The 55,580-nt window shown below is 41.3% G+C and carries 72 protein-coding genes (1 of these 72 running past the window's edge); 30 read left to right on the plus strand and 42 right to left on the minus strand.

The features are described from left to right. Both R7D93_RS21720 and R7D93_RS21725 read left to right on the plus strand, forming a co-directional pair. Positions 1-332 (plus strand): Tn3 family transposase (locus R7D93_RS21720; RefSeq protein ID WP_225478252.1); only part of this gene is annotated, 332 nt, incomplete at its 5' end. Positions 333-606: 274 nt separating this feature from the next. After that, positions 607-1,578 (plus strand): ATPase domain-containing protein, encoded by a 972-nt coding sequence (locus tag R7D93_RS21725; protein WP_079324674.1) that lies wholly within the window; start codon positions 607-609, stop codon positions 1,576-1,578. A 16-nt stretch (positions 1,579-1,594) separates the two neighbouring features. On the opposite strand, the gene R7D93_RS21730 is transcribed toward R7D93_RS21725, so the two are convergent. Next, positions 1,595-2,872 (minus strand): hypothetical protein, encoded by a 1,278-nt coding sequence (locus R7D93_RS21730; RefSeq protein ID WP_318129521.1) that lies wholly within the window; start codon positions 2,870-2,872, stop codon positions 1,595-1,597. Between the two features lie 416 nt (positions 2,873-3,288). Continuing rightward, complete coding sequence (locus tag R7D93_RS21735) at positions 3,289-4,362, minus strand: tyrosine-type recombinase/integrase (protein WP_225478253.1); 1,074 nt, start codon at positions 4,360-4,362, stop codon at positions 3,289-3,291. Positions 4,363-4,617: 255 nt separating this feature from the next. Here R7D93_RS21735 and R7D93_RS21740 point away from each other — a divergent pair, with 255 nt between their 5' ends. Next, positions 4,618-5,019: a LexA family protein gene (locus R7D93_RS21740; RefSeq protein ID WP_079324490.1), complete on the plus strand. Its 402-nt coding sequence runs from the start codon at positions 4,618-4,620 to the stop codon at positions 5,017-5,019. Between the two features lies 1 nt (position 5,020). After that, positions 5,021-6,277: a Y-family DNA polymerase gene (locus tag R7D93_RS21745; protein WP_079324492.1), complete on the plus strand. Its 1,257-nt coding sequence runs from the start codon at positions 5,021-5,023 to the stop codon at positions 6,275-6,277. A gap of 10 nt (positions 6,278-6,287) precedes the next feature. Here R7D93_RS21745 and R7D93_RS21750 read toward each other — a convergent pair whose 3' ends face one another. From R7D93_RS21750 to R7D93_RS21760, 3 genes are all read right to left on the minus strand, one after another. Continuing rightward, entirely contained in the window at positions 6,288-7,160 is an 873-nt protein-coding gene (locus tag R7D93_RS21750; protein ID WP_079324494.1) for a hypothetical protein, read from the minus strand. Positions 7,161-7,204: 44 nt separating this feature from the next. After that, positions 7,205-7,960 (minus strand): hypothetical protein, encoded by a 756-nt coding sequence (locus tag R7D93_RS21755; protein ID WP_079324496.1) that lies wholly within the window; start codon positions 7,958-7,960, stop codon positions 7,205-7,207. Positions 7,961-8,034: 74 nt separating this feature from the next. Further along, positions 8,035-8,241 carry a hypothetical protein gene (locus R7D93_RS21760; protein ID WP_159373601.1) on the minus strand — a complete coding sequence of 69 codons (207 nt, stop codon included), beginning with the start codon at positions 8,239-8,241 and terminating at the stop codon, positions 8,035-8,037. A 141-nt stretch (positions 8,242-8,382) separates the two neighbouring features. On the opposite strand from R7D93_RS21760, the gene R7D93_RS21765 reads away from it, so the two are divergent. From R7D93_RS21765 to R7D93_RS21775, 3 genes are all read left to right on the plus strand, one after another. After that, on the plus strand, positions 8,383-8,679 hold the full coding sequence (locus R7D93_RS21765; protein ID WP_079324498.1) for a DUF6283 family protein: 297 nt from the start codon (positions 8,383-8,385) through the stop codon (positions 8,677-8,679). Positions 8,680-8,966: 287 nt separating this feature from the next. After that, positions 8,967-9,518, plus strand: a complete 552-nt coding sequence (locus R7D93_RS21770) for a cytochrome b (RefSeq protein ID WP_079324500.1) — start codon at positions 8,967-8,969, stop codon at positions 9,516-9,518. After that, positions 9,515-10,084 carry a YceI family protein gene (locus tag R7D93_RS21775; protein ID WP_154715350.1) on the plus strand — a complete coding sequence of 190 codons (570 nt, stop codon included), beginning with the start codon at positions 9,515-9,517 and terminating at the stop codon, positions 10,082-10,084. The genes R7D93_RS21770 and R7D93_RS21775 overlap by 4 nt, the downstream gene beginning before the upstream one ends. A gap of 143 nt (positions 10,085-10,227) precedes the next feature. Here the strand turns inward: R7D93_RS21775 and R7D93_RS21780 are convergent, their stop codons facing one another. The 4 genes from R7D93_RS21780 to R7D93_RS21795 all read right to left on the minus strand — a co-directional run bounded on the left by R7D93_RS21780 (position 10,228) and on the right by R7D93_RS21795 (position 13,511). Beyond that, entirely contained in the window at positions 10,228-11,079 is an 852-nt protein-coding gene (locus R7D93_RS21780) for a restriction endonuclease (RefSeq protein WP_139374594.1), read from the minus strand. Positions 11,080-11,325: 246 nt separating this feature from the next. Continuing rightward, positions 11,326-11,766, minus strand: coding sequence for a hypothetical protein (locus R7D93_RS21785; RefSeq protein ID WP_053410882.1), 441 nt, complete (start codon positions 11,764-11,766; stop codon positions 11,326-11,328). Next, positions 11,738-12,577: a hypothetical protein gene (locus R7D93_RS21790; protein WP_225478254.1), complete on the minus strand. Its 840-nt coding sequence runs from the start codon at positions 12,575-12,577 to the stop codon at positions 11,738-11,740. Before R7D93_RS21790 ends, R7D93_RS21785 begins: the two co-directional genes overlap by 29 nt. Continuing rightward, entirely contained in the window at positions 12,543-13,511 is a 969-nt protein-coding gene (locus R7D93_RS21795) for a type IV toxin-antitoxin system AbiEi family antitoxin (protein WP_083440001.1), read from the minus strand. Before R7D93_RS21795 ends, R7D93_RS21790 begins: the two co-directional genes overlap by 35 nt. A gap of 514 nt (positions 13,512-14,025) precedes the next feature. Here R7D93_RS21795 and R7D93_RS21800 point away from each other — a divergent pair. From R7D93_RS21800 to R7D93_RS21815, 4 genes are all read left to right on the plus strand, one after another. Further along, positions 14,026-14,310, plus strand: a complete 285-nt coding sequence (locus tag R7D93_RS21800) for a hypothetical protein (protein WP_245639084.1) — start codon at positions 14,026-14,028, stop codon at positions 14,308-14,310. Between the two features lie 27 nt (positions 14,311-14,337). After that, on the plus strand, positions 14,338-16,218 hold the full coding sequence (locus R7D93_RS21805) for a site-specific DNA-methyltransferase (protein ID WP_072161413.1): 1,881 nt from the start codon (positions 14,338-14,340) through the stop codon (positions 16,216-16,218). After that, on the plus strand, positions 16,218-19,127 hold the full coding sequence (locus R7D93_RS21810; RefSeq protein ID WP_053410879.1) for a type III restriction-modification system endonuclease: 2,910 nt from the start codon (positions 16,218-16,220) through the stop codon (positions 19,125-19,127). The genes R7D93_RS21805 and R7D93_RS21810 overlap by 1 nt, the downstream gene beginning before the upstream one ends. A 169-nt stretch (positions 19,128-19,296) precedes the next feature. Beyond that, complete coding sequence (locus tag R7D93_RS21815) at positions 19,297-20,886, plus strand: hypothetical protein (RefSeq protein WP_072161415.1); 1,590 nt, start codon at positions 19,297-19,299, stop codon at positions 20,884-20,886. A 406-nt stretch (positions 20,887-21,292) separates the two neighbouring features. Here R7D93_RS21815 and R7D93_RS21820 read toward each other — a convergent pair whose 3' ends face one another. Together R7D93_RS21820 and R7D93_RS21825 are read right to left on the minus strand one after the other, a co-directional pair. Beyond that, positions 21,293-21,997 carry a DUF2726 domain-containing protein gene (locus tag R7D93_RS21820; protein WP_053410877.1) on the minus strand — a complete coding sequence of 235 codons (705 nt, stop codon included), beginning with the start codon at positions 21,995-21,997 and terminating at the stop codon, positions 21,293-21,295. Positions 21,998-22,212: 215 nt separating this feature from the next. After that, the gene (locus R7D93_RS21825; RefSeq protein ID WP_053410875.1) at positions 22,213-22,662 is read right to left on the minus strand and encodes a hypothetical protein; all 450 of its coding nucleotides are present in this window, start codon (positions 22,660-22,662) and stop codon (positions 22,213-22,215) included. Positions 22,663-22,858: 196 nt separating this feature from the next. Between R7D93_RS21825 and R7D93_RS21830 the strand changes: the two genes are divergently transcribed. Further along, positions 22,859-24,163, plus strand: coding sequence for a DUF945 family protein (locus tag R7D93_RS21830; protein WP_053410874.1), 1,305 nt, complete (start codon positions 22,859-22,861; stop codon positions 24,161-24,163). A 164-nt stretch (positions 24,164-24,327) separates the two neighbouring features. Further along, positions 24,328-25,890: a hypothetical protein gene (locus R7D93_RS21835; RefSeq protein ID WP_276404783.1), complete on the plus strand. Its 1,563-nt coding sequence runs from the start codon at positions 24,328-24,330 to the stop codon at positions 25,888-25,890. A 54-nt stretch (positions 25,891-25,944) separates the two neighbouring features. On the opposite strand, the gene R7D93_RS21840 is transcribed toward R7D93_RS21835, so the two are convergent. The 3 genes from R7D93_RS21840 to R7D93_RS21850 are packed head-to-tail and all read right to left on the minus strand — an operon-like array spanning position 25,945 to position 27,508. Beyond that, positions 25,945-26,370, minus strand: coding sequence for a hypothetical protein (locus tag R7D93_RS21840; RefSeq protein ID WP_053410871.1), 426 nt, complete (start codon positions 26,368-26,370; stop codon positions 25,945-25,947). Positions 26,371-26,372: 2 nt separating this feature from the next. Then, positions 26,373-26,864 (minus strand): hypothetical protein, encoded by a 492-nt coding sequence (locus tag R7D93_RS21845; RefSeq protein WP_157052410.1) that lies wholly within the window; start codon positions 26,862-26,864, stop codon positions 26,373-26,375. Continuing rightward, positions 26,864-27,508, minus strand: coding sequence for a hypothetical protein (locus R7D93_RS21850; protein ID WP_053410869.1), 645 nt, complete (start codon positions 27,506-27,508; stop codon positions 26,864-26,866). Before R7D93_RS21850 ends, R7D93_RS21845 begins: the two co-directional genes overlap by 1 nt. Before the next feature lie 87 nt (positions 27,509-27,595). On the opposite strand from R7D93_RS21850, the gene R7D93_RS21855 reads away from it, so the two are divergent. The 4 genes from R7D93_RS21855 to R7D93_RS21870 all read left to right on the plus strand — a co-directional run bounded on the left by R7D93_RS21855 (position 27,596) and on the right by R7D93_RS21870 (position 29,325). Further along, positions 27,596-27,988: a hypothetical protein gene (locus tag R7D93_RS21855; protein ID WP_053410868.1), complete on the plus strand. Its 393-nt coding sequence runs from the start codon at positions 27,596-27,598 to the stop codon at positions 27,986-27,988. Next, positions 27,978-28,463, plus strand: coding sequence for a lytic transglycosylase domain-containing protein (locus R7D93_RS21860; protein WP_053410867.1), 486 nt, complete (start codon positions 27,978-27,980; stop codon positions 28,461-28,463). The genes R7D93_RS21855 and R7D93_RS21860 overlap by 11 nt, the downstream gene beginning before the upstream one ends. A gap of 9 nt (positions 28,464-28,472) precedes the next feature. Beyond that, positions 28,473-28,598 (plus strand): hypothetical protein, encoded by a 126-nt coding sequence (locus R7D93_RS21865; protein ID WP_258520374.1) that lies wholly within the window; start codon positions 28,473-28,475, stop codon positions 28,596-28,598. A gap of 157 nt (positions 28,599-28,755) precedes the next feature. After that, a complete protein-coding gene (locus R7D93_RS21870; RefSeq protein WP_258520375.1) occupies positions 28,756-29,325 on the plus strand; it encodes a DUF1420 family protein in 570 nt (189 codons plus the stop codon). Between the two features lie 50 nt (positions 29,326-29,375). On the opposite strand, the gene R7D93_RS21875 is transcribed toward R7D93_RS21870, so the two are convergent. Beyond that, the gene (locus R7D93_RS21875; protein WP_053409932.1) at positions 29,376-29,933 is read right to left on the minus strand and encodes a hypothetical protein; all 558 of its coding nucleotides are present in this window, start codon (positions 29,931-29,933) and stop codon (positions 29,376-29,378) included. 18 nt (positions 29,934-29,951) lie between these two features. Beyond that, a complete protein-coding gene (locus R7D93_RS21880) occupies positions 29,952-30,245 on the minus strand; it encodes an HU family DNA-binding protein (protein WP_053409931.1) in 294 nt (97 codons plus the stop codon). Between the two features lie 285 nt (positions 30,246-30,530). Between R7D93_RS21880 and R7D93_RS21885 the strand changes: the two genes are divergently transcribed. The 5 genes from R7D93_RS21885 to R7D93_RS21905 all read left to right on the plus strand — a co-directional run bounded on the left by R7D93_RS21885 (position 30,531) and on the right by R7D93_RS21905 (position 33,701). Further along, positions 30,531-30,818: a hypothetical protein gene (locus R7D93_RS21885; RefSeq protein WP_053409930.1), complete on the plus strand. Its 288-nt coding sequence runs from the start codon at positions 30,531-30,533 to the stop codon at positions 30,816-30,818. Between the two features lie 2 nt (positions 30,819-30,820). Then, entirely contained in the window at positions 30,821-31,099 is a 279-nt protein-coding gene (locus tag R7D93_RS21890; RefSeq protein WP_053409929.1) for a hypothetical protein, read from the plus strand. A gap of 82 nt (positions 31,100-31,181) precedes the next feature. Continuing rightward, on the plus strand, positions 31,182-31,649 hold the full coding sequence (locus R7D93_RS21895; protein WP_053409928.1) for an H-NS family nucleoid-associated regulatory protein: 468 nt from the start codon (positions 31,182-31,184) through the stop codon (positions 31,647-31,649). Positions 31,650-31,852: 203 nt separating this feature from the next. Next, positions 31,853-32,575 carry a cysteine rich repeat-containing protein gene (locus R7D93_RS21900; RefSeq protein WP_225478144.1) on the plus strand — a complete coding sequence of 241 codons (723 nt, stop codon included), beginning with the start codon at positions 31,853-31,855 and terminating at the stop codon, positions 32,573-32,575. Between the two features lie 49 nt (positions 32,576-32,624). Continuing rightward, positions 32,625-33,701 (plus strand): hypothetical protein, encoded by a 1,077-nt coding sequence (locus tag R7D93_RS21905; protein ID WP_053409926.1) that lies wholly within the window; start codon positions 32,625-32,627, stop codon positions 33,699-33,701. A 50-nt stretch (positions 33,702-33,751) separates the two neighbouring features. On the opposite strand, the gene R7D93_RS21910 is transcribed toward R7D93_RS21905, so the two are convergent. Both R7D93_RS21910 and R7D93_RS26350 read right to left on the minus strand, forming a co-directional pair. Further along, positions 33,752-34,369 (minus strand): hypothetical protein, encoded by a 618-nt coding sequence (locus R7D93_RS21910; protein ID WP_225478143.1) that lies wholly within the window; start codon positions 34,367-34,369, stop codon positions 33,752-33,754. Between the two features lie 44 nt (positions 34,370-34,413). Then, on the minus strand, positions 34,414-35,799 hold the full coding sequence (locus tag R7D93_RS26350) for a DUF4145 domain-containing protein (protein WP_053409924.1): 1,386 nt from the start codon (positions 35,797-35,799) through the stop codon (positions 34,414-34,416). Between the two features lie 270 nt (positions 35,800-36,069). Here R7D93_RS26350 and R7D93_RS21925 point away from each other — a divergent pair, with 270 nt between their 5' ends. After that, positions 36,070-36,606 carry an adenylyltransferase/cytidyltransferase family protein gene (locus R7D93_RS21925; RefSeq protein WP_053409923.1) on the plus strand — a complete coding sequence of 179 codons (537 nt, stop codon included), beginning with the start codon at positions 36,070-36,072 and terminating at the stop codon, positions 36,604-36,606. A 63-nt stretch (positions 36,607-36,669) separates the two neighbouring features. Here R7D93_RS21925 and R7D93_RS21930 read toward each other — a convergent pair whose 3' ends face one another. The 4 genes from R7D93_RS21930 to R7D93_RS21940 all read right to left on the minus strand — a co-directional run bounded on the left by R7D93_RS21930 (position 36,670) and on the right by R7D93_RS21940 (position 38,887). Beyond that, positions 36,670-36,945 carry an HU family DNA-binding protein gene (locus tag R7D93_RS21930; protein ID WP_053409922.1) on the minus strand — a complete coding sequence of 92 codons (276 nt, stop codon included), beginning with the start codon at positions 36,943-36,945 and terminating at the stop codon, positions 36,670-36,672. A gap of 102 nt (positions 36,946-37,047) precedes the next feature. Beyond that, positions 37,048-37,542, minus strand: a complete 495-nt coding sequence (locus R7D93_RS21935; RefSeq protein ID WP_053409921.1) for a hypothetical protein — start codon at positions 37,540-37,542, stop codon at positions 37,048-37,050. Positions 37,543-37,562: 20 nt separating this feature from the next. Continuing rightward, positions 37,563-38,108, minus strand: a complete 546-nt coding sequence (locus R7D93_RS26355; RefSeq protein ID WP_053409920.1) for a metal-dependent hydrolase — start codon at positions 38,106-38,108, stop codon at positions 37,563-37,565. Positions 38,109-38,110: 2 nt separating this feature from the next. Further along, complete coding sequence (locus R7D93_RS21940; protein ID WP_276404782.1) at positions 38,111-38,887, minus strand: hypothetical protein; 777 nt, start codon at positions 38,885-38,887, stop codon at positions 38,111-38,113. 276 nt (positions 38,888-39,163) lie between these two features. Between R7D93_RS21940 and R7D93_RS21945 the strand changes: the two genes are divergently transcribed. The 6 genes from R7D93_RS21945 to R7D93_RS21970 all read left to right on the plus strand — a co-directional run bounded on the left by R7D93_RS21945 (position 39,164) and on the right by R7D93_RS21970 (position 43,994). After that, entirely contained in the window at positions 39,164-39,865 is a 702-nt protein-coding gene (locus R7D93_RS21945; RefSeq protein ID WP_053409918.1) for a hypothetical protein, read from the plus strand. A 63-nt stretch (positions 39,866-39,928) separates the two neighbouring features. Continuing rightward, a complete protein-coding gene (locus R7D93_RS21950; RefSeq protein ID WP_053409917.1) occupies positions 39,929-40,789 on the plus strand; it encodes a recombinase RecT in 861 nt (286 codons plus the stop codon). Positions 40,790-40,855: 66 nt separating this feature from the next. After that, on the plus strand, positions 40,856-41,935 hold the full coding sequence (locus R7D93_RS21955) for a RecT family recombinase (protein WP_053409916.1): 1,080 nt from the start codon (positions 40,856-40,858) through the stop codon (positions 41,933-41,935). A 48-nt stretch (positions 41,936-41,983) separates the two neighbouring features. Then, positions 41,984-42,262, plus strand: coding sequence for a hypothetical protein (locus R7D93_RS21960; RefSeq protein ID WP_053409915.1), 279 nt, complete (start codon positions 41,984-41,986; stop codon positions 42,260-42,262). Between the two features lie 12 nt (positions 42,263-42,274). Next, positions 42,275-43,438, plus strand: coding sequence for a hypothetical protein (locus R7D93_RS21965; RefSeq protein WP_053409914.1), 1,164 nt, complete (start codon positions 42,275-42,277; stop codon positions 43,436-43,438). 118 nt (positions 43,439-43,556) lie between these two features. Continuing rightward, positions 43,557-43,994, plus strand: coding sequence for a hypothetical protein (locus tag R7D93_RS21970; RefSeq protein WP_139374574.1), 438 nt, complete (start codon positions 43,557-43,559; stop codon positions 43,992-43,994). 37 nt (positions 43,995-44,031) lie between these two features. On the opposite strand, the gene R7D93_RS21975 is transcribed toward R7D93_RS21970, so the two are convergent. After that, complete coding sequence (locus R7D93_RS21975) at positions 44,032-44,283, minus strand: hypothetical protein (RefSeq protein WP_053409912.1); 252 nt, start codon at positions 44,281-44,283, stop codon at positions 44,032-44,034. A gap of 118 nt (positions 44,284-44,401) precedes the next feature. Here R7D93_RS21975 and R7D93_RS21980 point away from each other — a divergent pair, with 118 nt between their 5' ends. After that, on the plus strand, positions 44,402-45,076 hold the full coding sequence (locus R7D93_RS21980; RefSeq protein ID WP_079324378.1) for a DUF2913 family protein: 675 nt from the start codon (positions 44,402-44,404) through the stop codon (positions 45,074-45,076). A 73-nt stretch (positions 45,077-45,149) separates the two neighbouring features. On the opposite strand, the gene R7D93_RS21985 is transcribed toward R7D93_RS21980, so the two are convergent. The 19 genes from R7D93_RS21985 to R7D93_RS22075 all read right to left on the minus strand — a co-directional run. After that, on the minus strand, positions 45,150-45,428 hold the full coding sequence (locus tag R7D93_RS21985; RefSeq protein WP_053409910.1) for a hypothetical protein: 279 nt from the start codon (positions 45,426-45,428) through the stop codon (positions 45,150-45,152). Between the two features lie 88 nt (positions 45,429-45,516). Beyond that, positions 45,517-45,915, minus strand: coding sequence for a hypothetical protein (locus tag R7D93_RS21990; RefSeq protein ID WP_053409909.1), 399 nt, complete (start codon positions 45,913-45,915; stop codon positions 45,517-45,519). Between the two features lie 138 nt (positions 45,916-46,053). Further along, the gene (locus tag R7D93_RS21995; RefSeq protein WP_053409908.1) at positions 46,054-46,239 is read right to left on the minus strand and encodes a hypothetical protein; all 186 of its coding nucleotides are present in this window, start codon (positions 46,237-46,239) and stop codon (positions 46,054-46,056) included. An 80-nt stretch (positions 46,240-46,319) separates the two neighbouring features. Next, positions 46,320-46,484, minus strand: coding sequence for a hypothetical protein (locus R7D93_RS22000; protein WP_157052371.1), 165 nt, complete (start codon positions 46,482-46,484; stop codon positions 46,320-46,322). A gap of 28 nt (positions 46,485-46,512) precedes the next feature. Continuing rightward, positions 46,513-47,499: a hypothetical protein gene (locus tag R7D93_RS22005; protein WP_053409907.1), complete on the minus strand. Its 987-nt coding sequence runs from the start codon at positions 47,497-47,499 to the stop codon at positions 46,513-46,515. 92 nt (positions 47,500-47,591) lie between these two features. Continuing rightward, positions 47,592-48,032, minus strand: coding sequence for a hypothetical protein (locus R7D93_RS22010; RefSeq protein WP_053409906.1), 441 nt, complete (start codon positions 48,030-48,032; stop codon positions 47,592-47,594). 109 nt (positions 48,033-48,141) lie between these two features. Continuing rightward, positions 48,142-48,624 carry a hypothetical protein gene (locus R7D93_RS22015; protein WP_053409905.1) on the minus strand — a complete coding sequence of 161 codons (483 nt, stop codon included), beginning with the start codon at positions 48,622-48,624 and terminating at the stop codon, positions 48,142-48,144. 74 nt (positions 48,625-48,698) lie between these two features. Beyond that, positions 48,699-49,535, minus strand: a complete 837-nt coding sequence (locus R7D93_RS22020; protein ID WP_053409904.1) for a hypothetical protein — start codon at positions 49,533-49,535, stop codon at positions 48,699-48,701. Between the two features lie 76 nt (positions 49,536-49,611). Continuing rightward, a complete protein-coding gene (locus tag R7D93_RS22025; protein ID WP_053409903.1) occupies positions 49,612-50,166 on the minus strand; it encodes a hypothetical protein in 555 nt (184 codons plus the stop codon). A gap of 86 nt (positions 50,167-50,252) precedes the next feature. After that, a complete protein-coding gene (locus R7D93_RS22030; protein WP_225478142.1) occupies positions 50,253-50,645 on the minus strand; it encodes a hypothetical protein in 393 nt (130 codons plus the stop codon). 24 nt (positions 50,646-50,669) lie between these two features. Next, positions 50,670-51,308, minus strand: a complete 639-nt coding sequence (locus tag R7D93_RS22035; RefSeq protein ID WP_225478141.1) for a hypothetical protein — start codon at positions 51,306-51,308, stop codon at positions 50,670-50,672. A gap of 88 nt (positions 51,309-51,396) precedes the next feature. After that, positions 51,397-51,999 carry a hypothetical protein gene (locus tag R7D93_RS22040; RefSeq protein WP_225478140.1) on the minus strand — a complete coding sequence of 201 codons (603 nt, stop codon included), beginning with the start codon at positions 51,997-51,999 and terminating at the stop codon, positions 51,397-51,399. Positions 52,000-52,091: 92 nt separating this feature from the next. Next, positions 52,092-52,811: a hypothetical protein gene (locus R7D93_RS22045; RefSeq protein WP_225478139.1), complete on the minus strand. Its 720-nt coding sequence runs from the start codon at positions 52,809-52,811 to the stop codon at positions 52,092-52,094. A gap of 87 nt (positions 52,812-52,898) precedes the next feature. Beyond that, complete coding sequence (locus tag R7D93_RS22050; RefSeq protein WP_053409898.1) at positions 52,899-53,207, minus strand: hypothetical protein; 309 nt, start codon at positions 53,205-53,207, stop codon at positions 52,899-52,901. A gap of 90 nt (positions 53,208-53,297) precedes the next feature. Beyond that, positions 53,298-53,576, minus strand: coding sequence for a hypothetical protein (locus tag R7D93_RS22055; protein ID WP_053409897.1), 279 nt, complete (start codon positions 53,574-53,576; stop codon positions 53,298-53,300). Between the two features lie 521 nt (positions 53,577-54,097). After that, complete coding sequence (locus R7D93_RS22060) at positions 54,098-54,601, minus strand: hypothetical protein (protein WP_225478138.1); 504 nt, start codon at positions 54,599-54,601, stop codon at positions 54,098-54,100. Then, the gene (locus R7D93_RS22065; RefSeq protein WP_053409895.1) at positions 54,594-54,875 is read right to left on the minus strand and encodes a hypothetical protein; all 282 of its coding nucleotides are present in this window, start codon (positions 54,873-54,875) and stop codon (positions 54,594-54,596) included. Before R7D93_RS22065 ends, R7D93_RS22060 begins: the two co-directional genes overlap by 8 nt. A 76-nt stretch (positions 54,876-54,951) precedes the next feature. Continuing rightward, positions 54,952-55,275, minus strand: a complete 324-nt coding sequence (locus R7D93_RS22070) for a hypothetical protein (protein WP_225478137.1) — start codon at positions 55,273-55,275, stop codon at positions 54,952-54,954. A gap of 77 nt (positions 55,276-55,352) precedes the next feature. Further along, on the minus strand, positions 55,353-55,580 hold the final stretch of the coding sequence (locus R7D93_RS22075; RefSeq protein ID WP_225478136.1) for a hypothetical protein. It continues 267 nt past the right edge of the window; 228 of the gene's 495 nt are visible here — the last part of the coding sequence; its start codon lies off the right edge, out of view; the stop codon is at positions 55,353-55,355.

Consider the following 55,580-nt stretch of genomic DNA (forward strand, 5'->3'; position numbering starts at 1 on the left):
CCCTGAACCGGGGAGAAGCATGGCACTTCCTTAGACGAGCCATTGCGTCGGTGAATGGTGATCAGTTCCGTGGCAAAAACGAGTCTGAAATCGCTATCTGGAATGAATGCGCAAGATTGCTTGCCAATGCGCTCATCTACTTCAACTCCGCGATACTGAGTCATCTTCTGGGACACTTTGAAGCGACAGGTGATGAAGAAAAAGCGGCTATCACTCGTGCTGTTTCGCCCGTTGCATGGCAAAATATCAACTTAAGCGGGACGTATAACTTCACCAATACCGGAAAATTGCCTGATATTAGTGAAATTACGAAGCCAATCGTGGATGATTAAGCTTGGAAACGAAAGTAACCCACAGCTGGAGGCTATATAATACAAAGCCTGTAGCATTCTATGTTACTTTAGAGGGGAAAATCCCTAGAACCCCGTAATGGGACAGAAAGGAGCCGATTGGCTCCTTTTTTGCTTTTATGTCGTGTTAAGCTTTTGTTTTTTTATCGATGTAGGTTGAGGGTAGCTTTTGGGACAATACAAGTATGTTGTCATAAGCTTGCGAATTCAATAGATGGTGAGATGATTTTCAAAACTGCAAATCAAGTCGCCTCTTATGGAAACTCAACTATCAATTGCTCCACCAGCGATATGTTCATCAATAGAACATTCAACCTTGCAACAATCGTCAATAACAACAGGGGTTCTTGCTATTGATACGATACTGGGCACCGATGGCTACAGTGCCGACCGCATGATAGAAGTGGCCGGGATGCCGGGAACAGGCAAGACAACGCTCGTATTGCATAGCATTGCATGTTGTCAATCAATGGGGCTAACCGCTGCATACTTAGAGCCTGAGTGCGCTCTAGATTTACGATATGCAGAGACATTAGGTGTTGACCTGAACAATCTCATATTTGGTCAGCCTAAAACTGCAGAGCAGTGCTTTGAGATGGCCTTATCATTACTGGCTTCAAAGACTGTGAAGATGCTTGTCATAGATTCAATCGCATCTCTGGTTCCAAGATCTCAATATCGTAATGACAATTGGGAGGATAAAGATGATGCGATAGAGATGTCACGCCTATTGGCAAAATGGTTTTCAAAGCTTCGATTAGCTCTTAAAGGTACCGATTCAGTAGTAATATTCACTAATCAGCTACGGAGTAAAACAAGTCAGTTCGGTGATGCCTATTATGTAAGTTACGGTGGTATCCCTGTAGAGCGTTTTATGGCTACGCGATTACTTCTAAGTAAAGGTAATGAAATCCTCTTAAGAAAATTTCCTGTTGGCCAACATTGCATTATCGATGTGGTTAAGCATAAAGATGGTTTGTGTGGTAATAGAACGCAGATACCACTTCTCTATCGTAAAGGATTTTCAATTAGCTATGACACAATGACCAAGGCTCTTAGATACGGAATACTAACGCGCACTCGTTACGGCTACTATGCATTTGGTAAGCTATTAGGTGTTACAGGGAAGCATGCCAAGGATACATTGGATAAGACGCCGAAGTTGCGACTTCTTATCCACAGAGAGGTTTTAAAGTCTTGGGTCAATGGAAATGACGGGGCCGGTTGATGCCCCGTTTTCAATATTACTTGCAGTTATATATAGCTACAGCGTAGAAGTCGATGCCCGGATTGGAAATGGCCTGATAGCCAATGCTACCAATGGTGCACTGGGCGCCGGCTTGGTACAAGCATCGCTGGACACCATCTTTTACTTTACAACCACTGCTTAATTCACTCTGAGAGTAACCAGATAATACCTTCATATATCCACCAGGATTAGGTACTTGTGTTTGAGATGCGCTTTGATATACCCAGCTACCGTAAACAACTTTACTTCCTGTTGCTCCTTGTGACTGAGAAGTGTCAATAACGCGATTCTCTGGCCTTGTAGTTACAACGGTTGTCCCATCCTTGTAAGACCATGTTCTTACTTGCATCTGTTTACAGCTTCGTGTCTGTGTAAACCCGGTACCACTTGCAACTGAACCCGTACCTGGTGACCAGGAACTGCAGCTGTATACACCTCCAGAATTTGACCAGCCTGAAACTGTCACAGCAAGCGTCCTTGTCTGGTCAATAGTTATAGCTCGAGTAATGTTCTGTAGCTCACCAACATTCCTTATTTCTCCAGTGACGGCGTTTTTCTCCTGCTTTTGTTCTGTTCTTGTTTGGTTCTGCCTGTAGTTCCTTGACTGGTCAAAGTTTGCTGTTTGAGCAACGATTGGAGGCTCCCAAGAAGAATAATCATAAGGTGAATCAATGTTCGTCCATTCACCAAATGCAGATGCAGTCCTTAACCAAGGATTTTTGGTGCCTGGTACAGTCCGATATTTGATGTCATCGATACTCTGTAGTTGAGGGTGTGTGCCAATAACCTCACTACCGACCTTGTAAGTCCATGTACGAGTTTGATCCTGTTGGCAGGTATACGTTTGGTCGACGGTCAGCCCTTCATAGGTTTCGGAGGCCGGTGGTACCCACTCGCCACAGTCATGCAGATCACCGACATTCACATATGCGTTAACGGATGCTTTCACATCTCTTGATTCAGTAGCGGCTCGATAATCGTATTCGGTTACAGGGTCACCGTGATTACGAATCTCCCCGACGTTCGTGTCTTTGTCGCGGTCTTGACGTTCCCGCGTATACACGTCCTTGTATTTGCGCGTTTGCGTAAAGTTGGCCATCTGTTCACTGAGGGGAGGTAGCCAGCTCTCATAATCGACATTCTGGCCAGAGTCGACCCACGGGGTATAAGTAGGGTCAAAGACTTCCCAAAATCGGTCATCGATCGAATAAAGGCTAGGGATATAGACCTCGTATTCAACTTTGCCTATATCCTGCTTTCGAACTGGAGCCACTTCAAAACTCAATACACCGTTTTCAAGGGTTTTGGTCATGGAAATAGTGGCGCCAGGCTTAATGACTTTTGAATCCGCTTTAATTGAAAATGGAGAGTCGTCGGAAAGTCTTATCTCAAAATCATGTGCGCCGGTTGCAATGTTCTCTTGAGAAGTTCTCAGTACGTCGGATTTGAAATAACCTACAGGCTTACCATTGTTGTCTCTCAGATATTGATCAGCCGGTAAGGTTACAGAACCCTTGTCAGCCGAAAAAGAGGGAATAGGTAAGATACAGGCGAGGGGTAGGACATAGCAGGAAAAATTTGAAAGCCTCATTATCATCACTTTTGTTGTCACTGATAATAACGAGGTTACTGATGTTCAACTTGTTGCGTGGCTATTATAGTGTTCGATTTGGGCCCTAAAAATGATTTTTAGTAGAGCCCGAAACTTGCGTTAGCATCATCCCACGCTTCATTGTCATCAAAGTACTCTTGAAGAGTCTGAACAGATTTATGGCCAGTCATCTGCATCACTTTATTCATTGTCTTACCTGCGGTGACCGCCGATTCAACGAAACCGCGCCGGCCACTATGCCCTCCATAAAGACCGATTAACCCGGCTTGTTCGCAGCGCTCCTTTACCATTTTATTTATCGCATCACCGGTAAGTGGAATAGAAAGCATCTTGCGGTTTCTGTTAGCACGTCTAAAGATGAACCCATCTTTGATTTCTGCAGTCATCAAGTAATCTGATAGGAAAGACACTGGGCACATTTCCCCTTTGCTACCAGCCAGAATGATTTTGACCATGCCGTTTTGTTTACGCTTAACCTTATCCAGTTTTATCTTTAGTCCTTTGCCCGGGAACAGTTTTACGTTCGCATATTGGAGTTGAACGATTTCGGAACGACGAAATGCACCAGCATAAAGGAGCATCAAAATTGCCCGATCTCTGAGGTCTACTTGGTCTGTAAGATCCATCTGTGAGAAAATAAGACGTAAGTCATCAGTGTAGATGCCTTTAACCTTCCTTTTTTCTGTTCCAAGCTCTGCAGCAACACCCTTCATTATGTCACTCAAGTATTGAAGTTCAGTTTCGTTAAACGAGCGACCGTAATAACGCTTCAACGCGAATTTAACACCGTTTAATCGACGGTAAATAGTGGAGTAGGCAAGCGGTGCACCCGATGTCAAATAACCAAGGCGTGCAGATTTATCCGTCCAGACCCATCGATTTAATTTTCCGACTGTCTGATCTGTGAGGAAGTTGATTATTTCCGCTGTACTTGCACTACCCGGATTTATTCCCTGAACTTCACACCAAGCACAGAATACGCGACCATCAGATATGTACGCATCGAGAGTCGATTTAGAAAAGCTCTTTTGGAGTAGTCTTTTTGCGTCATCCGACAAGTCAGAAGCTATTTCAGCCTGAGTTGAAAGACCAGTATGAACAAGTGGGTCTAAATAAGGCTTTTCGTACTCAACTATCTGTTTATTTGTCATTTTTTCAGTTACTTGTTATGTATCGGCATTTATCAAGCTATCACGCTTCTACAATCGCGCCAGAAGCCAACCTACTGTATATAATACCAGTATCTTATACCAGATTTTCTTTTCTTTGAAGCCGCCTTATAACCGATTGAAAAATGAACATTTTGAGTAATTAGTGGCAAACTGGACGTGTAGGGCAAACAGAGAGCTTGAAATCGACCTAAACTCAGACCAAAATAACTGTATATATAACCAGTATTAGAGTTTATGAAACTTATACCATTAAAGCCTCACGCTGGCATTGTGGGTTTCGAGTCCTACGCAGATGAACACAAGATGCTTGACTTATCTCTTGATGATTTCGTAGAGAGGCCAAGCAGTTCTTTCTTAGCCATAATCAACGGTAACTCGATGGAAGGTGTAGGCCTATTCGATGGTGACCCTGTGCTTGTCGATCGGTCTTTAGATGCCAAGACAGGTGACATTGTTGTGGCTGTACTTAATGGCGAGCTCACTGTGAAGATCATCGACATCGAAAACAGGCTTTTGATTTCAGCCAATCCTCAATACAGGCCGGTTGTAATTGATGAGCTTGATGAGTTCACGGTCGAAGGTGTGTGTAGTTTTTCACTTCGAATGTTCAGACCATCACATCTACTGGCCAAATAACATGTTTTGCTTAGCTGACGCATCCGCATTTTATGCAAGTTGCCATCAAGTATTTGAAGTTTCGTGGCGAAAAAAACCAGTGATCGTCCTGTCAAATGAAAACGGGATCATCGTTGCGGCAAACAAACAGGCTTTATCACTGGGCATTCCTAAATTTTCAGCCTACTTCAAAGTTAAAGCTCTTTGTGATCATTACGGTGTAGTTGTATGTACGTCAAACTTCCCCCTTTATGCAGACATAAGCGGAAAAATGATGACAGTAATGAGTAGTTTCGCTCCTTCCAGCTACGTGTATTCCATTGACGAGCAGTTTCAGGATTACGCGGGGTGTGAATCGACTATCCCCGATTTCTATGAGCATGGTATGAAAATACGCCGCGCAGTATGGAAGCAGGTACGAATACCGGTTTGTTGTGGGTTTTCCCACACACTCACTCTCGCAAAGACGGCAAGTTTTGCATCCAAACGGTTGCCAGGTTTTCGCGGTGTTTGCGTACTCGAGACAAAGAAAGAAATAGATAACGTACTGGCTCAAATGAAAGTTGATAAAGTGTGGGGTATCGGCTCACGCTTGGCCAAGAGGCTTCAATTTATGGGAGTTGAAACCGGACTGCAACTTTCTCGGTTAGACCCACAAAAAGCCCGGAGAGAATTCAGCATTGAGATGGAAAGAATAGTCAGGGAACTGAATGGTCAGCGATGCAAGAATTGGGATGATGTGAGGGCGCCGAAGAAAGAGATTTTCTCGACTAGAAGCACAAGTGACCGATTGGTTACGCTGGAGGCTCTTACTCAAGAAATATCTGAACATGCAGCTATCGCCTCAAGAAAAGCGCGAGATCAAAAATCACTTTGTCGAGTGATGATTTGCTTCGCCGGCAATTCATCATTTGATGATCGCCCAGTTAACTATAAAGCAATGCACCAGTTCGCTTATCCAACGGCAGATGTCGACCAAATAACAAAAATTGCAGCTCAAATGGCCGCGGAAATGTTTAAAGCAGGCGTCAAGTATTACCGAGTAGGAGTCGGGCTTATCGACCTTGTTGATGGCCAACATGCACAAGAGGATTTGTTCAACCCGGAACCAAACCGACCGGAGCTGATGTCCGTTTTTGATGGACTAAATCAAAAGTATGGCAAAAACACAGTTTTTCTTGCTGCGCAGGGTATACCGAGAAAATGGGAATGCGACACTGCAATGAAGACGCCGCATTACACGACCTCATGGCGCGACTTACCGAGACTAAAGTGCTGAGCCAAAACCTCTACCTAAACTGGTTTGATTCCTTTCTATAGTGACGAATCATTTCAGTTAAATTAGGGAAATCTGGACCAACATGCTTGGTAACACATGAATTACACAAGAGTCCCTTGCCATATTTTGCTGGAAATGTTCCACAACACACGCAAATTGACGAAGAGCTCTCAACTTGCATTCCACTCTTAGAGCCGTGATCAGTTGTGCTTGAGTATTTGGCAGTTTTACTTAGGGATGACTGGTGTTCTATATCACTACAATTCCCCAAAGGTTGCTCAACTACGAGTTCTGGTTGTGGCCACCGGTGCATCACCACAAGACTTGCCCAAGATTCAAGAAAGTAATCAAATACTTCATCGGAAGTATACAGTTTCAATTTATCGGCACTCCCAAATAACTTCCGAGCCAAGGAGTGAGTATCGACTCTTAAGACGAAATCTATCGAATCAGGGTACTTGTTAATGTCAAAACCAGAGTAGTTGGCAAACGGTATCTCAATTGCAACCGTATGCCCTGATATTTCATCCTTTCCGTATGCATCGAAATGGCAATCATCAATGACTTTATCGATGTTCCAAACAATGTTACTGAATGGCCATTCATCCAGATCGAAGTCAGTGAGATGAACTGGTAATTGCTGTCGAAGTATTAAAGAAACAGCAGTTATTGGTGAGAATTTGCATTCATTAGTGGTCGATGAATCACTAGTTCTATGAGCAAAATGCCATTGATTGATTTCTGCCTGTCTAGCTGTGACAGGGGTGTTGCATGACAGGCATCGGCAATCACATTTAGCGCCCCTTTCTGCTTCCTGAATACCAATTATTTGCCCGGTTTTGTTACTTTTAGCAAAGGGCATTAATACGAAAAATTCTGACATTTCAGATTCAAAACCTCACTTGGACGACTAGGTAAGCAGACCGCTTAATACGAAGTGCACAAACGCAAATCAATTATCGACTGAGTAACTTTATCACGACTAACTTCAAAATCTGGGTAAATGCTAAACATTGACTCAACCATTTCTTCAACTGTTGCGTTCTTCCCAGTTAAACTTGGAATAGTATTACCATCTCTGAATGACCGCTGTAGGATCATTTTTTCCTTCAAGCTGCAGATACACATCCCCATTTCTGCATCATTAATCCAGAAGCGATTGATGCCATCAAATAGCACCTCACATCCCATATCAGCAGAACTTACGATCGACACACCAAACACGCCATTGTGTGAAGGTTTTGACACCCAGCGAAGAAAACCATCGTGGTTTTCTATATCAGCACAATTACCAAATTCAAACTTTATGGATATTTCCTTCTCTCTGCGATGGTAGGCGGCATGCATTCTATGGTTACCGTCTTTGAATTCAAAATGGTTTGGTCCCGTCATAGATGCGAGTAAGGCATGATTAATACTTGGATTCCAGTTTTTGACAAACCAGCCAATACGACGTATGTGTTCATCTCTCGAAGCACTGAAATTATCGACTTTATCGTGTTCAAAAGGGTCATCAGTAAAGTGGCCAGGTTGGATCAAATCTAAGGGGCTTAATAGAGCCTGATTTATTTCCTCAGAACTGACTTTACTCTCGTTCTGCGACCACGGGTATTGCGTAGTTAGATGTCCTAAAAGTGCCGGGTCAAAGACCGCGACACATTGTTCAAATACAGAAATCGTCATAGATAAGAATACTTACGTTGATTACATCCAGTTAGTTACTATCATTGTTGTTTTGAAAGGTCACGATGATTTGATCATTCTGAGGGTAAAGCACTAACATCAACACATTCTGAGCCATCACCTTCACCAAATTCGACAGTGCAAAAGCATACCTTGCACACGAGTTCATCATCAATGAATGTCGAATAGGCTTGGCAACAATCTGTTAGGCGTGAGCCTTCTCGACGGCTGTAGAACTTTCCGTTGGACTTAACTACATGGTTTCCAGTGCTACTTTTCATTATCGTGCTCTCAGTGGATTTGTTTAAATGACACTACAATCTTAAATTTATCCCCATATCGCGCAAACTCACTGACACTGGTGCAAACTGGGAACCATGATTCAATAAAGACATAATTGCTCAACCATACGAAGAAGACCAATGACCAATCTTCCTAATGTAAAGAAACCATGCAAAGACTGTCCCTTCCGAAAAGACTCCCTCAATGGATGGCTTGGGAAAGACAGAATGACTTCAATCCTTGATAGCGGCAGTTTCGTATGTCACAAGAAGACACACCTACAGTGTGCTGGTCATATGCTGATTAATGGTCAAGATAATGATTTTGTTCGACTAGCAAGCAGGTTAGGGATGGAGATTGAGTTATCGGGCGAAGAATTGATTTTTGAATCACGTGAAGCCTGCATCGGACACCACGATTTTAATGCTAATGAATAAACACGAGAGAGAAATTCAATAAATCTGACCAACCACTTCTTTAAGGGTGACTTTAATCGGTTACCCCAGATCTAACAGTCAATACCCCCCAATATTTCACTACATAGCGAATGCCTTGTGAGCACAAACGACAAGCAAGGCAACGACACTCGCTATCAGTTCAATAATTCTTGTTCAATATTTTCGAATAAGATATTCAAAAAAATAAGAATTCCTACCATTCTGAATTACGTATAATTCAAAAACTTTCTATTTTGAAAGCGCAGTAGTTTAAATAGAGAGCTAATATGTCACGTAAGAATGTAACACCTAAAAACTACAACTTAGCTGCAATCATAATGCACTGGGTTTCTGCCGTAACAGTCATTGGAATGTTTGTGGTAGGTGTCTGGATGGTCGACCTAAACTATTACAGCACTTGGTATAAAACGGCTCCAGAAGGGCACAAAGCAGTCGGCATTATGCTGGCTATTCTAACCGTTGGTCGATTTGTTTGGAAATTACTTTCAGCATCTCCAGAAACGGAAGGTACAAAATTCGAAAAAATTGCCTCAAAACTAGCACATCTAGCGATGTACGGTTTTCTGGCAGCACTATTTGTTTCCGGTTATCTAATCTCAACATCTGATGGCCGCGGAATAGAAGTATTTAGACTATTCACTGTCCCAGGGGCAGGAGAGTTGTTCGAACACCAATCTGACTTAGCCGGCAACGTGCATATGCTTGTTGCATGGACACTGATTGGAATAGTAGCTATCCACGTGTTAGCTGCAGTGAAGCACCACGTAATTAATAAAGATCAAACCCTCAATAAGATGTTAGGAAAAAGTAAAGCATGAAAAAGTCTCTAATCGCCGCAGGTCTATTCTTATCAATGGCAGCACCACTAGCAGCAAACGCAGCTGACTACAAAATTGACACATCGGGCGCACACGCATCGATCAACTTTGCAGTTAGCCACCTTGGTTACAGTATCACTCAAGGTCGATTCAATGATTTCGAAGGTACATTTAGCTACGACGAAAACAATATCGAAGCTTCAAAAGTAAAAGTAGTTGTTGATACTACCAGCTTGGATAGTAACCACGCGGAACGCGATAAACACATTCGTAGCGCAGACTTTATCGATGCTGGCAAATTCTCAACGGCAACGTTCACTTCTACTAAAGTTGTCGATAAGAAAGGTGGCAACATGGACGTGATTGGTGACCTAACACTGCACGGAATCACTCACCCAATCACAATCAATGCATCTGTTATCGGCGGTGGTGCTGATCCGTGGGGTGGTGAGCGTCTAGGCCTTAAAGGTACAACTCGCCTTGAGCTAAAAGACTTTGGCATCAAGGAAATGGGCGCGACTACATACGCTGATATGACATTGTATGTTGAGGGTATCAAGCAATAACAATATTGATTAAAACTTTAGAGCCAGCATTGCTGGCTCTTTTTTTTGCTCGATTTTGACCATCGATTCAAATAGTTAAGTCGTTAAGACAATTATGAATTTGGAGACTAGTATGAAAAAAGGAACATTGGCATAGCCAGCTTTTATCGTATTGAGGAATTCCATTTAGAAACGTTTCTCTGCCTTTTTGATAAAGGCATTTTTGCTCGACATTTAGGGTAGGTTAGGCAACCCCAAAAATCATTTCCATTTCTTCTGTTCGTTCGAAGGACCATTTTTAAACCACAATTAGGGCAGGTTGGTGTCTTATAATTACGGTCTGCAAAAATTTCTTTAAAAATATCTTCTTTCTTCTCGGAAGGTAACTCGTTAATCTTTTTGAGCAAATCTTTACCTGTGACGAGCTTTAGAGGCTTATTAGAGGCGAATTCTTTAGCATCTTTAGTGTATGAACCGGAAGTAACAAAATAACCCTCGGTGACGTTCCCTGCAGCCATTACACCGTAGAATTCACGAACAAATTTAACACCTACAAGACTAGTACCAAAAGCCTTGCACTGAACATAAGCTTTTCGGCCATCTTTCTTTTCTATAATGAGGTCAATACCGCCATCAGCACCGAACTGGGTAAGAGATGCGTTAAACCCGGAAGACAACAAATATTGTTTTGTGAGCTTTTCAAAGGCGAACCATTCCATATCCTTAATCATTTGTAAGGTAATGACATTAGGTTGTATAGAGCTAGTGTTTCCAATAGGTTTAATGTTCATTGGCACATCAACCGAATCACGATCACGGAATGGCTGAGTGACTAATTTTAAAATACCGATTACAAGGAGCGAGACAGTTTCAATCAATGCGCCAGGCTTTTTAAGAAGAAAACCTATAAATAAAACAGCAGCCATGTAAAGCAGGATTAACGAAAGGAAACCTGACACAGATTCGAAAGCTTTTCCTAAAGCATTCTGCATCAAAACACCTTGTTCAACTGACACTGAAAAACTCCAAAACAAACATATAAAGTGGTAGAAGTTTACAGCAATATTAAAAATTAATCATGTTAAACGCTGTATTTTGAAAGCTAAGTAGATGTTAATATATGAAGCCGACAAGTAGGATTATCGGCTCCAAGGTAGGTATTAAAACACTGCCCCAGCTCCCGTCCTATATAGGCTCAAGAAACTTAAGCATTGACTAACACCGACAACCTTACATGTCGGGTAGCAATAATTCAATCAATATTATTCTCCACGATAACGCGCCATTAGTTGTTCTGCTTTTTCATCGTATCCATCCATTTTTAAACAGCTTGCAAAAAACAAATAACTCTTAGGCTTGTTGAATTTATAAGCTGGAATGAAACCTAACAAAACCCCTGCGGTCATTGCTATGAAAAACAATCTATTAACCTGAAAATTGTCAATATAACCACTCAGAATAAAGGCAAAAATAGCTAATGAAGTTACCCACAACACAAGTGCCATTTTCCGACTATGCATAAAGGCAGTTACTATTGGCAATCCGCATGCAATACCACCAGCTATAGTTTGCCAATGCATTACCGAATTATAAGTAATAAAATTAAAAACGGTTGTTGCCAGAATAAAGCTGTACCCAAAGGTCAGCGGTCTAAACTTAAAAATATTCACTTTCCTAATCGCCTTGCTCTCGCTGTCTTTCATCGAATACACCGCGCCAAAATGCTTCTAGTTGTTTTTCTAAAGCATCAATATCGACAGTTCCATGCCCTTTTACCATGCCTGTAATCAACCGATCTTGATGTTTATTTTTAATGTCCAGCAGAACCTCTTCTGATTCTTCCTTCAAAATGTCTCGCACATCAAACCCCAACAAGAAAGCTGTTACCAATTCAACGTTCCAATCGAAATCTTGTGGAACATAACTTTCCCAAAGGCGATCTTGATGAATTAGTTGATACTTGTTCATCAAAAGAAAAAAATCACTCGCGTCCTTTGAATTTTCATTTCCGCGCTCTCCCCAGGCTATGAGTTTCATCAACGCAATGCCCGGCAAAGACGCAACATTGAATGTCAAACCATCAATAACAACCTTTATAGAAGATTCAAACGCCTCTTTGAAGCCAATTACGGACATGGTTTCTTCGTGTTTAGGTGGCCACTGTATGCGTCGTTCATCGTCTTCTAAGTCACCGAATGGAAGAATATCTACTGGATACCCCGATTTAGGCTCTCGTAAACGATGAACCAAATCAGTTTCTATCAAACCAGAACTTATTAATGAAGTCTTAATGTCTTCGAACTGGACCCAAGTGTTAACAAAGATTGCTGTATCAATATCTGCTGTAGCTCTACCAGGTGCGTGTCCAAAAATTCCATGCATAACGATGTCTCTTGCGGTTGCACCTGCAATAAAGTACGGGATGTCTAATGCATTAGTAACTTTAACAACATACGATAAAGCTTCTATAAACTCTTGGTTAAGGGAGTGTTTTAAGGTGTAAGTACTTGTCATTAATAATCTCCGCAACTTCCCTATTCCGGCCGTCTTGAGTTGCAAGCAACTCAGCAATGGTAAGTAATGCTCTACCCTTATCAGTTATCGTCAATCCATTCCCCCAAAAAGGGCGACAAACCTGTAATCGAGGCGCATTTGAATCTGATTTATTGAACTCATAACCATAAACTTGACTATTCGAATATAGAAAAAGCGATTGTGGATGAAGATAGTCTGTGAGCTCTGCTGCTGCAGTCTCACCACCCCAAATAGCACCGTCAGGTAACTCAATTGATTTCCAATCTAAAGGAGGTGGACAAGGAATTGTTCTTTGCTTAGACCCAATATGTTTGTAATAGCTCAACAACCAGTCATACATAAGAGTGTTTTCATCGAAAAATCGACGTTTGACTTTATCCTTTGGTATGTAATTTTTTTCTATTAAGAACTTGATGGCTTTGTTTGCCATGCTGACTGAGATACCTGCTTTCTGAGCAATTGACTCATAGGTTTTGCTTAATAATAAAGGCTCACAAATCAATGCGAAGACACATTTTACGATACCTTCTGTCATTACTACCGGTTGCTTTGTTATCCCTGCACTTACATTTGGCTTAGAGATGAAGATATATAGGTCATCAGACACTATCCTCACATTTCCCGCTTCATCAATAAAATTAATCCCCATGTTCACACACTCTTCTTTTAAGAAATCTGTAAGGGCATTAGTGACTAAAACAAAGCGATCATCAATAAGGTTATTAGCTTTCACGCTACGTAATGTGTCTTTTCTATGGATTCGCTTGAAATCAACCTTAAAGCTGTATGTCCGATCGTTAAGCCAAATCCGCAAGGTGCCATCGTAGTTCTGTTTAGGGTCAAACTTAAACTCAGACTGCCAAGACTCAGGCAAGTTATCTGTGAAGTTTAAAAATTCAAAATCCATAGCCATATTTACACAAAATCAAAATTTACATGAATCATGTAGAAACTATAATCGTGAAAACAGAGCAAGTAAAGATAAAGGTTTTTGATTAACAAAGGTCAATTCAAGCAATCGTAGTTACGTTATATGCAATAAGTAGGGTTAAAAAGCTGTATAAAATAAGATCAATGAAATCAATTATCATTTACGATCTCATTCGCAATTGGTTCGGGCAATGAGGTTAATGATGGTTAGTGTGTGAGTAGAATAAAGTTTCATACAAGTAATAGAGATTCATACTAAGTATTAAACTGTCATATTATAAGGCGGCGTTCTCCAATCGGTACGCTGCCTTTTTTGATTACGGATGTTATGGCTCTAAGAAAGTTCTGCCCCATTATTAGTTTCACCAAAGCCCTACCAGTGAAGTAGTAAGTTTCCCTATTTTGCATAAATACTTATTTGTCGAAATCTGATACAACACTACAGTTTTGCTACGATATTTGATATTGTGGCAAAAACGATTATTGAGTGAGTCAGAATGATTTCAGGGTTAAATGGTGGAAACTGCATTCTTAGCTCTATGGCGAAAGAAAGAGTTAAGAGTGGCATTCTAGATCAGGCGCATGTTGTGGGCTGCAAAGGTGAATACACGGTCGTACTTAACGGTATGGATTGGAATGGTGAGCCGCTTGTATTGAGTAGTTCAAGGAAGCCTTATGAGGCTCGTATCTTCAAGAGCTTAGACGGTGCTATCGCTGAGTTGTTGCGTATTGGGCTTACAGAAGCATCTATTAAAATTACAGCTAAATCAGACAACGATTAATCACAAATCATTGAATTTGGAACAAAGATGAACATTAAAGAAGAGACAGTATATTCAAACGTTGAGACAGCCAATAGCAAGCAGCTTGCGATTCTCAAGAAACACTTCCCAAATTGCTTTGATCGTGATGGTAATTTCATTCAAGAGCGAATGCTTGAAGTGGTCAATGACAGTGAAGTTGAACTCTCAAAAGAAAGCTATTCGTTGAACTGGTTAGGTAAATCATACTCTCGTTTGTTGGCGAATTTACCACCTAAAACTTTGATTCACGCAGATGTAGAGCACAACGCTCAAGAGCAACATAAAGACAGTAAAAACTTGCTTATCAAAGGTGACAATCTCGAAGTGTTGAAGCATTTGGTTAATGCCTACAGCGAAAAGGTCAAGATGATCTACATTGACCCACCATACAACACTGGATTAGATGGTTTCGTCTATAATGATGACCGTAAATTTACCAAAGAACAGCTTGCAGAGTTGGCAGGGCTTGATATAGATGAAGCCGAACGTATTTTGAGTTTTGCAGATCAAGGGTCTAGTAGCCATAGTGCTTGGTTAACTTTTATGTACCCAAGACTATATGTCGCTAAAGAGTTTCTGCAAGAGGATGGAGTGATTTTTATCTCTATAGATGACAATGAGGTTAATCAATTGAGACTCATTTGTGATGAAGTGTTTGGAGAGTCGAATTTCTTAGGGACTATCATCTGGAAGAAAAAAACTAATGGAAATAATGTGGGGTACATTCCTCCTGTTCATGATTACATCTTAGCTTATGGTCGTGCAAATTTAGAAGCAGCAATAGCAGGTGTGCCATTTACACAAGAGTATATAGATAAGACATACTCCAATCCAGATAATGATCCCCGTGGACCTTGGACTACGAGTGATTTATCTGCCAATCACGAAGGTCCACATTTCCCAATTATTAATGAAAAAACAGGTAAAACATATTTGCCACCATCTGGTCGTTATTGGGTGTTCAATGAAGAGGAGGTTAAGCGCAGAATTACTGATGGTAGAATTATTTTTGGTAAAACTGGTAACGCAGCTCCTATACAAAAAAAATATCTATCAGAAAGGGTTAGCCAACGAACTAAAGCTGGTTCGTGGTGGGATTCTAATGGCTTGAACTCTGATGGGACAAAAGAGATCGCATCCTTGCTAGGACCTAAAATATTTGAACACTCTAAGCCAACTCAGTTGATCAAAGATTTGATTCGAATGAGTACTGATAGTGGCGATGTGGTTTTAGATTTCTTTGCTGGTTCAGGTACAACTGCACATTCAGTGTACTTGTCGAATATCGAGGATAAGAAAGATAGGCGTGTAATATCTGTTCAATTAGAGGAACCTACCGATCCCAAAAAGGGAGCATATAAAGCTGGGTTTAGGACGATTTTCGAGATAACGAAACAACGGATTAGTGAAGCCGCCAAGAAGTTAGGGGAGCAGAACACTGACTATAAAGGAGACTTGGGTTTTAAGCTCTTTGAAATTGTTAATGATTTCCGTATTGAAGAAGATGACAAGGAACTAACCTTGTCCAATCTTACTATGTTCAATGATGTTCTTTTGACTGATGAGCAGTATCAAACGTTACTCACGACTTGGGCTTTGTATGATGGCAGTGAGTTAACGGCTCCTATTTACGATATTGACCTCGATGGATACACGGCACACCTGTGTGATAGACGCTTGTATATGATTGCTCCAGACTTTAGCAGCAATGCGCTCAAAGCTTTACTTCACAAACTTGATGATACGGATGACAAAGATTTTGACCCAAACAAGATTGTTTATTACGCCAACAACTTTGACAGCGTTAAGCAGTTGGAGTTGAACGAAGCACTGAAGAGCTATGCAAATAAGAAATCTATCGAGATTGATGTGGTGGTACGTAACTAATGAGCAAAGGATTCACTTTTGAAAAGAATCTGCCACACCAAAAAGCTGGTGTTGATGCAGTTCTCAATATGTTTATCGGTGCAGAGCCACAATTCGATGACGATCAAAGTGTTAGGCTTTTAGCGAATCCAGAACTCGTTATCACCAAGCCACAACAACGCTCAAACATAAAGGCTATCCACGAGTTTAATGCTATCGAGCACAGCAAAGAGCATTACAACGAAAATAGCAATGTGATTGATGTCTCGATGGAAACTGGTACAGGTAAGACTTACACCTATACCAAAACGATGTTCGAGTTGAACAAAGCTTTTGGTATCAACAAATTTATCATCATTGTACCAACGCTTTCGATCAAAGCTGGTACGGTGAACTTTCTTAAAAGTGATGCGCTCAAAGAACACTTTAGAGAGACAGAGCGTGAACTTAAAACGTATGTTGTTGAAAGTAAAAAATCATCTAAGAAAAACACCAAATCGTTTATGCCTCAAGCGATTCACGATTTTGTAGAAGCAAATAACTACAACAAAAAATACATTCACGTAATGGTGATTAACTCAGGAATGGTTAACTCCCCATCTTTGACGGAAGTATATGACCGTGGCTTATTGGATAACAGGTATAACACACCGATTGAAGCAATTGGTGCTGTAAAGCCGTTCGTTATCATTGATGAGCCGCATAAGTTTCCTAAAGCAAAGACAACGTGGAATAACATTGAAAAGTTTAATGCTCAAAGCATCATCCGCTATGGCGCAACGTTTAATGAGGATTACGAAAATCTTGTCTATCGTTTAACGGCTGTTGATGCATTTAATGATGATCTCGTTAAAGGCATTAATACCTTTATTGAGGAGATGGTTGGTGATGATGTTGCTAGTTTGACGCTCAAAAAATCGACCACAAAAGAGGCAAGCTTTGAGTTAAATGAAAACGGTTCAAAGAGCACCATCAAAGTTGGTAAAGGTGAATCATTAGCCAAGGCTCACACTGAAATTCACGACCTATACATTGAGTCGATGAACACAAAAATGATCGTTCTGAGTAATGGTGTTGAGCTAAAAGTTAATGAATCTATTAACCCATACTCATACTCAGATACGCTCGAAGATAATATGATGCGTAGGGCGATTAAAGAGCATTTCAAAGTTGAGAGAGAAATGCTCACACAGCGCCCACGAATCAAACCTCTGACTCTGTTTTTCATAGATGACATCGAGGGTTATCGTGACGGAAATAACATCTCTGGAAGCTTGAAAACCAAGTTTGAAGAGTGGACTTTGGCTGAAGCTAAGGCACTACTAAAAACCGAAAAAGATGAGTTCTACAAGCGGTATTTGGAAAGAACTATTGCTGATATAAGTAGTGTTCACGGTGGTTATTTCTCGAAGGATAACAGTGATAAAGACGAAAAAATCGAGCAAGAGATTAATGAAATTTTGCACGATAAAGAACTGCTTTTGTCTTTAGATAACCCTAGACGATTCATTTTTTCGAAGTGGACGCTTAGAGAGGGTTGGGACAACCCAAATATCTTCACCCTTTGTAAGTTACGTTCAAGTGGCAGTACAACATCAAAGCTTCAAGAAGTGGGTCGAGGCTTACGTTTGCCAGTGAATGAATATATGGCTCGTGTGAATGGTGAGTTTAGGCTGAACTACTTCGTAGATTTTACTGAGAAAGATTTTGTTGCCTCTCTAGTTCAAGAAGTGAATGAAACATCATTCAAAGAGACTGTCCCATCTAAGTTAACTCAAGAGCTTGAGGATAAAATCTTATCTAAATACTCTGATCTTGAGGCTTTGGATTTGATGATGGACTTACTTGGAAAAGGGATCATCGACAAAAGTAAAAACTTACTCGGCGCAACGGCTTATACGCAGTTAAAAGAGGCGTATCCTAACGCTTTCCCTAGAGGTGTTAAGAGCGGAAAAATCAAAGTTGCCACAGAGGGGAAAACTCGTTCCAAAATGCGAGTTGGTAAGTTTGATGAGCTAAAGCAACTGTGGGAAATGATCAATCAAAAGGCAGTATTAGAGTATAAGATCGCTAGCGAGAATGATTTCCTAAAACTCTTCACTACCTATTTGCTTGAAGAGTCTGAGAAGTTCAAAAAGACTGGCGTTCAAACACGTATTGAAAAAGTGTATGTGAGCAATGATACGGCAATGTCAAAAACAGTATTTGGTGATGATGATGACTTCACCAAGTTCTGTACTATGACCTACAAAGAGTTTGTTAATCGCCTATCGCAAACGGCATTTATCAAACCATCAACGCTGCATAAAGCATTTGTAGCCGTGCAAGGCACGATTAATATTACTGATTATTTGAACATTCAAACCATCAGAAAGATAAAATCAGGCTTTAGTAAATTCTTGTTGCATAACTCATTTAACAAGTTTGGGCTAGGATATAACATAATTTCCAACAGCCTACATCCAACTAAATTTACAGATGAAGCAGGTCAAGCTCTGAAGGATGTTACAGCAAGTGATCTCGGTTTACATTCGGATCATTCTTTACCACCACTGGACAGCTACCTCTTTGAAGATGTGTTTTATGATTCTGAACTGGAAAAGCTCAATATTACCGATGGTGAAATTGAATCTGTATCGGTCTTTACTAAGATCCCTAAAAACTCAATAAAAATCCCTGTAGCAGGTGGTTATACCTACTCTCCTGACTTTGCTTATGTAGTTAAGACCAGTGAAGGGGATTACCTGAACTTCATCATTGAAACTAAAAATGTTGAAGGAAAAGATACACTTAGAAAAGAGGAAAAGCGTAAAATCAAGCACGCTAAAGAACTGTTCAACCAGATCAGTAAAGAAGTGAAGGTTGAGTTTAAAACTCAGTTTGCTGACGATGTAATTTATGATCTAATCAAGCAATCTGTTAGTGCTTAGAGTTTGCTGTTTAAAGGGGAGGTGAAGCCTCCCTATTCATAATGGTTAAATTTATATTCAAATTTATCACTCACCCTCTTCAATATTAGAGTTATTGTTCTAAATTGTTTTTGTCCAGAAACGTGTTTGAATGGGACCGATCAATCTGTGGATGCCCAAGACAACCAGTATGAAACTTTATTCCTCTCCTACAGTTAGTAGGTCCAAAAGCGTTTTTATTCTGTGTTATTCACTGTTCACCGTGCAATCTAGCTTTGCTGCTAATCAAGGTTCTACCACATTACCTTCTGATACCTATCTACAGAACTCGAAAGGTATGTCTATTGGTTATTTTAGGTCCGAAGTTCTACGTACTGATCAGAATAACGTTGCTACTGGCGAACATGATTACGAAATTCGACTACCTGCTAATGCCCTTTTTGCCATTAAAGTGGATGGTCAAGAAGTCAAACCAGGAGAAACTTTTAATTCATCGAAAACCCTAAATAATGGAATTTTGTCTCTTGATATAGCTCCACTAAGGAAAAAGGACATTGGAAAGGTTGAGTATGAGGTTTATATCCCTAGTCTATATTCGATCGATGACCGCTTTTGGGAGGTGTTTGATCCGACTTACACAAAGTGGCTCGACTCTGGCCAGAATGTTGAGCATGAAAGTTGGCTTCCTCCCCTAGCCCAGCAGATGACAGACTTTACTCAAACTCGTAAATACAAAGATGTTTATACGAGAGAAAGACAAGACCGCGACAAAGACACAAACGTCGGGGAGATCCGCAATCATGGTGACCCGGTTACTGAATACGATTACCGCCCAAATACCGAATCAAGAGATGTAAAAGCATCGGTGGACGCATATGTAAATACTGGTGAACTGCATGACTGTGGCGATTGGGTACCACCAGCCTCTGAAACTTATGAGGGATTGAGTGTCGACCAGACATTTACCTGCCAGCAAGATCAAACACGTACTTGGACTTATAAGGTAGGTAGCTATGTGATTGGCACTCACCCTCAACTACAAAGTATCGATGACATCAAATACCGGACTGTGCCAGGCACTAAAAACCCTTGGTTAAGTACTGCATCCGCGTTCGGTGAATGGTCAAATACTGGAGAACCATACCAAATATCTTCTTGGGAACCTCCTATCGTCGCTCAGACGGCCAATTTTACGCAGTCACGCAGTTACAAACAGAATCAGACCCGGACGGAACAAAAGCAGCAGAAAAATGCAGTTACTGGAGAAATCAGAAGCGTTGGTGAACTCAAATATCCAATTAAAGCGGTTACGGTCAACCAACAACGGACAATTGCTGTCTCAGTTAGCGGATGGAGTAACTCAGGAAGCGCCTACAACTGTGGTGCTTGGACACCTGCAGCAAACACTGTAAGCAGTGGTACTCGTTTTACACAAACTCAAGGCTGTACACAAATGCAAGTGAGAACATGGTCATATAAAGATGGTTCTACAGTCATTACTACACGACCAGAAAACAGAACAGTTAGCCTATCACCTAACCGTTCTGCAGTTGGTACAAAATCAACACTAAGACTCGTGAAGACAGGTAGCTATCACACTTATAGAGGTGAATTGAGTTATGAATTATCGTTTGCCAGAGAAGACGGCGATACCATCGTAAACTCTAGTGCTTACGACTCTCAAGCTGGCAAAGCATGCTCACCAGAAGGACATGGTTACACCTACTACACGATAAAAGACCCTAATGCATATTTTGCACTGTATAAGTGCCAACGATAATTATACAAACAATCGATAAAATGGGGCTTCGGCCCTATTTTTTTGTAACGTTCAGCTTAACTCTTCACGAATAGAGTTTATTTCCCCAACGCTATGTCAGTTTTTCAGAGAAGAACACCCCCGCAAAAGATGTTGTGTGCGTGGTTTGGAGGTGGATGTAAGATTTTGAAAGCAGTATGCGAATAGCATACATCAGAGTACTTTAATTGGAAAGTGGCGCTAAATATTGCGCCACTTCTTTATTTGGTTGATTTACAACGACTCTTATACAGGTTGCTTCTTAGGCTTGAACTTAAGGTATAAGAATAGTCCGATGGCAGCTACCACCAGCAAAGCAAACAGGTATTGTGTCAGCTTGTATCCTACATAGAGCGTGATTATCGCCACCGCGACGTAAAACAATTGCTTAAGCTTTCGCACTAGATTCATCCCAATTTTGTTGTGTTGAAGTCTCGAACAAATAATTTCTCAATTCATCCGGTTGGTAAGCATATTGTGCGCGACATCTGTAAAGCGGCAACCCCGCACTTTTACAAGCAAGTTCAACAAATTCATCCCTATCCTTTCGTGACTTCTTCTGGTGTGAACTGTCATCAAGCTCGATTGCAGCTACATAAGACAAGTCAGTACGTAAGCACAGAACAAAATCGAAATGCTTACTGGAAATTTTGGCAAATAGACGGGCAGAATCTTTACGATCGAGCCCTTTTGTAGCGTAAAGCACATCTGCAATTCGAACTTTGCTCATTACTACCAGTTCGTCAGGTACCACAGTTTGCAGTACACCATAAAAGCTTCTTTCAGCTTTCGTAAGCAATCCGCTTTTCAATGAGTAATCAACAAGGTTCCCATCAGCATCTTTAAGTCTGTCATCGCGTGATACCGAAAGTTTCAGCAATTTTTTTATTTGCTCCCAGGCAAACATAACAGCCATGCCTATCAGGGCCAGTATTAGACATAGGATAGGATTCATGAACATTAATCCCATCGTTGCGAGGGCAATGATCCCAAGCCCCACTTGTAAATTCGATATATTCAATATTTTCTCCATAAAAATACCGCCCTCATGAGGACGGTACTTGTTATTTTTTACGGAAGCCAGTGCATCCATTCTTCAAATGGTTAGGACATCCCCAAAATGGTTTGCCTTCGTGTTTCCCCTTCGAAGCAATACGGGTGACCATAGTCAATCCACATTTTGGACATTTGGGAGCTTTCGACTTTAACCTTGCCTTATTGAAAACCAAGAGTAGGAAGGCGATCCCAAGGCCAGCTATAACAATTAATGACTGTCCCGCCAAAAAACCAACTACATCAAATTCCATATTAAGACGACGCGCTGATCGCTTTACCTGATTTCAGCAACTGCACTTTATGCTGCGTGATAGTTTCAAGATCCTTAAGTGGCGTGAAACCTTGCTCTTTAAATGCATTCTGTGCCGATTGATATGTAGCACCGATAATGTCTAGTGGAACAATACGAGGTAAGTTGTCTGTTTTGCTAATACGCTCAGAAAGGTAGCCTTCAAAGTATTCGCGGCAAGCATTTTCGTCTACGGTATTAGCAATCAAGCTGCCAGAGCAACGGACATAACTAGCAACACCTTTCGTATCCATTTCTAGGATTGGACCCGGTTGCTGCATCGATAACCCGAATGCTGAAACGGCAACAAGAGTACCAAGTAGGAATACCCCTTTGCGCTTACTAAATGAATACCACTTTTTGTCGTTGTCCTCTTGTGACATTGCGAGTGAATTTTCTTGAACGTTTTCCAAGGTAGAGCCCTCTTTTCATACGTGTATAGACAAAATTGTCTAGTTAGATAAAACCTATATGCAATTCATAACGCTAAAGTTTCATCACGGAGTTTTTACAGATATAGAAGTCTGATTAAATTTACCTCATTCTATAACGCTGAACATTGAAATTGTAGTAATATCTAGCAGCACTTAATTTTGAAAAGGTACGATTGTGAAAAAATCCACTACTATCCTACTTGTAGGAACAGGTACTGCCTTGGCCATTCTTGGCGCCGGCACATATGGTTACATGGCTATAAACAGTAGTTACGAATCTACAATAGCGAAGTTGGAATCTATCGATGGTATTTCAGTAGAAAGCCACCAGCTCTCTATTGGTTTAACTGACAGTAGTGCAAAAACCGTCATAAAGATTTTGCCAAATGCGTCAGGTGTTTTAGGAGAGCAATTAACATCTGGTGAGCCTATTGTTCTGGAAGCAATACATAAACTTGGATATTTTTCATACCCTTTCGAAATTAAGCATGATCTACAGTTCGATGAACATACTTCTCAGCTGGTAGCCGACAATTTGAACCTAGAAATCCCTAAAGGGGAGCACATGCCAATTCCGGGGCAAATTATGACAAGGCATAGCTTTAATGGTGACTTTGATGTCATAGCGATGACTGATCACATCAATTACGGTGAACTACTGACGATCAGCCCTACCCGCGTCTATTTCACATCTACTAGCGATGGTAGCGACGCTATCCTAAAGACCAGTACTGACACAATTAAAATGACTAGCAGTGGCAATACTGGCAATAAGATGGAATTAGAGGGCATCAACTATCAATGGCGTGGTTCACTTACCGATTGCAAGACTATCTGTGAAGGTAGCCAAGAGATTAGTTTGGCGAGCTTTAAGCAACTTGATTACAACGATGCTATTAATTTGTTGGCAACTAACCTTGGTTTTTCATCAAGTACCTACATACAAGATGAAAAGTACCATTTCTCATTCAATGCCATTGCAAAAGAGCTGGAGAACAGCGTGATCCAGTGGAAGGATGTTGGACTTACTACAAGCGTGAATGATGTTAAAACAAGTGCAGTAGAAGAGTTTAGCGACGAATTGAAGGTTGTCATGCAAGCGGACACACCAAACTTCCTCGCTTCAAGTAAAATGGAAAAGATGTATGCACGACTGCTTGAAACAGGTCTGAAATTCAACATTGATAAAATGGTCGCATATACTGACAACGGCAACATTGCGACTCAACTGCATGTTGAATTGCCAGAGGGAAAAATGCCTAACCTAATGCTGAACCCACTAGGGCTAATCACAGTGATTAAAGGTGACTTAGACGTTCAGATACCTGCAGCCGAAATTGACAAGGTGTTTGGTATAGGTGCGGCTCAGTCTGCAAGCCGAACTGGGTTTGCTTTGTTAGGGAACGATGGAGTCTTCAAAACTAATATCCAGGTTTCTGACGGCGAAGCTACTGTTAATGGACGTTCAATTCCACTTTAGAAGCTTGTAAATTGATAACATATTTATGGCACGTTAATCGTGCCTTTTTTGTGTATAGAAAGTATCGAGCGTTAAATAACCCCCTATAAATCGTGGCACTTATACGATATAGCATTCATACAAATTAGATATATTTGATGGACGGTTTTCAACTGGCCACAATTATGAACGCTTCTCTAAACAACTTATCAATATTACTTCAACTCACCCTAGCTTCATTGCCTCTTGTATCCAACGCGGCAAGTCACGGCACGATTACTTTGCCATCTGATAGGATGCTAAAAGACAGTAAGGGTGGCCCTGTTGGTTACTTCAAATCCGACGTATTACGCACCGCGCAAGAAAATATCGCAACCGGTGTTCATGATTTCGAGATCAGATTACCTGACGATGCCGCATTTTCTATTCGGGCAGATAACAAGGTGATTAAACCAGGTGGCACCTTACCAATGTCAAAAGAACTCAATATGGGTGTACTCCAATTTGAAGTGGCGCCATTGAGAAAACAAGACATCGGCAAGGTAGAATACGAAGTCTACATCCCTAGCCTCTATTCAATCGATGATCGCTTTTGGGAAGTCTTTGACCCGACTTACACTCCGTGGGTCGACTCTGGCCAGAATGTGGATTATGAGAACTGGCTTCCTCCCCTAGCTCAGCAGATGACCGACTTTACGCAAACTCGTAAATACAAAGACGTGTATACGAGAGTACGACAAGACCGTGACAAAGACACAAACGTCGGGGAGATCCGCAATCACGGTGACCCTGTTACTGAATACGATTACCGCGCTGCTTCTGTATCAAGGGATGTGAAAGCATCGGTGGACGCGTATGTGAACACTGGCGAACTGCATGACTGTGGCGAATGGGTACCACCAGCCTCTGAAACTTATGAAGGTTTAACCGTTGACCAAACATTTACCTGCCAGCAAGATCAAACACGTACTTGGACTTATAAGGTCGGTAGTGAGGTTATTGGAACTCACCCTCAACTACAAAGTATCGATGACATTAAATACCGGACGGTTCCAGGCACTAAAAACCCTTGGTTAAGCACTGCTTCTGCATTTGGTACGTGGACAAATGTTGATGCTGCCCATTCCTATACGTCATGGGATCCAGCAATTGTTAACCAAACGTCCAATTTCACCCAGTCACGCAGCTACAAGCAGAATCAAACACGAACTGAGCAGAAGCAGCAGAAGAATGCTGTAACTGGAGAAATCCGTAGCGTTGGTGCTCTGCAGAACAACACCAAAATACTGACAATAAACGAAACTCGGACTATCACAGTTTCTGTATCTGGATATTCAAACTCAGCCGGCGTTTACAGCTGTAGCGGCTGGTCACCGGGCACCGGTTCAGTTAACAGTGGTTCTCGCTTCACACAAACTAGAAGCTGTAGACAAACTCAAGTGAGAACGTGGTCATACAAAGCAGGCTCAACCCTGATCACAACTAGACCTGAAAATCGCGTCATTAATACAACTCAGAGTAGAGGGGCTACAGGGACAAAAGTAGTAACCAAATGGGTTAAAGAGCGCCAACAAGTACCTCAAAGTTGTGATTACATGAGAAACTGGGCAGCTGCACGTGGAACTATCGTGAACAGCTTCCCTGTAGCAGAAGGTGCTGCATGTAACCAACCGGGCAAGGTTTACATAACAATGGACCAAACAATGCAAGGACAGTTCTGCGGGATAACATTTTTAGGATGTAAGTAACTAATTTAACAACTTACGAAAAAGGCACCTTTCGGTGCCTTTTTTATTCTTCGTTCAGCTTTGCTCTTCTTTTTGACGGTCTAAGAAAAAGCTTTCCATGCTCGCTTTCGTGTTCTTAATCCATTCAGCATTATCACAGCTAAACGATTTTTCGGCAGTAGTGAATAACGCATCTAAGTCTTTATCTGGAACAACGTGAGTTAAAGCAAGGAAGAAACCAAAGTAAGCGTTGGTTTGACCAATATTCATGATTTCTGATTCTGTGAATGCAACACCACATTCATTTTCACGTTTAAGACCAACCATTCTGATAGTTCGGGAAATCGTTGGGCTAATCTTAGCGACTTCTTCAAGCTTAGCCTCTACCGCAGGCGAAACCGTTGCTGCTGGCTTTTCCTCTGCAGTGCTATCTACTTTGCTTGAGCAACCCAAAATTGTACTGGTGGCAAGTAAGGCGACGAATAATGACTTAAATTTCATGTTTAATCCTTAGAGGTAAGCTTATCGACTTGAACTCGGTAAATAAGCGCGTCAGTAAATTGTTGCGCTAAGTCTTTTAACTGAGCACGTGATTTCAGTGGGCCAAAAGAATATTCAGCCATAACGGGTTGAGATTGAGATTCAAAGTTGCCAAGAGGGTTTCGAAAATTTACCCCGAACCATTCATGGCCAAGAATCGTAATGTCACCTTTCTGGAGCTGTACGAATCGCTCTGATTCAAACGTGTGGCAGTTATCAATGGCAATTTCATCATCTAACGGTTGCTCTACTACCGCGAGATTGAACATGAATGTTGTTCCACAACTTGGGCATTCCATTACTGAATATGACCAACCTATCCCCTTTTCAGGTTTACCGACATCGAGGTTAAGCCAATCGCCATCCACACCCTGAACATGTCCACCACACTCTCGACATGGTAGAGATACTTCACTCGTAGGTATTACCGTCACACTGTCAAATGTATCCTGCATTATTCAGCCTTAGTATTTTCGTATAGGTAGTAACTTGCCGGGGCAAGCATTTGGTTCTTTTCGGGAGGGAAAGCGAGTAGTTGATAATTTTCAAGCAAACGTGATTGCTGGCCGCTACATGCAAGCACCGTCAGGTAGTTTCCATCGGAGATACCGCCATCAGCTCCATCTAGCATGCCCTCGATAATCAATGGACAATCACTGAATCGAAGCTCGTTTGGTTCAACAATGAATTCAGATTTGAACCGCACCGCGTCATTCTTATAAAGCGTGATGGAATCAAACTTTAGAGGGATCAACTTGCTTTGGTCATAGTCTGCAATGTCACCGGAATAACCGATGAAAGTGGACCTAAATACGCCTATCGGGTTTTCAGACAGCAACTGCCCAGTCGCCATTGCTTCCTGAGCCTGTAACTTTATCCATTTCCAAACGTCTTTTACTGAGGACGTATTCAAAGCAACACCGGCAGTGATGATCAATGCAGCACTAAGAGCGACCTTGTGCTCCTTTAAAAACTGTATTGCTTGCTCACGCTTAGTTTCAGATACTGCACTTTCAATTTGCCTTAGTAAGTGGTCAGTTTCCTCAACGCTTTTAGTCTGATTTTGCAAGCGCTCACCTGCATTTAATTCAGAAGCCATCTTATACGCTCCAACTGCTGTTTATTTGTGTAGATACTAAGTTGTTGGTAAACTTCTTGCAACTTCAAAGCGCAGCGTATTAATAAAATGACAGATTTAAATGACGAAGAAATCAGAAACCTAAAAATTAAACGCGACCGACTAGCTACTGGATCAGTTATCGGTTTGTATTGTCTATGTATTTTTTCACAGTCGATATACGGCTTGCTGTTCTCAAGCCTTTTCCTGTTCCACTTCGCGGCTCTCTACATGATGATGGACCGAAAAAAGTTATTCGGCATAGACATCATGTACCTACTACTTCCTCAATTAGCTAGTGGATTTGTAGCGTTCTTCCTATTGAACTCCAACGTAACAGGTAACGCCTTTGAATTGATGAAGGAAATTGATTTGACAATTTGGTTTGCGTGCGGCCTCGGCCCTGCATTCATACACCGTGGCTTTAACCATTACTTAGGATTAACCAAGAATGGTCATTGATATATCCCTCGATGACGTTGCACGCGGTACTCCGGTTGCACCAATGGTTATTGAGCAGTGTGTAGAGAAAGCAGCTGATAAACTCGATTTCGACTCTACATTGATGATGGCCATTCTTGATGTCGAACGGGGAAAGAAAGGAACAGTTTCTTATAACGAGTCCAATGGTTCGTTTGATCTCGGTCCCGGGCAGGTGAACACAATTCAGTTTGAAGAGTATTGGTTCAAACATGAGTATCCTGCCGTAACTTGGCAGAAGCTCAAAGATGATGTTTGCCTCAACCTTGAGGTTGCTGGCCGCGTTCTAAAGCAAAGGTTGAATGAGCTGAAAGACGGTCAAAGTGTTTGGAATGCTGTTGGCCATTACCATTCAAAGACTAAGAAATACAAACTAATTTACCTGCAGAAAGTCATGAAAGCGTACCGCATCCGTGCCGAGAAGGAAGGTACTGGTTTTAATATTGTACGACAATGAGAGGTCACTATGCTCAACCCTTGGTTAGATTCAACTCTGCTAGGCTCTCCGCTATACCAATGGATTGTTCCAGTTGGTGCTTTAGCTATCGTGTTTCTTATCGCTATTTCTGCGTATAAAAATAAAAATGACTAATTGCATTTGTGGTTCAACAGCTAAGTACGAAAATGATTCATGCGGTCGTGAACGGCTTATCTGCAATGGGTGTGGGATAACCTACGAAACCGATGGAACTGAGGATATTCTTGGTGAATGGGATCAGATAATGTCCCAGTCCATTCAACGAGCGAATATGACGAATGAAAATATACAAGGTACTTTTCAACTTGGTAGAAAGCATATGTTTACTCAACCACCAGCATTGCTGGTTAAATGTTCTCTAGGAGAAAAATTGATATTTAAAAGAACTCTTGATGAATACATTGCCTCTCCTATTACCCAATTAGAGGTGTCTCAATTCAGGTATGAATACGATACCATGCACAAAAGAATGTCAAAAATTTGGAAGGTATGGGGAATTATCAGTACGATTATTGGTATAGCTGCGTATTTGTGGGTTATATACCTCAGTCCAACTGTAATAATTGGAAAATTCATTCTTGGTGTAATTTTCGCATTTTTTGTTTTTTTGTCAGGGATTATGGTAATCGATAAGTTTGCTGAACGTCGCTACCCCCTAACCTTTAAAGTACACAACACAATATTGACTGATGTGAAAGAGTCACTTAAAGAAGTCACTCTTGACTCTGATAAATTAAAAGGATCTGAAAGGGCCATCAAGCTTTACGAGGCAATAGCCAGAACTGGAAGATCACCCTATAGCTTTGAGGTAGATATAATGAGAGAGCTTTGTCGGTTTTAAATATAAAAAAGGGTGGCCTGAGCCACCCTTTCTAGTTCCAGCTGTTTCAATTATCTATCGAGCAAATCATTAATTTTTGCATTCTTCGCGGCCAGTTCGATGTCACGACTATCGTTACTTTCACTAAAAGTCATCTCGATAGCACCAGCGTTGCAAATCGCACCACCTAAAGCCTCCCGTTCAAGGTTGCTAAACTTAAGCTCAGTAATAACCACTACAAGTGGGCTAGGTAGAAATTTAGGTAGTTCCTTAGCAGTTTCAGCGATACCTTTCTGAATCAGCTTCTCTAACGCGTGTCTATCGTTATGCAAGAGATCGAGAACAGTATCATCTAGCGCAATACCATTCTCTTGCCCTTTCCATTTCATTAAAATCTTAGATTCGTAGATGTACATAATAAAAGGATCATTTCTAACAATCTTGTTCAAACGGTCTGTAATACGAAACAAGATCGACAAAATTGGCACGATTAGAGCAATGATACACAGTGAACCCATGCTATCCGTTAGCTGTGTTTGTTCGATAAAGAAGTGAGTGTACTTTAATTCGATATATGTCAGTACAATTAGGATAGACATTGCATCAAGAAATGTACGATTAATTTTCAACGTTAAATCTCCAGTAAACTACATGATTGATTCTTTAAGAGCCTTCCCCGGCTTGAAGTGCACTCTGCCGCGGTAACCAGTAGAAAGCGTATCCCCAGTTCGTGGATTTCGTTTTGTACCAGGTTTATATATTACGGGTGAAAATGTTCCAAACCCTCTAATCTCGGTTCTTTCACCACGTTCAATACCACCAGCAATATCATTCATGACAACCTTGATCGCCTTCTCGAACTCTTCGACGGTAAGTTGATTATTTTTCTCTGCCAATTTGAGAGCTAATTCTTTCGTTGATACTTTTCCAATTTGATACATAACACTTCCTACACCAAGCATGTCTTTCGAATTCTACACCTTGCGTTTTAAATAAATCAACGACTATGTAATATGAAATTCAATAACTTCTGGTCAAGCCATAGTTGGCAATTACATCGGACATTACTGAACAAGCGATAGATCACACATAACTCATTGAGATGCTGTTGTACTCCTTGTCATTCACTAACATGGTAAAATCTCTCTGTATGTCATCTACATCTTGAAATTACCTATGTTTCAAATGTATCCTTAACCACACATTCAATAAAAAGCGTTTTTAATATGAGTACAGAGTCCTCAACCTCAACAAGTTTTCAATTTACTAAAGAAGCTAAGTCAAACGTTGACCAGTTCCGTCAAGCGACTGGTTTAACTCAGCCTTCTATCATCAATAGAATTTTGGAAAAGGTGTCGGCTGATGATGTAAAGACTTGGTGTGCAGACTTGATCGAAGAAAACGAAGCAAGAAAAGAAGAATCAAAGATCCGAGCGAGTCAAATTTCAGAGTTAAGTAAACTTCCATCAGATGTACTGCAAAGTATCATTGCATCGCAGCAAGTTAATGCATAAAGATGTCACTTGCTGACGAAAGAAAGCAGTTCTTTCAACTTGCTACAGAGGCGGGAATGACAGATGACTTGTCCCTATTTGCTAAGTACTTTGGTCGATTTCAAGGCGCCTCAATCGAACTGGCAGACGGTCGCACTGCCAGTTATGAAATTCCAAGAAATGTGCGTATAGCACCAATCAATGGATACCAACCTACTCAAGAACCATCACCTGAACCTTCAAACATTAAAAGTTTTAGTAACAAAACTTTTAATGATTACGCAAAAGCTAGGCTTAAGTAAGCCTCTTCCTTTTCATTATTTCTACTACTGCTATATACTCGCTATCGGACATAAGTAATTATTTTCTATAGAGGTGAGCAAGGTGGCTAATCCAAAAGAAGCGGTAGAAGACTTTCAAGCTGAATTCTTGAGTGTCATGAGCAGAATCAGACGTATGCGTAAGTATCTTAAGGGCTCTGATTCAACTTCGATGATTGCGATGAAAGATCGCTTAGAAGAGCTTATTCTTGAGCGCGAAATTGAAGAAGAAGAAGAACGCAAAGCCCAGGAAGAAAAACAACGTAGTATTGAAGAAGTCAAAGAGATGATGAAAGCCAAAGGGTTATCAGAATCCGACCTGACTGGCACTGGGTCACAAGATCAAGTGGTAAAAAAAGAAGGCAAGAAACCGCGCAAACCAAAGTACTTACATATTGATGATGAAGGCGAAGAACATCGCTGGAACGGCAAAGGTAGAACACCAAAGTATTTTGCTGACCTCATAGAGAAAGGGGTCAACATCGATAAAGATTGTCTAGCTCGTAACTTAGAACCAGAAGACGAAGAATAATTCCTAAATGCCTCCCACTCGGGAGGCTTTTTACATCCCTACCCGATAATATTTACACTACAATTCTTTTTGATTAAGTATCAAGCATGCAATAATAACTACACTTTTTGAATGCGTAGTATGGTGTAAATTTGATATTCAACAATTCTGTAAATCGAAGACCTATTCGGTACTCATTTCTATTGCTTGGTACTTCTCTTAGTTTGCTATCTACAAACAGTTTTGGTTTTTCATCTGAACAAACGGAAGATTGGCAACAGGAAATTCTTGCTCAAGTTCAACGTCAAACTAAAGCTGCACAAGATGCTCAACCTCAGCAATCTAAAAGCACAATGAGTCAAGAACGGATGAACCAGATACTTGGCCAAGTAAGGGACATCGCATCCGTTAAAGGTGAGTTCCAATTACATCAGGTTCAGAGGTACTGCCAAAATGAGATCAGTAGTTTCTGTACTTCAAGTAGTGGAGATACACAGCACTTACTGAAATGCTTGATCAAGCATAAAGACCGGGCATCAAAGCAATGCTCTAAAGTCCTATCTGATAACAACAGAGCCCAGCCTTCCTTAGCTGATGAATGGCGACATGACATCCTCATACCTGCCGGCAGCACCTATTACGTTGACCCGGTAGACAAAAGCTTAGGAGTAAACCTATCGCGCCCTACTCGGTACATGAACATCCCTATTGTTGGTCAGCTTAGTTGGTACGAAGGTGGATCTATTCGCTCCTATGTACCAAGCAAAACCCCAGTGCAGTACGGTCAACTAGTTTTCGCACCTAACCAGGAAATTACATTATTTCCTAACGGCCAGATTAAAAGAGGCGTCCTTCACCAACCAGTTACCATCGGCAACCTGAGCTTTAACGCTGGACAAATCATTACCCGCGATAGTGATAAACAACCATTTCAATCACTCAAATAGTTATCCACTTTTTCTGTGCAAATACCTGTGAATAGAACCCGGAGTACCAATGAAACAAAAGCGTCATCATGAGTTACTTGGCAAATTGTCCAAATTATTAAAATCGATACCAGCTCCAACTGAAAGCATTAGTGAAGTTGCAAACGCTTTTCTTACGCTCTGTATGGGGATTGCTTTCTCTACATACCTATTTAACTGCTGGTTTGATGCCAAAGATCTTACTGAGTTAACTGCACCACTTTACCTTACGGTAGTGTGCTTAATGAGTTTCAACTTTATTATGCGCCCAATCATATCTATGCTTTTGGGCGCCAAACTTTCAAAGCACAGCTTGATTATCCAGTTCTTTGCGACGTTCTTGTTAGTTAATGTCATAGAGAATGATGCGACTACAATCATCGATAAAATACTGGCTAACCAGGGACTGTCGTTGATGGTTCTCGCAGGTGTTGTGATCGCATTTGCAATAAACTATGTGATGCCTATTCGCCTAATCCATACTGAGTTCCGTGAAAGTCGCATGGGTGAAGCTCGGTTAATGAAAGCTCAACCTTCAATCTCGCCAACCGAACGGGACATTAACACGGCAGCAATTCATGAGGCTGGCCACGCATTAATTTACTCTGCAGCAGAAGGTATCCCTGATTCTTTCAAGGTCGTACTCAACGATAAAAATCGATCAGACGCTACTCTTGGCCAAGTAACATGCCCTCGCTCTGGCCACTTTCTAAATACTGGTACTGAATTGGATTTTGAAATGCTACTTAAGCTTGGTGGACTAGCAGCAGAACTGGCAGTATTTGGCGAACACGCAGATGGCGGTCGTAGTGACATAGACAGTTATCAGAATCTAGCACGACATTACCTTAAAGCGGGTTACTCTGAACTACCCTACTACAATGAGCCAGAATCACAGCTTGAAGTTGATGTGAATTGCCAGTCAATAAATGTCTTAAAAGAAGAATACTTAACTAAGCTGGTAGCATTTATGGAAGCCAACAAGCTGCTATTGGTTGAGTTATCAGAAGTACTCAAAGATAAAGAAATGCTACAAATCGAAGATTTACTACCATTCTTTGAAAAATCAGTTATCCCGGATTGGATGCCAAGAGTCAATTTGAGCTAATAACAAAACAGCCTCCCACGCGGGAGGCTGTTTCATTAAGGGGATTAAAATTAACCTTGCCTGTAAATCATGTTCTTTTTATTGATTACAACATTCTCAGATATTTTTTGGTCACAAGAGACATAGAACCGGATTGCTTCTGGAAGGCTCATGAAGGGCTCTGTGGTAAACGACATCTCTTTATCGGTGTTGCTTTCTAAGCTAAACCTATGAGCTTCTACAGGCAAGCTAAGAGGCCTTACGTGGCCAATTTTGAAATTGTAGCGATCGTCATCACTCAATTTATAATAAGCGGATGAAAGGATAGCTTTGGTAGCATAGAAAAATTGTCCCTCTGGAGCCCCCTCTAAGGTGTATTCATAGTTAAGGGCGCAATTTGTCAACTCTATGTTACTGTTATTTGAAATAACCGCTTTAAACTCCGAATGTGCAGCCATAGTGTCAAATATGACTAACTTTCTAACTTCCATTGTTGTACTATGAAAACTTGTACTCCTCAACTCTACATCTGGCAACTGTTGCTGGGTTATATGCGTATTATTTACAACAATTGGTTCGTCACTTGAAGAAAAGCCAGCAATCGAGGCTGTATCTCCCAAGAAACCATAAGCTGAAAGTAAAACAGTTAGAACTAAGGTAATTGTTATTTTAGTGGGTTTGTTTTTCATTTTCTGTCAGTAATCATCATTAATTATTAAACCGGCATTCACTCTTAATAGAATAAATCATGCGGTAGCAATTGAGGTGGCTTGCCCTTGCAACACTTCTTGTATTTTTTACCAGACCCACAATGACAAGGTTCATTTGGCCCGAGCTTTTCTTGTTTAACATGTGGGTTGAGTTTTTTTTCAGGTTCGAGATCGATGTATTGTTTCGCAAACTTATGAAGCTCAAACATTCCATGCATCATCATGCCCCTTCGGCACCCCTCTTGAGCTGCTTCCTCAATCAGTTCATGCGCCAGTTTTTCATTTTTAGGTAAATATTCTCCGCTTATATATTCCATTGCCAACGTAGATTTAGCACTTTGGGCTCCTTCATCAACAGCCCTATTTAAATAGTCGTATGCAACTTTCTGATCGAAATACGGATTTGCTTTATCGTTATAGAATTGGAAAAGGGAAAGATATACGCCAGGCTCTACACCATCGATGCTCATTTCAAAGTACTTTAAAGCTTCATCATACTTGTGCTGGTTGAAATATAGTTCTTCTGCGTAAAAGAGCTGTGCTGGTTCAAACCCGCGTTCAGCTGCAGCTTTTAGCCTTCCTACTTTCTTTTCGATATTCGCATCAGTAACCAATTCAGCAGTCAGTGCATAGTTAAACAGCGCCTCTAGGTCGGCATGCCTTTGAATATACAATTCTTGTGAGTTGTCATCGAATTGACCTAAGAGTTCTTTTTCCATCGAAATGTCAGCGCTTAAAGTGCAGCAGGCATCATAAAGACTCATAGCGACCGATCTCATTGACTCTGAGTGGGCTTTATCATTTGCTGAAACTACTAAGCTGCCACGTAAACTTTGCTCATTGGCCGCGTTATCGACCAATAGAGCTGCTTTCATCTTTGCTTCAAAATCAGAAGACAGGATTCCTTGGGCAACGACCTGTTGAAATTCTTGGATAGAGAGCTCTATCATTTCAACATCACCTATACGGATGCTGCTATCTTCTAAGATGACCAAATCTTCAAAAAGAGAAATTAGCTGCTTACGGCCTTGCTCAACCAACTGAACCATTTTTTCTTTCTGTTCAGAGGAATCACGAACAGCATTTCCGTCATTTGGTAGATCACGCTCGATATGTGCCCCTTTGTTTCCCAGAATCCTTACCTTGTGAAAACTATCTTTGGTTGTCTTACTGATGATTTGTGATTCAAATAGTGTCTCAATTCGCGTAATCAAGTCAGTTCGGTCGAACAAAACATCATGTTTGTCGGCCAATTGAGTAAGCGTAGAATCTACGATGTGGCGATACTGAATCAACGAGTAGTCAGGCATATTTTTAGCAAACTCAATCGCCTTGCCATAAAGTTCACCGACTTCTGATGATACTAGATAACTCAACTCCAAATCGGTTATGACAGTCTTATTGTTCATTGATGTTCGATTCCTTACTAAAGCATTATTTTATTACTTTAATCTCAACTCCAAATCACACAAGATCTTAAGAGCCAGTTTATGAAGTTAGTAGGTATGAACGTTCATTAGTAATGACTTGGTTTATGATTAGTCATCATTGCTTTCAACTAACCAAAAGATAAAGAATGCTTACATCGCACATGACTTACGCTGAAAAAATATTATAATACTTCACATTCAATATTGAGCGTTTCCAACGTTTAAGTAATGCAGCCGTAAGAGAAAGCTATGAAAGAGAAAATCGCCGTTGTACCAGGTGCATTTAACCCCCCTACTGTCGGCCATTTAAAGTTGATTGAGAGTTTGAATCTATATGACCGTGTTTTTCTAGTACCTATTCAGTCCTATGCCCGAGGGGAGCACTTAACTCCATACGAAACACGCATTGATATGCTTCAAGCCTTCCTTAAGGACGTTCCTACTCAAAACGCCTCTGTGTACGCTGTAGAGCATTTTATTCACCCTGATGGCACTTACGTCAAAACTAGCCAGTTAATTGAATACATAGAGTCTGAGAACCCATCTGCAGATGTGACTCTAGTCGTAAAGCCAGAACACATTGCTAAGTTTTCAACATCGAGTGATACATCACACCTAGTGGGTCGAATATCTTTGTTGGTGAACCCCGAACTGACAAACATCAGTAGCTCAATCGTCCGGGAGAAAAAATTCCGCGACATCGACATAAGCGATGATATTACCCCTTCTGTCCACCAGCTTATTCACGCAAAAAATCTCTATGAAGATTTGGCCGACACCTTATAGAAATACAGAATTTTAGACATAAAAAAAGCTCGGAATACCGAGCTTTTTTTATTTGCGGAACGCTTATTTGTTTACTGCATCTTTCAATGCTTTCCCAGCGGTAAATGCTGGAATAGTGGCGGCTTTGATCTCAATAGCCTCACCAGTTTTTGGATTACGACCTGTACGAGCGGCACGCTCATTTACTTTGAATGTACCAAAACCGACAAACTGCACTGGCTCTTTAGCTGCTAAAGACTCCGTAATACCTTCTAGCATTGCGTCAAGTGCGCGGGTTGCTGCTGCTTTAGAGATGTCAGCTTTTTCTGAGATAGCTTCTACTAGTTGCGTCTTGTTCATTGTTTTAGTTCCTTGTTATGAAATCATATAAATCAGTGGAGCCTATTTAAACGCTAAATTTTGAATCATGTCAACGAATACAATAAATCTAGCGTTTATCAATTATTCAATCGTACTTAATGTGTTCAATAGTGCACTTAATCGGTCCATTAAGTTAAGCACGTTAACACCATATGAAAGATAATATGCTTCTTCAATTACCAGCCTTTCATTCTTTAAATACAGCTTAATGTTTGGGTGAGCTTCATTCATGGCCATAACAGTGTCACTATCAAATGAGACAGTACTAGGCATCACTGAACGGAGAAGAATAAAATCAGACTTACACTCTAAGTCCCATTCAATATGCTGACTCAAATTAGACACTTGAATCTCTACACCAAGATCAATGACTCTTATATGCAAGTCTCGACATTCTGGCATAAAAGAATAATGTAGGCCACTTTCGCCAAATTCAGATGCTACGCTTGAAATCAGGCTAATCATGTCCTCGGGTGAAGCTTCTTCTAAAACACTATCAGCATCAAATTCCTTAAGGGCAAATTGAGGAATGATCCCCTTAATGCTGATAACCCCCGTAATGCTTTCATTAATCATGCATTATCACCTTCTCAAAATCAGGTTGTTATTAAACCTTGTAATATGTTCAAAACGTCATAACCAAGCCAAACGGCAATTGCAGCCGTAGCTAAAGCTGTCGTAAATAAGTACTCAATGAACCCTCCTGTCCTAAAACATATGGGGCTTCTAATTTTTATAGTTAATGGCCAGAATAGACGAACTCCTGCTGGTGTTAATGCATCTCCTATTAAGTGTGCGACGAATCCAAAGCATACTGCAGCTGCTATACCTATGTGGCCATTTAGAAAGTAAAAGCAAGCGGCAAGTGCCCAAATTGAATGTGTGATACCCCGACTATGCGAATCCTCATTCCAAGGAAGCAAAGCCCGGTCCCCTTGTAGCCAACTTAATGGTACTGATATAAATTTCACTCGCCGGCCTAGCAAACTCTCAGGATGATCGATGTCTGGAATCAGCGAGCCGAACAATACCGCCAAGAACATAGCTGCTGATTCAAGCGGTTGCGGTTGGTAATTCAAAAGGTACGGTTCAGCTAACAGCCAAGCCGCACCAGCACTGATCACATGATTTCTGCCAAGCACGGTTAAATCTTGCTTTCAACGGTTTGAATTAAAGAAGAAGCTGATGACGTCAATTCATTAGCACGAGATTCTTTTTCTGCAGATGCCTGCTTAGCTGCAGCTGCATCGGCTTTAGCTTGTACTTCGGCTTCAACTTCGGCCTTAGCTTTTGCAGCGGCGGCAGCTTTATCAATCTCTAACTGTCGACGCTCTTCTGTGCGGCGGCGAACCTCGGCTTCAACTTCTTCATATGCTTTTGCTGCGGTTGCCTGTGTAGTGTCACCTGCTTTACGAGAAAGGATCTTTGCTTGGTTCTCGTATGACAAATGCAAGAGTGTGTAGACGGTGTACTTACCATCGATAAGCACTACCTCGTTTTTTACCGTTGTGACACCAACAATGTCTGCAGAGTCCACAAACTTCGTCACTACTGATTCTGCATCTGACTCCACGTTACCGTTAGAACCTGCACGCATAAAGGCACGTTCACGGCCTGACACTTCCTGACTCAAAGTTTTTGCGAGCGTGAATTCTGCATTGAGCTTAGCGTGATTCATTGTGAACTGGAGATTATTGCTGGTGGCTGTACCTACAGCATAAATGCCTTGATCATCGTTCTGCGGTGCATTTAGGAACCAGCTAGGGACAGAGTTAAATTTCTGCTCTTCTTTGCTGTACTTCACTTCTTTCTCTTGTTGAAGCTTTTCCTGATACTGTTCGGCAGGCGTAGTTGAACAGCCAGCCATAACAAGTGTAGCGAGTAGAGAAAATGCCATAACGTTAGATTTTACTAATTGCATAATTTTTCCTTTCAGTTGGTTTACTCGACTATCATCGCGCAGGTCACAGATCCCGCAAGTCCCCAAAAACCAACTTTTTTTAATTTTTTCTAATAGCTTGAAAGACCATCAATCCTTCCAATTTAGTAGCCTAAATCGGGTGTATATGCTCAACGGAATGTAAGCATTGTAACAATCTTGAATAAGCTAATATAGCGTAAATATCACGCTTTCATTGTTGCGCGTTTTGAACTTATAAATATTTTAAATAGGTATATTTTAAAACTGGATTGAGATATGAAAAGTCATTACCAAAACTTAATGAGTGATATACGTGGTGTGTACGAGCTATTTTTAAACAACGCTACTTTAAACACTGACCTTGAGATCAAATATTTACACAATTTAATCCCTGATCTCGAACGTAGCCATGCGATGACAGGCGGTACATTGGAAAGTCTAATCCAGGCAATAAGTCACGCAGCCAAATTAGGACTTACGTTATCCCCAGATAAAGGCTTAGCAACATTGTCAGCAATAACTACATCTAACAATTCACTCGAATATTACCTTGATGTGCCATTGGCTGGCATTGAAGTTACGATGTCACGTATAACTGAGTACAAATTGGCGTATCTTGATGTTGTAACAGGTGATGATGGTATTGGCTGGAGTGGTGATGTTTTCGGTACCAACTGTCCGGTAAAAGCACCCGTAAAGAATGAGATGATAAAAGGTGCTATCTGCATTATTGAAGTACCTAACGGAGATAGTCTGGTTACCACCATTACTATTAGAGAACTTAAAGAGCTTTCTCGTTTAAGTTCTGGCGATCTCAAATCTCTATCCCCTGAATTTGCAAAACGTCATGTGTTTAAACGGGCATTAAAGAACCTAATCGCCCCTCCCCACTCTCTCATGTCAGAGTTGCAGCAAGCAACAAAAGATATAGACATAGCCTTGTTTAACCATAACAGAGAGTTTTCCACTCAAGCATAAGGCTCTGCAGACTAGCGCGATCTAAAACATAGGGTTTAATTTGGGGAAAGAGAGGAATCCAGCATGAAAAAATACCAGTTCGCCATTAATCAAATAAAACATGACTACAGCAATATCGTGCAAGAAAATGGTTACGATCATTTAGACTTCGGTGTTGAATCCCGTATAGCTTTACGATTGATTGCAAACTCCCACAGTCGAGTTCCTTTGTCTAAAACAAGCCCTGAAAGTGTAGCGCACGCTTTATTTAACGCGGGTGCTCTAGGGTTGTCTTTATCCCCATCACTTGACCATGCGATGGTTGTAGGTGAAATGAGTGCATCCGGGCAAGCAATTGCAAAATTGCATGTCACCTACAAAGGCCTACTTCATCTATGCGCGGAAGCTAAAGCTCTAACTCACGTAACGACATGGGTTATCCATGAAAAAGACACTGTGAGACTGAGTAACGACTTAACAAGTAAACCTCAAGTTGATATTCCAAATTTATTTGGTGACCGCGGCCCAGTTGTTGGCGCCCTTTGCTGTGTATGTACCCCAAGTGGTGATTATCTCACGACACTCATGAAAGCTGACGAGCTTAACCAAGTTGCTTTGCTTAGTGGCAATGAAGCGTGGTTCGGAGTGTTTGCAGATGAATTTCGCAAAAAACAGACATTAAAACGAGCGCTACATTCATTGGCAAGCGCCCAGCACGGTCGTCTATCAAAGGCTGCGAAGTACTTATCAGAAGATGATTTAGATCTTTATGAACGAACCGAGCGACGCGCAATCGTCAATTCGTCACGCCAAGTGGAAGCTAAAGCAAACCACCGCACTCGAGCAGAAGCATATTTCAAACGTACTCCACAAACTGAAACCGTGGCCACACCATCTATTGAGCCAGAAGAAACAGCAACTACACAAGGACTGTATTTTACGTAATTGCCTAGTTGCGGGATTAGTACTTTAAACGATTATGTATTAAAGCGATAAATTGAGGACTTAATAATGCAACGAACAGCTCAACAGCATTCTGGCTACACTGCAATGGATCAGGGTCAACACCACGGTCGCAATAATGACATGCGCCCACCGATGGAGCAGCAACGTGCACCCCAAAGAAGTGGCCAATCACGTTCTGTTCAAACACGACCACAGCAGCCGGCGCAACGTGCTCAAAGTCACCCACAAGAACAACATCCGAATCAGCCACCAGCTCAATGGCAAGCACAGAATAATCAACGCAAGCAACAGTCGAGAAATACATTGCCTGCAGCAAACTTCAATGAAATTGGCTCGGTATTAGATGGCGCTAAGGATTCGTTTGAGAAAATTGCAAAAAGCTCGGGACTAGACATCCGGTTTTATGAAGAAGCGATTTATGCGAAGCAACTGATCGAAGCTAACTTCAATAATTCAAATAATAAAGATTTTAGCCTTGCGTATGCTACTCACGAGTCAATTAAGAAATCCCTTGTTCTGGTTGCCAATAGTGGCCTGACGCTCAACCCGCAGCTTGGTCTTGCTTACTTGGTCCCACGTTGGAATAAGAACCTTAAGCGCGTTGAGTGCCACTTAGAGCCTTCATACAAAGGTCTTCGCCGTCTTGGTATAGACAGCGGCGCGATTGATAGTGCTGTTGCCGAACTGGTTTATAAAAATGATGACTTTAAATGGGTAGACCGATTCACAAAGCCTATTCACGAGTACAACCCTTTTGATAGTAAAGCTCGTGGTGAATTAGTTGGTGGCTATTGTCTAGCTCGACGCCCGGACGGAAGTTTTATCTGTACACCAGTCAGCATGGATCTAATCAATAAAGTGCGCAATTTGTCATTTGGTGCAATATGGAACGATTGGTTCGAGCAGATGGTTTCAAAAAGCATCATTCGCCAAGGCTTTAAAGATTGGCCAATCAATAGCACAGGTCCAATCGCAATGCGTTTAAGTGCAATGCAGGATTACTTGAAAGGTGTCGATGCCAATACAGATACCGTTCCTGAATATGACACGCAACCGGTAGTAAATGGGCACGATGAACACTTGCCTTATCACGAAGAGATGCCTTACTACCAACCACAATACTAATTAACCAGCCCCGGTTCGCCGGGGCAAACAAAATGAGATATATCAACTATGCATTCAAACTCTCAAACAGAAATTCTTGCTGAAAAAGCTATCGCCCTATTTTTGAAAACATCAGGTGCCACGACAGCTGCCGACGCTCAAAAAGCGTTAAACAAACTGGTTGCAGTAGCTTCACAAGCAGTTGAGACAGTAGTAGGACATGATGCTGCTATCGACATGCTCGATGGCGTTAAGATTAACTGTTCATTCAAACACACCAGTAATGCCCTAGCTGTTAGTGCACCACGGCATTTGAACATCATGGCCTGCGCGCCAGGCATTCAATAAGCTGAGGTAAGAATGGGAGTCAACAAAGCATTAACTGTTGCACTGATTACTAAAGATGGCCAAACATTAGAACTTGAGACTAAGCGAGGAAGCCAAGGTCACATTATTGAATTGACGGAAGTGATTGCCGGTGGACAGCTTAAGAAGAGTTTTCACCCAGCGACTCCAAAGCCAATTCCATCAGACATCATCTTTGAGGTGTTTAAGACTGTTGTGAATGCCTATATCAAGGAAGGCTCAATCGTTATTGATTCAACCATGCCATTCAAATTTGAAAACAACGTGGATGAATCAAACTTCCCACTGACAACTGATATAGATGCATGTAATGAAGTTGAGTTAAAAGAACGCTTTAATAACGCTGACTACGCGATCCAAGTGGTTCCTGCGTATGGTGTCGAAGCACTGGTCAGTTTTGACGCTGACGCTCAGTATGCAATTTCGGTAATGAGCCCTGCAGGTATTCCTATCTGTGTGAATCAGCGAAACATGGCTGTCCTGTGCAAAATCAATCAGTATTTAGAGGGGCGTAAACTTGTTGTAGATGTTGAACTGGCAGTTGATGGCTCAGTGTATATCAAAGACATTTACTATGACGGTTGCGACAGAACCAAAGATAATCTTACGGATCGAATCGGATACTTAAACAAGATTTTTGACCGAGAAATCCCCTACACCTATGTTGTAAACCCTCTTGTAACCGAAGAGGAAAAGCACTTCGCATTTAAGTCATGTGAAGTGACTGGAAATGAAATTGTCTTAGTACATAAAGGCCATGTACGAGATTCTAATCAGATAACAAGAGTGAAGCACAAGATGGATTTGAAAAACGAAACTACGCTCCAGGTCATGACAGTTTGCAAGGTCACGAACACAGTAACACTCTGCGCTTATGTCGATGGTATTCCTATTGAGTTGGGTAAAGCGAACAACTCGCTAGAGCTCGACGTCGAAGAACTAGATAATGTAAGGGTAAAATTTAGTTCTGCGGCGACAGGAGAAATCAAAAACATTGAGATTATCTCAAAACTTGAAGGTGATGAACCCGCGTTATTAGATCCAGTCTTAGCTCGAAAACTTGGATTCAATCTTCACCCAAAAAGCATTACTGTGCGTGAATTGTATTCAAGCGAAGAGATTGGGTTCTTAGATAAATTGGAACAATGTAAAGACTGATATAAACTACACGTTCTAAATTGAGCGTTTAAATATGAATATAGTATCAAACTACCCAGCTGTCCTACTTCTCGTGGCGGTCGCTTTAATATCGATATACCACATAGTAAAAAGAAGTATGGGAAAGAATAAGCCAAAAAAATCTAAATCGGATGCAAAGTATCTCACTAGAACGATCGGTGAAACAGAGTCCGAAATGCGGCTGTACTTGGATGTGAATGAGCAACTTGGTGATTGTTACCTAGTCCAGTTCGGTACGAGCTTAAAGACAATAGTTAGCAAGATTGAGCAAGATGTGCCTGATGTGGCAATTGATATACTGCTTCTGGACCCAAGAACATTGAAACCACAATTGGCATTCTTTGTGACTGCTGGTGGCCGAGACTGGTATAACGAGTCTGAATCAAAGACGCTTGAAGCGCTCGATTTGCTTAGTAGTCTCAACATCCATACTTTATCGATGCCGAAGCAAGACTACTATAAGGCGGATATAGTCGTTAAACAAATGCTAGATATGCTTAATGACACTGATGGTGAGACGAAAGAATTTTACTAAGTTACTGATCAGAAAAAGGCTAGATTGCATTTGCTCTCTAGCCTTTTTTCATTTCGCGTCGCCCAAGGTATAAAGCGACCAATTTTGATATAATCCCTGCCACAAAGATAAGGGCGAGGTATACCAGAACCTCTTGATTATTATTGTTTGTCCATTCGAAAAAAAATGCTGCTATCGAACCGATAAAGCAACCGTTACCAAAGTTAGAAAGGAAACGGATATTTCTATAACGAATACAAAGGGTAATGATAATCAAGGTTACTACTACAACACTTAGGATGACAATCATTCTGCTCTCCTACCAATACCTGCCTTTCACTATAACACTAGATTTTTAAACAACCAAGGTCTTGCATGTTCAATATTCGTTGTATAATGGATAAAAACCTAACCAGAAAGACAGTATTATGAGTTTAAGTTTAAGACACGATAATCCAGCAAAGCTTGCGCACGTCGCGTGGTGCGCCCTTGTCGCTCTTGGAATTGCGCGTAAGTACCCTAACCCACCTAAAAACCGTGTAGCAGCGAATAAATTCATTGGCCAATGGGCGATTCAAGCGGCTAAATCTGGTCGATTTGGAAACGCCTTCAAAGACGAACTGGACATCTGGGCTTCAAACGGCATAAAGAACGGAATGCTGAGTAACATGGAGAAAAGTCTTGAGTCAGTTATTGAGGCTTATCAGAAGAAAGTTGAGCACGCAAAACGATTCCCAGGCAGCTACAAACGCCGTATCAATAATGCCGGCGATAAGCTAAAAGAAGCTGGTTGGGAAATTACATGGGGTTTGGACCGAGATTGGGAAACAGAAGGCACATACGAAGCTACAGCCGAGAATACTGCTTTCATTATGCGCGAGCATTTTGAATCCTTTGATAACCTTGGCCGTTTGACAGCTCCAATCACGCTTTTAGTCGTTAGCAACAACGTTCAAGAGCTCGTTGACGCATTCTATGACTCAGGCATCGTTTTATTCCTGCATCAGAAAAATCGTCATAAGGGTCGAACACAGTATGCTATCGAGATATGGCCAGATAATAATGGAAGCCCGGACAAGCATATGCCGCAAACAAACGTGTAACTCCCCATATATTTGAACCAAAAAAAAACCCGTAGGCGCCTCATTAGAGGACAACCTACGGGTTTTTTATTTACTACAGCCTTTTAACTATCAGAGATAGCCAAAATAGACCAAGGCTGATTGCGATAAGAATCAATCCGACAGTTAAGCCGATATTGTCTCCACTCGTAACCGCTATACCTATAAGTCCAGCTGCCGCTGCGTTAGCTGCAGTAGCAGATAGGAAATTACCCAAATCTGCTTGCTGCGACTTTCTCAGCTGTTTGTTTTTCTGTTGACGTCGTTTATCGTTCTTTTGAAGAGCGTTTTGGCGACGTGTATTTCTGTTTTTTCTGTTTTTATGTTTCGCCATAATATTCACCTATACGTTATTGAAACCCAGGTGAGAGACACAGCGAACCCATATGGGAGGCTATGCTCCCAAATGGGGATATTTTGATTTAATTTACTTTCTTTTTTACAACAAATACTTCTCGAAGCTGTGGTGTTACGATGCGTATATCAGCAATGATCTGAACACTCAGACTAATGAAGATAGACACTGCTATAACAGACCACATAGGCTCTACTGCGTAGGCAATAAATACCTTCAGAACACTTAGTACCACTAGTGGCACAGCAAGCGTAACTGATGCCTTAGAACACCACTCCTTAACAAACTGAGGTTTAATAAGTGCCAGAGCACTTAACCCCATTACAATGACCAAAAACGATAGAGTTTTTACGTTTGCCTCAAAGACATTCGTAAATTCAGAACCGTCAGCTGCTGAAATGACACATGCCACTGCAGAAACCAAAATTAGTTTTTTAGCTGAATTAGTATTGTTATTGCTTTTCATATTTTTATTGTCCTTTTCCCCTGCCCTAAACTTCGCACTTCTTTAAGTTACTGCTCCATTTTGAAAGAGGTTGTGTGTTTTATTTCAGGTCCGTAGAACTGAAACTGACTAGTTATTGAAATAGATAGTTAAGTTGAATTAGATTTCGTCTAACTCGTACTTTGATGCCAGTTGGCCAACGCACTCTGCAGGTGTTTCATTCCCCGCGAAGCACGACTCAACCATTTCAGGTCCAACATCATCGATACCTATCCCAAATTGTTGCTGTAACAGTTCCTCAACCTTGTGAAAAAAATCACTTTGAGGCTTGTTCGCTATAGTCATATTTTCTCCCCAGCCTGAACAAAGGAGTATCCCATCCGGGAAACTCCCCGAACGGGCATTAGTGTGATTGAAATGTGGTGTTAGATATTCGCCGCTACTAAATCAACATGATCAGAGGGCAACCAACCTGACTCGAAGGAATCTCGCAAAGAGACTTCATCGATGTCACCATCGTTCACGCCAAGGCGTGATTTCAATAGGTTTACTACTTCTTTTTTAAACTCGTTGTATGTAGAGAATTTCATAATTGTTTTCCTGCTATTAATTGAAAATTTAGATACTTGCACTTGAGTGAACAGATACTGAATTGTCTAAGACCATTCCGCTCCATTTAGCCATCTCAAGTTGCTCTTTAGCTTCTTCGGCTTCTGCAATTGCTTTTAACTCAGCTGCACGACGTTCGCTTTCTTGGCGATCTCGTTCAGCTAAAAGTGCTAATCGCTTTTGCTCACGAACTGCTGCAAAGAAGGCCTCACGCTCTGGTCGTTCCATATCGAGTAAAACTCGACATTCACTTACCAATTCATGAATTTGCCCACGTACTTCGCAGCGAAAAGAAGCGTTAAAATCTTCATTTATTCCCAATACGCAACCGCCTAAGTAATTTGTAGCTAAGCTATCCAGAGCATCGTAGTCCTCAAATTCATCTAAAGTTGTCAGGTCAAAAACTTCTACCTTCAAACTGAAAAACTTGAGTTCACCTTTAATGATGGATTGCATTACTTCGGTATCGTTTTGGATGTCCTCTTCGGCATCACAGCCAAAAAGGTCAAACCAATCTTCATTGCACTTGCTAACAACCACACGAAGGCGCCCCAGGTGACGTGTAGACACGATTTCAGGTTCATCTTCGGTTGGTGTAGCTTCAAGAAACGCATAACCCTCAGACTCGAACCTAGCGGCCAAATCTGTAAGGTCTTGCTTAATAGCTTTGACAAACAAATCACATGCCTCTCTTTCGAGTGGCGTAGGATCTGATGACATTCTCCAATCTTCATACTCGGCATCGTATTTACCACCAGCGGAAAATTCGATGTCTTTATCAATAGCTCGTTTCACGGCTGCGCGATGTTTACCCGTCATAAGGCGATCACATAATGTTTTCGCATCATCAGAGTGAAGTTTTGCTTCCGGGAAAAACACACCATCGCCTTGGCAATAATTAAGTGACCAAGTGGTGTTATTTTCTCGAGCAATATCGTCGTAACCTAAGCTTTTGAGTTGAGAGTTGAAATAAGCAGTTAGTGTTTTTGTAGTCATAATTCCTCCACAGAATTGTTATTCAGGAGGGACTATCCCCAAAAGGGATAATCACACTCCCTTTTAGGTTGATGGTTTAAAGTTGAATCGGTTTAGTGAGCGTAACGCTGAATGTATGAACTACGGATGCCGGCACGATCGTAATCGCACAGGTTGATAGTCCATACCTTAACAACGTTCTTCACTGGGTGAATGTAAGGTGTTTTGGTTAGAAACTCCTTCACCATTACCGTAGACGTAGCTTTAAGCAACTCAGTCGGTACCATTGGGTAAGTTGAGCCACCAGCTGCAGTAATCTGAGCATCAGTAAACTTACCACCCCAAGGGGCGCGAGTCGGGTTAAAGCAAATGTCGTATTCATCTTTAGAATTGTTTTTGAAACCTAAGATGACACCAAAGCAACCGGCAGGAGCTTGGCTATCAAAAGAATCAATTACTTCAACAAAATCACCAGGCATTGGTACGTCATAAACATCGTTTAGTACGCATGCAGGTGTATCTGAAAAAGTAGTGTTGTTGTTTGTTGCTTGCATTTTAATTCCTCCACAGAATTGTTTGTGAGGGGAAAGCGAACACAACTAGCCCGTGAGGGAGTTGTATTCATCCCTCATGGGTTTGGTTAATTACTAGATAGAAACGTCGTTATGACGCTGTTTGGAGCGATTCACACGATAAGAAACGAAGCCTGTCTTTGTTTGAAATAAACAAATGAGAAAACTCCGGGAAAGTTCTAATCGTATGGAACATCGGCGGGTACGCGGCATCATCACCGGAATACCGTTGAATGGCTTCTACAAGATCCATCAGTTCAGAAGCTTTCACTTCCATAAGAGACAAATACTCTCCACTGACATCACCGATTACCGTTTCAAGGGTTGGGTCAATGTACGTGTCACCAACTTTAAGCCAGGCATGTTCAATAGGAATGATGCTTTGATACACCCCTAAGACATAAGTCGCATCGAGATGCATGGCCAATTGAATGCTGTTATCAAAGCATCGCTTTGGTAAAACAACTTCCTGAGCAATCTCACGTTGTTGTTCATTCATTGGTTGCACTGATACAGGTACTAATTCAGCCGGGTTAAGGCCATAAGACAATTTCACAAAAGTAGATAAAGACATGGTTATTCCTCCACAGAATTTATGAAGGAATAGCCCAAAGGGGTTATCCCTTCGGGGTAGTTAAAATGTAAGTACTAAGCGTTGGTGCCAATATTCAAAGAGCCAAAGAATGCGCGATCTTGCTTAACATCTCGGCTTAGAATTTTTCCACTGCTTATAAGTTTGCTGCGGGCACAAAGCATCACATTATCGATTTGCATACGAACTGCTCTTTTGTAGAGAGCTAATGGGTTTTTGCCCAAATCCATAATGAAACCTTCAAGAGCTGTGTGCTGCACCGTTTCGCCATCCCACTTCAACTCAAAGCACATAGTGAATAACTCACCATCACGTTGATATATTTTTTGAAGTGATAAAAGCTCGCGGTCAAAGTTCGCGTAGTCCTCAATCTCATAATCCAAATGAACTTTACGGATCTCTAACTCACATCGACCATGCTTGATGGTACGTAACATGTGTGTCTCACCGTGTCTTGAATTATGGATATACAGATTGTTGGCCAGCTGTTTTGCTGCAGCTTCCAACTCATTACGAACTTTAGCAATTTTCGCTTTCAATACTCTCGACACTTCCGGGATCAAGTATGAAATCGGAGTGTTAGTAACGACAGGACGACAGTAAATTTCATCGTCTGTTGGTACAACAGAGTTCTTACCAACGATTAAATCAAAATCATCAATGTTATCGAGCAACGTCCAAAGGTTTACACCGGTGAACAACTCACTGATCAAAGAATACTTACCTTGAGAGCTAAGTTTCACTTTGTTTTTAGGAACAAAATCAAAAGCAAAGACTTGTCCTATATCATCAGCTTCAAACTTCACAAATGACGCGAGTTCTGAAAGATTTGCATAGTTGGTTTTGAATCGATCTTCGATAAAACGAGCGATAGATACGCACTTATCTGACATGGGTTAATTCCTCCACAGAATTGCGAGGGAGCTAACCCACAGAGGGTAGCCCCTCTGGGTTATTGGTTGTTATTGATTAAGCGACTCGTGAAAGTCGTGGGCGACTGGAAAATTCATTCAACATTTTGATAGCGCGAGTCATAACTTGCGTCATGACGTCGTTATTACCGTTGAAGAATGACAGCCATTCACTCCAATGAGTGGGTGTTGTAGGGATTTCCTTTGTCACAAGACCACTAGAGGCAACATTGCGATCATTAAGTACTTTCCTCACCTTAGCGATCAAGTCATCAGAGTTAAGTATCAAGCCAAATTCAATTGGTGGCTTACATATCAAAGACTCAACATCTTTGTGCTTTAACTCCTTAAAGGTGACTTCATCATACCCTTTGACATGAAAGAAGCGTGCAGTCGAATCTTGACGCATGTAGTACTCGAGTAAGAACGGTGACGCGCCAATCCGTAATGGAAGTAGCAACGAACCACACTCTCGAAGCATCCATACGTACTCACGGTTGCCATACTTCTTCAAATTACTGAAATCAATATCCAAGTCTTCCTTGTAAAACTTAGGAAGGTTGACTGATTCAGCGTGTTCTTTCATCTTTTCAATAACAGTTTTAATAGACATAGTGATTCCCCACAGTAGTTGGTTGTTACCAAAGGGAATACTTTCCCAAAGGAAGCGTTACCCTTTGGGAGTTGGTTGGTTTTACATTATTTGATTTTCGCGGAAGGCACTAAAACCAATCCGGCCGATTTTGGCTGGCTTGGTTCTGGCTCAGGGTCTTTACCTTGTAAAGCACATTCAATCATCAGGTTACTAAGTCGCTTGGTTGCCCTAACGTAAGTACCGATAAATATCATGTTCATAATAGGGTCGACCGGATTTAAAAACGAATCTCCCCATATAAGCTTCTCTGTGATCATCATTGTGAAATTAATCGCAAAGTAGGCAACAACGAACAACATCAACATTGTCCCTTGATTAAAGCCAGAAATTACAAATAGCTTACGATAAAACCTCTTTTCTTCTTTGGTTATATCAATAGCCTCGCGCATCAGTTGAACGGTGCGGTGAGTACTTAATGCATGGTTAAATTTTTTCATGTTATTGCTCCACAGAGAGATTGGTTAGGCAGGTTGTGACGTTAAGAATTGGTCCAGGCATCTGTTGACCGAAGAGGTAACAAAGTTATGCCCTTCAACATTTCTAAGGCGGCGGCGTACACTTAAGCGAAATCTCGCAATAAGTGAGTCACGAACTCGCCAGTCGACTAACCCTTCTTTATCAAATTCATCTGCTACCACTTTGGCTTCAACAAGAATCAACTCACGAATAGTTGAGCTCATTTCGTCTTCACTTTGTGGCTGTGCCGTACATGATTGTGTATTTTCTATAAGTGATTCTCCGACATCCAAGGCAGCGATAATCGCTCTGGCATCTTCAAATTTCTTAGCACCCGTCATACCAAGTTTTGCCAGAAGTTTACCGGTAACGAAATCCAGGTCAGTGTCAGAAAGTTGCTTCTTAACAATGAGTGAATCCGCGGTTACCTCTTCAAACTGGCCCTCATTCATTAGCTCGTTAAAAACGTCGTTTCCCCTTCCCTGTTGGCGACTTCCTTGCTTGAGTAATACTCGGCTAATGGAAGTAAATTGCTTTTCAGGTTCAAGGCCAGCTCGCATATCGCGGAAGCTTTGGCGTTCTTCTTCAATGGCATGAACAATAGTTTTTGATTTACGGTCTAGAAAAATACGTGTTGTTGACATGAGTGTTTCCTCCACAGGAATTAAGTAAGAGGGAAACACTGACCCATGAGGGTATTGTGTAACCCTCTAGGTTGGTTTGTAGTTTAAATTAGCTGATCGCTGCGTTTAGTTCTTCATCCAGTTCGGCATCTAAGTCGCGCTCGGAAACCAGCTTGAATGATTTATCAATCTGAGGATTATATTCCACAGTGAAATTCTCGCTGTCTTCCATAAGAGCATTAAACATAGATGGTTCGATGGTCTTGAGCATAGTGGCATTACCACCAGTGCAGCGCTCAAATTGGATGACCTTACACTCTGAACTATGCTTATAACCAAATAAGGCAAGTACTTCCTTACTCAGCGGCGCGTCCAATGAGCTAGTGGTTGATAGAACTTTATAACGATGTACGTGACGTTTATTGTCGTAGACATTTACTATGAAGCGGCTTTCTAGCTCAGGCCAGAATGTGTTACCTACATTATTGAAATGAGGTAAGTAACCAGTGAAATATTGCTTGAACAACTCTCTCACTTTCTTCTGTAACATCTTCGACGGAATCATAGCGTCGTTTGTAAACAGGCATGTTCGGTGCTTAAACTCAAACGTATAATCCGAATGAAATATAAGCTTTACGCCAGATCCATCAATGTAATCATGGATTTCTTTTACAAACTTATCAGCATTTAAAACGATTAATTCAATAGACATTGGTGTGTTCTCCACAGGTTTGGTTGGTTATGAGAGAAAACACCACACCCAAAGGTGATGTTTACCCTCGGGTGGTCAAATATTTAAAAAGATTAGTATGAGAACATTCTACGCTGTTTGATACCAGGGACATTCATCAGATAGTCATCGAATAACTTCTGAATATTTTCTGGAAACTCGCGTTCATCTTCTTTCAAACTTTTCTTTAAGGCTTCTTTACGCAGAACGGCTTGGCGGTCTTTTAACTTAGCGAGAGTTGCAGTTAACTGCTCTTCTTGCTCTTTAAGAAACTTCCACTCTTGACAATCAGACTCAATGAGAAGATTTTCTGCAGATTTAGCCGCATTATTCTCAAAAGATCGATGTACTTGCTGTTCTTCTTCACGGTTCAGCTCTTGGATGTTTCTTTCCATTATTCCGGTAAGAGCGTCCTTGGCAGCTTGAAGAAAATTCACTTTGTTAAACTCAGTAGTAACAGTATCACGTATAAGTTGCTGTCCTTTTTCATTTCGACGGCGGCTTATATGAAGCGAATACGCGAAGTTAATATCGATGCTTAGGCCACGTCGAGAATCGATGTTGACGCCATAAGACACCTCAGTCCCTTCGACTTTGTTGTGAGAATAACGGTGAGTGGTAAAGAAGTTTTTTGGTAATTGATCTTCCGTGATTTTAACCGCCACTGATTTAGTCAGTGTGTAGCTAGAATCTTCATGCTCAGCTGTCTCGAAAACCTCAAAAAGAGAATCATCAAGAGTATTCAGTGAGAAGTGGTTAGTCTCAAATTTACCAATAGTTTTATTTACGATCATGTGTATGTCCTCCACAGACTTTATTGAGTTGGTGGACATAGCTTCCCTACCGGGAAGTATGCCCGGATTGGGATTGTTGCGATGAAATTAACGGATAGCGATACATTCGCCTGCTTTGATAAAACCACGGTATGAAGCCCATTTGTGAACTTCTGCTGAGATTTTTTGGCGATTGTTGTTTGTGCGTGAATGAATCTTGGTATCAAGAATAATCACATCACCGGTATCCAGATAAACAGTACAGTCCACTGAGTAGAAAATACCGCGTACACCGCTACGAGATAACTTTCCTAGTTCTTTCCATTGAGGTGCGTTTTTAGAAACGGTTCTCTGTGGCTTAACAGGTTGTTGAGCTTTTGGAGAAAAGAATTTAGGTAAGATAGATGATAGTTGCATGGTTGTGTCCTCCGAAGACAGGGAGCACAACCCCATAAGGTTGATGCAACCCTATGGTTTAGTTGGTTTGGTTTAATGAATAATCGAATCTTAAGCCGAAGCATTAAGACACGCCTTATGACCGTTCTCAGCATTCCAAATTGGATTACTGGGTTCAATCTTCAATTCTTTATCCAGTTCGACACACACTATTTCAGCATGAGTACAGTAAGGAAGGTAAGGCAAGCTTTCACGATCGAGAGAAATACAATATTCACGATTAACGTCAAATGCAGCTTTGATTGAAGTTTCGACCTTAGCAGCTCCCAGAAAACGATTTCCATAATAGAAAAAGGCAACCGGGGTGTTAGGTTGAGTATTGATAGTCATAGTGTTTCCTCCACAGAATCACCGAGAAGGAAAGACAATTATTCAGTCCATCAAGGAATGAAATAATGCATTCCCTAATGGTAATGGTTTTTGGTTTATAGCCTATCTGGTCGTGGTTAACGAGCAAACAGTTTAGTTGTTCAATACGAGATCGAACGTAATACAGAACTTTTTTGAGTAGTGTTCTGGGCTACTATGAACAACCTAAGTTAAAGCAGAAAAGTATCTGTCAAAACGTCGGTTGTTGACCCAAAATTCAGTACATCACTCAGCAATCCAAGACAGGATGTGAGAGGAAGCAAAAGCTTCGATATGTAAAGAGTTTAGGGGTTTGGTAATTCTTAAATAAAGCAATTGTAAAACGAACAGTACCCTATTCACTTTAGAATGGCTTTACCGGTTAGACACAAGCCATGAGTGCTAATGCACTCATAGTTTGTGTTGCCAGTAAAAGTATCTTACTACGATAACTGGTCGAGGTCGATCATAAATTAACGCTTGTTTTTGAACACGAAGTCAGGTCAAAAGTCAGGCGCCCAGGTCAATTCTGAAAACATCTCTTCCGAGAAGATTTCCAGCTTATCGAAGTCCCAAGCAGCTTTCCCAAATAACCCACTTACGGTTTCAAATACAATTGCCATTTTGTCTGGATTTGTCGGTGACTCGTAGAGGCGAAACGAAAGGAGTTTATCTTCCCCGGTTGCACAGCTCGAACCAATTAACTTCCAGTATTTATAATGGCCATCATGCGGCTTTTCAGTAAACACAACACGAGAATAGAAATCCCTACCCTCTAATCCAACATGCTGTTTAAGCATGCTAGATAAGCTGTAAAGGTCACAGTGGATACTCCAATTGAAGTCATCCAGCTGCTTGTTTAATTGCTCACTATGTGTTTTACAGGTACTTGATGCCCACTGCCATTTGAGTGCAGCAATGAACGTTGGCTTAAGCCAACCTCCACGGCAAACGCGACTTTTGGTAGTGACAAGACTTGATTTGGCGATCGGAACTAAATTAAGCACTTTCAGTTACTCCCGCATCAAAACCAAGAACGTCTTTGCGTATAAGACTGTTTACTGTGGTTCGCGTTGATTCAAAGCCATCACTTATTCTCACAGCTAGTCCCTGACGCTCAAAATGCTCAGTAGCAAGTTTTTCAGCCACAGATTTTGAATCAGCGATCGCATAACGATGCACTGTGTCAGTAAAACCTTGACCGCAATTTACGTGAACAGTGTCTTCGAAAATTACAGTGACTAGAAAGATTGATAGGCCTGATTTAAGTTGATATTTCATCTGTTGTTCCTCCGAACATAAATTTCAGAGGGACTAATTACCCAGAGGGCATTAGTTACCCTCTGGGTTAGTTGGTTTATTTAAGTTTTTCAATACGTCGAATGACTTGAGATTGAGTGTTTTTACCACTCCACTCTAAGTTTCGCTCAGCGGTGACAGCGTTACGAATGGTTTGCTTTAATGGTTTACCGTCGCGCTCTTTGTGTTCTCTACAATGGAGAGCTTCAACACCCAGCAAATACCGAATGTCATTTAGAGCGATAAGATAATTTTCCTTTAGATTGGCATTTTTGATGATCTTTTTGCCTACGACAAATGTAGTCAGGCTTGGGATCGTTGCCGTTAGGATATGACCACCAGCTTTTATCAGTTCGACTAAAACTTGTGTTTCAATGTCCATCGTTGTTCCTCCACAGAAAAAAGCGGAACAACACCCAGCGGTGTGTCCCGCATGGGTTGGTTTATTGGTTTATTAACTCAGAGAACTTCCCAGTGAAATATTTCCTCTTCACCGGTTGGCTCGCCTTCACTTACATATAACTCTAATTCCATAGTGCCTTTGGTTTCAGACACTTCATTAAAGCCATAAGAAACGATATGGGGAATGAAGCTATGTTCCATTTCTGGTTTAGCAATTCCACAGTCAGCGAGTGCCTGCCCTTCTACTTCATCGTCGCATACAACGCCAGGAGCGCTGCAGTAATC

Origin of the sequence: Vibrio sp. YT-15 (assembly GCF_033337445.1) — a bacterium.
Classification (GTDB): Bacteria; Pseudomonadota; Gammaproteobacteria; order Enterobacterales; family Vibrionaceae; genus Vibrio; species Vibrio alginolyticus.

Coding starts and splice junctions, on each gene's coding strand:
- R7D93_RS21725 (WP_079324674.1), top strand. CDS start 607: ATGGAAACTCAACTATCAATTGCTCCACCAGCGATATGTTCATCAATA.
- R7D93_RS21735 (WP_225478253.1), bottom strand. CDS start 4,362: ATGACAAATAAACAGATAGTTGAGTACGAAAAGCCTTATTTAGACCCA.
- R7D93_RS21740 (WP_079324490.1), top strand. CDS start 4,618: ATGAAACTTATACCATTAAAGCCTCACGCTGGCATTGTGGGTTTCGAG.
- R7D93_RS21745 (WP_079324492.1), top strand. CDS start 5,021: ATGTTTTGCTTAGCTGACGCATCCGCATTTTATGCAAGTTGCCATCAA.
- R7D93_RS21750 (WP_079324494.1), bottom strand. CDS start 7,160: ATGTCAGAATTTTTCGTATTAATGCCCTTTGCTAAAAGTAACAAAACC.
- R7D93_RS21755 (WP_079324496.1), bottom strand. CDS start 7,960: ATGACGATTTCTGTATTTGAACAATGTGTCGCGGTCTTTGACCCGGCA.
- R7D93_RS21760 (WP_159373601.1), bottom strand. CDS start 8,241: ATGAAAAGTAGCACTGGAAACCATGTAGTTAAGTCCAACGGAAAGTTC.
- R7D93_RS21765 (WP_079324498.1), top strand. CDS start 8,383: ATGACCAATCTTCCTAATGTAAAGAAACCATGCAAAGACTGTCCCTTC.
- R7D93_RS21770 (WP_079324500.1), top strand. CDS start 8,967: ATGTCACGTAAGAATGTAACACCTAAAAACTACAACTTAGCTGCAATC.
- R7D93_RS21775 (WP_154715350.1), top strand. CDS start 9,515: ATGAAAAAGTCTCTAATCGCCGCAGGTCTATTCTTATCAATGGCAGCA.
- R7D93_RS21785 (WP_053410882.1), bottom strand. CDS start 11,766: ATGAAAGACAGCGAGAGCAAGGCGATTAGGAAAGTGAATATTTTTAAG.
- R7D93_RS21790 (WP_225478254.1), bottom strand. CDS start 12,577: ATGACAAGTACTTACACCTTAAAACACTCCCTTAACCAAGAGTTTATA.
- R7D93_RS21795 (WP_083440001.1), bottom strand. CDS start 13,511: ATGGCTATGGATTTTGAATTTTTAAACTTCACAGATAACTTGCCTGAG.
- R7D93_RS21800 (WP_245639084.1), top strand. CDS start 14,026: ATGATTTCAGGGTTAAATGGTGGAAACTGCATTCTTAGCTCTATGGCG.
- R7D93_RS21805 (WP_072161413.1), top strand. CDS start 14,338: ATGAACATTAAAGAAGAGACAGTATATTCAAACGTTGAGACAGCCAAT.
- R7D93_RS21810 (WP_053410879.1), top strand. CDS start 16,218: ATGAGCAAAGGATTCACTTTTGAAAAGAATCTGCCACACCAAAAAGCT.
- R7D93_RS21815 (WP_072161415.1), top strand. CDS start 19,297: ATGAAACTTTATTCCTCTCCTACAGTTAGTAGGTCCAAAAGCGTTTTT.
- R7D93_RS21820 (WP_053410877.1), bottom strand. CDS start 21,997: ATGGATGCACTGGCTTCCGTAAAAAATAACAAGTACCGTCCTCATGAG.
- R7D93_RS21835 (WP_276404783.1), top strand. CDS start 24,328: ATGAACGCTTCTCTAAACAACTTATCAATATTACTTCAACTCACCCTA.
- R7D93_RS21840 (WP_053410871.1), bottom strand. CDS start 26,370: ATGAAATTTAAGTCATTATTCGTCGCCTTACTTGCCACCAGTACAATT.
- R7D93_RS21845 (WP_157052410.1), bottom strand. CDS start 26,864: ATGCAGGATACATTTGACAGTGTGACGGTAATACCTACGAGTGAAGTA.
- R7D93_RS21850 (WP_053410869.1), bottom strand. CDS start 27,508: ATGGCTTCTGAATTAAATGCAGGTGAGCGCTTGCAAAATCAGACTAAA.
- R7D93_RS21855 (WP_053410868.1), top strand. CDS start 27,596: ATGACAGATTTAAATGACGAAGAAATCAGAAACCTAAAAATTAAACGC.
- R7D93_RS21860 (WP_053410867.1), top strand. CDS start 27,978: ATGGTCATTGATATATCCCTCGATGACGTTGCACGCGGTACTCCGGTT.
- R7D93_RS21865 (WP_258520374.1), top strand. CDS start 28,473: ATGCTCAACCCTTGGTTAGATTCAACTCTGCTAGGCTCTCCGCTATAC.
- R7D93_RS21870 (WP_258520375.1), top strand. CDS start 28,756: ATGACGAATGAAAATATACAAGGTACTTTTCAACTTGGTAGAAAGCAT.
- R7D93_RS21880 (WP_053409931.1), bottom strand. CDS start 30,245: ATGTATCAAATTGGAAAAGTATCAACGAAAGAATTAGCTCTCAAATTG.
- R7D93_RS21885 (WP_053409930.1), top strand. CDS start 30,531: ATGAGTACAGAGTCCTCAACCTCAACAAGTTTTCAATTTACTAAAGAA.
- R7D93_RS21890 (WP_053409929.1), top strand. CDS start 30,821: ATGTCACTTGCTGACGAAAGAAAGCAGTTCTTTCAACTTGCTACAGAG.
- R7D93_RS21905 (WP_053409926.1), top strand. CDS start 32,625: ATGAAACAAAAGCGTCATCATGAGTTACTTGGCAAATTGTCCAAATTA.
- R7D93_RS21910 (WP_225478143.1), bottom strand. CDS start 34,369: ATGAAAAACAAACCCACTAAAATAACAATTACCTTAGTTCTAACTGTT.
- R7D93_RS26350 (WP_053409924.1), bottom strand. CDS start 35,799: ATGAACAATAAGACTGTCATAACCGATTTGGAGTTGAGTTATCTAGTA.
- R7D93_RS21925 (WP_053409923.1), top strand. CDS start 36,070: ATGAAAGAGAAAATCGCCGTTGTACCAGGTGCATTTAACCCCCCTACT.
- R7D93_RS21930 (WP_053409922.1), bottom strand. CDS start 36,945: ATGAACAAGACGCAACTAGTAGAAGCTATCTCAGAAAAAGCTGACATC.
- R7D93_RS21935 (WP_053409921.1), bottom strand. CDS start 37,542: ATGATTAATGAAAGCATTACGGGGGTTATCAGCATTAAGGGGATCATT.
- R7D93_RS21940 (WP_276404782.1), bottom strand. CDS start 38,887: ATGCAATTAGTAAAATCTAACGTTATGGCATTTTCTCTACTCGCTACA.
- R7D93_RS21945 (WP_053409918.1), top strand. CDS start 39,164: ATGAAAAGTCATTACCAAAACTTAATGAGTGATATACGTGGTGTGTAC.
- R7D93_RS21950 (WP_053409917.1), top strand. CDS start 39,929: ATGAAAAAATACCAGTTCGCCATTAATCAAATAAAACATGACTACAGC.
- R7D93_RS21955 (WP_053409916.1), top strand. CDS start 40,856: ATGCAACGAACAGCTCAACAGCATTCTGGCTACACTGCAATGGATCAG.
- R7D93_RS21960 (WP_053409915.1), top strand. CDS start 41,984: ATGCATTCAAACTCTCAAACAGAAATTCTTGCTGAAAAAGCTATCGCC.
- R7D93_RS21965 (WP_053409914.1), top strand. CDS start 42,275: ATGGGAGTCAACAAAGCATTAACTGTTGCACTGATTACTAAAGATGGC.
- R7D93_RS21970 (WP_139374574.1), top strand. CDS start 43,557: ATGGGAAAGAATAAGCCAAAAAAATCTAAATCGGATGCAAAGTATCTC.
- R7D93_RS21975 (WP_053409912.1), bottom strand. CDS start 44,283: ATGATTGTCATCCTAAGTGTTGTAGTAGTAACCTTGATTATCATTACC.
- R7D93_RS21980 (WP_079324378.1), top strand. CDS start 44,402: ATGAGTTTAAGTTTAAGACACGATAATCCAGCAAAGCTTGCGCACGTC.
- R7D93_RS21985 (WP_053409910.1), bottom strand. CDS start 45,428: ATGGCGAAACATAAAAACAGAAAAAACAGAAATACACGTCGCCAAAAC.
- R7D93_RS21990 (WP_053409909.1), bottom strand. CDS start 45,915: ATGAAAAGCAATAACAATACTAATTCAGCTAAAAAACTAATTTTGGTT.
- R7D93_RS21995 (WP_053409908.1), bottom strand. CDS start 46,239: ATGACTATAGCGAACAAGCCTCAAAGTGATTTTTTTCACAAGGTTGAG.
- R7D93_RS22000 (WP_157052371.1), bottom strand. CDS start 46,484: ATGAAATTCTCTACATACAACGAGTTTAAAAAAGAAGTAGTAAACCTA.
- R7D93_RS22005 (WP_053409907.1), bottom strand. CDS start 47,499: ATGACTACAAAAACACTAACTGCTTATTTCAACTCTCAACTCAAAAGC.
- R7D93_RS22010 (WP_053409906.1), bottom strand. CDS start 48,032: ATGCAAGCAACAAACAACAACACTACTTTTTCAGATACACCTGCATGC.
- R7D93_RS22015 (WP_053409905.1), bottom strand. CDS start 48,624: ATGTCTTTATCTACTTTTGTGAAATTGTCTTATGGCCTTAACCCGGCT.
- R7D93_RS22020 (WP_053409904.1), bottom strand. CDS start 49,535: ATGTCAGATAAGTGCGTATCTATCGCTCGTTTTATCGAAGATCGATTC.
- R7D93_RS22025 (WP_053409903.1), bottom strand. CDS start 50,166: ATGTCTATTAAAACTGTTATTGAAAAGATGAAAGAACACGCTGAATCA.
- R7D93_RS22030 (WP_225478142.1), bottom strand. CDS start 50,645: ATGAAAAAATTTAACCATGCATTAAGTACTCACCGCACCGTTCAACTG.
- R7D93_RS22035 (WP_225478141.1), bottom strand. CDS start 51,308: ATGTCAACAACACGTATTTTTCTAGACCGTAAATCAAAAACTATTGTT.
- R7D93_RS22040 (WP_225478140.1), bottom strand. CDS start 51,999: ATGTCTATTGAATTAATCGTTTTAAATGCTGATAAGTTTGTAAAAGAA.
- R7D93_RS22045 (WP_225478139.1), bottom strand. CDS start 52,811: ATGATCGTAAATAAAACTATTGGTAAATTTGAGACTAACCACTTCTCA.
- R7D93_RS22050 (WP_053409898.1), bottom strand. CDS start 53,207: ATGCAACTATCATCTATCTTACCTAAATTCTTTTCTCCAAAAGCTCAA.
- R7D93_RS22055 (WP_053409897.1), bottom strand. CDS start 53,576: ATGACTATCAATACTCAACCTAACACCCCGGTTGCCTTTTTCTATTAT.
- R7D93_RS22065 (WP_053409895.1), bottom strand. CDS start 54,875: ATGAAATATCAACTTAAATCAGGCCTATCAATCTTTCTAGTCACTGTA.
- R7D93_RS22070 (WP_225478137.1), bottom strand. CDS start 55,275: ATGGACATTGAAACACAAGTTTTAGTCGAACTGATAAAAGCTGGTGGT.